This window comes from Chondromyces apiculatus DSM 436, from assembly GCF_000601485.1.
Classification (GTDB): Bacteria; Myxococcota_A; Polyangia; order Polyangiales; family Polyangiaceae; genus Chondromyces; species Chondromyces apiculatus.
Genome location: NZ_ASRX01000047.1, coordinates 1 through 57,671, shown reverse-complemented (window position 1 = coordinate 57,671; position 57,671 = coordinate 1). Strand labels below are relative to the sequence as shown.

Below are 57,671 nucleotides of genomic sequence, written 5' to 3'. Positions count from 1 at the left end.
GGTCACCCCCATCCGCCGCAGCAGGGTCCCCACGAGCATCCCGAGGTCCTCGCGCCGCTCCCGGAGCGGCCACAGCGCGACGCGGTAGCCCGACAGACGCGCATGCAGATCTGCCCTGAAGCGCTGCTCCGCCACCATCTTCTCCAGCGGCCTGTGCGTCGCCGCCACCACCCGCAGGTCCACGGGTACCGGCCGCGTCCCGCCCACCGGCATCACCTCCCGCTCCTGCAGCACCCGGAGCAGCGCCGCCTGGGCCCCGAGCGGCAGGTCCCCGATCTCGTCGAGCAGGAGCGTCCCCCGGTCCGCCGCCCGCACGAGCCCTGGCCGGTCCTCGGTGGCCCCCGAGAACGCCCCCTTCCGGTGGCCGAACAGCTCCCCCTCCACCAGCGTCGCCGGCAGCGCCCCGCAGTTCACCGCCACGAAGGCCCCGCTCCTCCCGGACAGCGCGTGGATCGCCTGGGCCATCACCTCCTTGCCTGCCCCCGTCTCCCCCGAGAGCAGCACCGGCACCCGCGTCCGCGCGATGGCCGTGACCTGCGCGTACTCCCGAGCGAGCGCCGGGATCAGCGTCGCCATCCCCGCTGCCGCGGGCGTGAGCGTGGCCGCGTCACACAGCTCCGGATCCGCCGGCTCCACCGCGAGCCCCTCGCGCAGCACGAAGAACGTCTGCCCGAGCTCGATGACGTCCCCGTCCTCGATCTCCACCCGCCGCACCGGCTGCCCGTTCACCGCGCACCCGTTCTTCGAGCCCGCGTCCTCCAGCACCCACCGCCGCAGCACCCGCGTCAGCCGCGCGTGCGTCGACGACATCCACGCATCGTCGACGCGCACCACCGCGCGCCGCCCTTCCCGCTCGACGCGCCGCTCCGTCCCCCGCCCGAACAGGACCTCGTCCACCGCCGTCAGCGCGAGCCGCATCGGCGCGGCCAGCGGGCGGTGCGCTTCGAGCACCAGGAACAGGTGCGGCCGCCGCGGACGTCCTCCGTCGTCCTCGTCCTCTGCCACCGAGAGGGTGCGCGTCTCGTCGCCGCCCATCCTTTCCGGCGTACCCTGCCGCGCGCTGGAGGGTCAACAGCCCCGCAGGAGGAACGTCCGTCGACAGATTGACGACGCACGGAAGGTATGGTGCGACGTCGTGATGTCCGATCGCCCCGACCAGGAAGAGATCCTCCCGCTTCTCCTGCGGCCCCTGGTGGCAGTCGGGGTGTCCATCCGCATGACGTTCCACGCCCACGGCCTCCTGATGAGCGGCGTGCTCATCTCCGAGGGCGAGTACCTCAAGGTGCTGCTCGAGCAGGTCATCGCCGGTACCCGCGCCGCCGAAGGCGCCCAGAGCAAGGCCGTCGCCGAGGGCCTCGAAGGCCTGCGCGCCCAGGTGATGGCGCTGCCCGAGGAGGTCGACGCCACCGCCTCCTTCCTCCACTTCCGCGACGTGCGTATCCACTACGGCGTCGGCACCGACCGCACCGCCACCCTCTGGCGGGTACGCTCCTCGGCGATCGACGGCATCTCCCTGGAGAGCCTGGAGCACGCCGAGAAGCGCTTCTCGTAGGTACTGCGTACGGCAATTCAGGGACCTACGGTCCCTACGCTCCCGATGGTCGCTACCCCGGTTACGTCGCTCAAACGCCGAGCCGAGGAACACACGTGCACGACGCACCCTTACCTCGCTGGTGCGTCACCAGGGGACAGGGCGTCCTTGCAGTCGCTGTGTAGCGGTGAGGGAGAGAGCAGCTCCCGAGGAGCTGTCGTCCGAAGGAGGGCGGGAGCCCTGCGCGGACGTGTGGATGTGTAGAAAGAGCGGCGAGCGCAGGGCCCGCCGCCACCCTCAGGTCAGACGAGGATCAGTTGCCGCCGCCGCCGCCGCCCACGCCGCCGCCAGCGCCGCCCACGCCGCCACCAGCGCCGCCCACGCCGCCACCAGCGCCACCCTCACCGTTGGTGCTGGTGTTGGTGTTGGTCCCGGTGTTGGTGTTGGTGTTGGTGTTGGTGCTGGTGCTCGTCGTGGTGCCGCCGCCCTCGCCGCCGTCGCCCTCGTCGTCGCCGCAAGCTGCAGCGCCGAGCGCGAGCATCGCCACCACGAGGAGACCCATCTTGTTGAAACGGTAAGCGTTCATCTGTCTGACCTTTCGTGAGCTAACTTTAAGACGCCACGACAGAACGACCGCCGCGCGCCGACTGATGTCAAAGCGGACGCTAATCCCCCATAACGGACAAATCAAGTGTCCGGCACGATACGAACCGGAGACACGCTCGGTGCGGCCCTCTCCATGATCCAGCGCGGCAGCGGCCGTTCGGTGGCGCTGCACTGCGCGTGGCATCGCGCCTGCCTGAAGGCTGTGATCACCTCTGCGCGGCCACGCGACACCGCACTACCATCACCTCATGTCCGCGCCCCTCGCCGAGCACGTCTCTGACCGCGCGCGCCACCGCGTCCTCCGGCGGCTGTCCCCCCTGGGCGCCGTCTTCCTCTGCACCTTCCTGGGCACCTTCATGGCCGGATGCGGTACGGACGAGACACCCCCGCCGAAGGACGTCGAGCCCGAGACCCCGGCCGAGCCGTACACGCTGCAGGTCTTCGAGGGGGTCCGGATCAGCAGCGACTCCAGCGCAGACGACTTCCAGCAGGCCACGGCAGAGGTGGATTTCCAGCATCCTCCCTTCGCCTCGGTCAAGCTCGTCGTCGATCTCGAGAGCACCTGCACTCCCTTCGAGCGCTGGCAGGACAACCCACCGCCCGAGGGCCACAACTGGCCGGCTGACTGCGACGCCTTCGACCGCAACTTCGAGTTCACCCTCGACGACCCCGAGACTGACGGCGGCCCCCCCGGCGTCGAACTCGTCCGCGCCATCACCCCCTTCGGCGGCCCCATGCACCTGGAAGCCGACATCACCGACATCGCCAACGGCATGCCCGGCCTGCACCGGCTGCGTTCCTTCATCGCCACCTGGCCCGACCCCGAAGGCCAGGTGAGCGGCGCAAACGGCGGCTGGAACGTCACCGCCTCCGTGGTCGTCACCCCGGGCCCAGCCCCACGCCCCGTGCTCGCCGTGGTCCCGCTGTTCAACGGCTCCCAGACCGACCCCGCGGCCCAGGCGCCCCTCTCGTTCCAGGTCCCCGAGGGCACGAGAAGCGGCCGCATCGAGTACCGCGCCACCGGTCATGGCGGCGGCTCCCCGACCTTCGGCTGCAGCGGGCCGGCCGAGGAGTTCTGCCGCCGCGGTCACCAGATCACCATCGACGACGCCCCCGTCGCCCTCCTCGACGCCTGGCGCGACGACTGCGAGACCCTCTGCACCCTCGCCCACCACGACACGGCGAGCGGCGGCTTCGACTACTGCCAGGAGAACCCCTGCGGCGCCATCGCGAGCGTGCGCGCCTCCCGCGCCAACTGGTGCCCTGGCAGCGAGACCCCGCCCTTCACCTTCGAAGCCGAGGTCCCCACCACCCCGGGCGCCCACACCTTCGCCTGGAACATCCAGGACCAGACCACCGACGGTGTCTGGCGCCTCTCCGCCCACTACATCGCCTTCGGTCCCTGACAGCCGTCGCGGCGCTCAACCGCCGACGCCGAGATCGGGCAGCGCGATCCCCAGGCGCCCGAGGGGCAGCGCGAGATCCTCCGGGATCTTCGCCACCACGCGCACCGGCTCTCCTGTCCACGGATCCACGAACGACAGCGCGGCTGCATGCAGCGCCAGCCGCGCGAGGCCCACCTCCTCGCGGTAGCGCCGGTTGAGCGCGCCCTTGCCGTAGTTGGCGTCGCCGAGGAGCGGGTGGTTGATGTGCTTCAGGTGCCGCCGGATCTGGTGGAACCGCCCCGTGCGCGGCCGGGCCTCGACCAGCGAGCACCCTTCGGCCGTGGCCAGCCGGCGGAATGCCGTGATCGCAGGGACGCGCGGCCCGCCCTCCGACTTCGGCACCGGATGGTCGATGACCCCCTCCTCGGGCGCAAAGCCGCGCACCAGCGCCAGGTACTGCTTCTCCATCCCTCTGCCAACAACCCGCGCCTCGCTGCCATCACCCTGAGCCTCGCTGCTGAACAGCGCCTGGAGAGGCGCCACGTGCTCCGGCGCGAGCGCGAAGATCAGCGCCCCGCTCGTCCCCCGATCCAGCCGGTGCACCGCGTACACCCAGCGCCCCACCCGGTCCCGCACCACGTCCAGCGCCGTCACCGGATCCCGCGCGTCTCCCCGGTGCACCGAGAGACCCGAGGGCTTGTCCACGACCACGTACCGCTCGTTCCTGAGCAGGATGGTCAGCTCCCCGGCGAGATCCGACATCGGCGCACGCTACCACGCAGCCTCGCGCACCGCGTTCCCCTTCCCCGCCCGCGCCACCTCCGGCACCCTCCGCCCCATGGATCCCTGGATCGCGACCCGCGCCCCGTACCGCATCACCACCGCTCCCGCGCGCATCGATCTCGACGTCGTGCACGGCTTCCTCAGCACCTCCTACTGGTCACCCGGCGTCCCCCGCGAGGTCCTCGCCCGCGCCATCGCGCACTCCATGAGCTTCAGCCTCTTCCACGACGACGCCCAGGTGGGCTTCGCCCGCGTCGTCTCCGATCGCGCCACCTTCGCCTGGATCGCCGACGTCTTCGTCCTCGACCCCCACCGCGGCCAGGGCCTCGCGCGCTGGCTCGTCCAGACCGCGCTCGATCACCCCGAGCTTGCCGGGCTCCGTCGCTGGATGCTCGGCACCCGCGACGCCCACGGCGTCTACGCCCCCCTCGGCTTCCAGCCCGTCACCGAGGGCCGCTTCATGGAGATCCGCCGTCCGAGCCCCTACGGCATCCAGACGGGGTGACCTCCGCGCCACGCCCAGCCCCGCCCCGACGCGCCATGCCTCCCCGCTTGCACCTCTCCCCCGGCCGTCCTACCCCTCGCTGGTGCTCCGCAAGATCCTGGTCGCCAACCGCGGCGAAATCGCCTGCCGCATCCTCCGCACCTGCAAGCGCCTCGGCATCGCCACCGTGGCCATCTACTCCGACGCCGACGCCCAGGCGCCGCACGTCGCCATGGCCGACACCGCGGTCCGTGTCGGCCCGCCGCCCGTCAAGGACAGCTACCTGAACATCGAGGCCATCGTCGACGCCGCCCGCACCACGGGCGCCGACGCTGTCCACCCGGGCTACGGCCTCCTCAGCGAGAAAAAGGCCTTCGCCGACGCCGTCGCCGCTGCCGGCATCACCTACATCGGCCCGCCCCCCGCGGTGCTCGACGCCTTCGGCGACAAGATCACCGCCCGCGCCGTCGCCGCTGCCGCAGGCGTCTCTCCGCCCCCCGGCACCCAGGGTGCCATCGACCCTGCCGAGGTCGACACCATCACCCGCGAGGCCGAGCGCATCGGCTATCCCCTCCTCGTCAAGGCCGCGGGCGGCGGCGGCGGCATCGGCATGCAGATCGTCACCGACCCGCAGAAGCTCGCCCGCGCCGTGCAGGCCTGCTCCGACCGCGGCCGCCAGGCCTTCGCCGACCCCCGCGTCTACCTGGAGCGCTACATCGAGAAGCCCCGCCACATCGAGGTCCAGGTCCTCTGCGATGGCCAGGGTGGCGCCGTCGCCCTCGGCGAGCGCGAGTGCAGCGTCCAGCGCCGTCACCAGAAGATCATCGAGGAGACCCCCTCCCCCGCCGCGTTCTTCCAGGGCGCCGAGGGTGAGGCCCGCCGGGAGAAGCTCCTCGCCGACGCCCTGCGCGTCGTCACCAGCGTCGGCTACGTCGGCGCCGGTACCGTGGAGTTCGTCGCCAGCCAGACCGGGGAACTCTGGTTCCTGGAGGTCAACGCCCGCCTCCAGGTGGAGCACTGCGTCACCGAGATGGTCACCGGCATCGACCTCGTCGAGCAGCAGATCCGCGTCGCCTCCGGCGAGCGCCTCGCCCCCGAGATCCTCGCCCCCACCCGCCGGGGCGCCTCCATCGAGGCGCGCATCTACGCCGAGGATCCTGCCAAGAAGTTCGCCCCTCAGCCGGGCCGCATCACCCGCCTCGCCTGGCCCGCCGCCGGTGACGACCTGCGCATCGAGACCGGCGTCGCCGAGGGCCTCGACGTCACCCCCTTCTACGACCCCATGCTCGCCAAGGTCGTCGCCTGGGGCGAGACCCGCGAGGCCGCCGTGAACCGCCTCGACGCCGCCCTCGCCGCCACCACGCTCGATATCCTCGGGCCCGTTGGCCCCGCGGCCACGAACCGCTCCTTCCTGCGCAAGGTCCTCGCCTCCGATCCCTTCCTCGCTGGCCAGTACGACACCGCCCTCGCCGAGGCCCTCGCCAAGGGATAACGCGCAGACACGCTCGCCAACGCCGACGCGCGCCGTTACAACGGCCCCGTGAGCCACGATCCCACCCTGGAGCCTGCCGAGCGCTGGCTCGCCCACGACCCCGATCCCGCAACCCGCGCCGAGCTGCAGCGCCTCCTCGACGCCGCCCGCGCCGGTGACGCCGAGGCCCGCGCCGATCTTCACGAGCGCTTCTCCGGCCCCCTGGAGTTCGGCACCGCCGGCCTCCGCGGCCTCCTCGGCGCCGGCGAGAGCCGCATGAACCGCGCCGTCGCCCGCCGCACCACCGCCGGCCTCGCCGCCTACCTCCTCGACATCTTCGGCAACGAAGCCCGCACCAGCGGCGTCGCCATCGGCTACGACGCCCGCCGCCTCAGCCGCGAGATGGCCGAGGACACCGCGCGCGTCTTCATCTCCGCCGGCATCCCGGCGTACCTCGCCACCGCCCTGTGTCCCACGCCGATCACCGCCTTCGCCGTGCAGCACCTCGGCACCATCGCCGGGGTCATGGTCACCGCCAGCCACAACCCCCCGGCGTACAACGGCTACAAGGTCTACTGGGGCAACGGCGCCCAGATCATCCCGCCGCACGACACCGGCATCGCGGCTGCCATCCACGCCGCCCCACCCGCGGACGAGATCCCCTGCGCGCCCGTCGACGAAGCCCGCGCCCGCGGCGACCTCCGCGACTTCCCGCCCACCCTCGAACGCGCCTACCTCGACGCCATCCGCGCCCTCTCCCCGCGCAAGGACGGCGACCGCACCCTCCCCATCGTCTACACGCCCCTCCACGGCGTCGGTGATCGCCTCGTCCACCAGGCCCTCGCCGAGGCCGGCTTCACCCGCGTGGTGAGCGTCCCCGAACAGGCAGCCCCCGACGGCGCCTTCGCCACCGTGAGCTTCCCGAACCCCGAGGAGAAGGGCGCCCTCGATCTCGCCCTCGCCCTCGCCCAGCGCGAGGAGGCGCCGCTCCTCCTCGCCAGCGACCCCGACGTCGACCGCCTCGCCGCCGCCGTGCGCCGCGCCGACGGCACCTACCAGCAGCTCACCGGCAACCAGGTCGGCACCCTCCTCGGCCATTACCTGCTCACCGCCCCCTCCACGGCGTCTGGCGAGGATCGCCTCGTCATCGCCACCTGCGTCTCCTCCCCCCAGCTCGGCGCCATCGCCCGTGCCCTCGGCGTCCGCTACGAAGAGACCCTGACCGGCTTCAAGTGGATCGCCAACCGCGCCCTGGATCTCGAGCGCGACACCGGCGCCCGCTTCGTCTTCGGTTACGAGGAGGCCCTCGGCTACTGCGCCGGCACCGTGGTCCGCGACAAGGACGGCATCAGCGCCGCCGTCCTCCTCGCCGAGCTGGCTGCTGTCCTTCGCGCCGAGGGCCTCACCCTCCTCGACGCGCTGGATCGCATCGCCCGCACCTACGGCCTCTTCGTCAGCGCCCAGAGGAACTTCACCTTCCCCGGCACCGAGGGGATGGCCCTCATCGACGCCGCCATGGACCGCCTCCGCCGCAAGCCCCCGCGCGTCATCGCCGACGTGCCCGTCGCCGCCCACGTCGACGTCCTCGAAGGCCTCCGGGTCCGCAGCGACGGCACCCAGGAGTCCCTCACCCTGCCGTCGAGCAACGTCCTGATCTACGAGCTCGAAGGCGGCAGCCGCGTCATCGCCCGTCCGAGCGGCACCGAGCCCAAGATCAAGTTCTACCTCGACGTCCGCGAGCCCGTCGCCGAGGGAGAGCCCCTCGCCGAGGCCGAAGCCCGCGCCCGCGCCCGCATGGAAGCCCTCGGCACCGCCTTCTGCGGCCTCGCCGGCATGGGCTGACGCGCGCAGTCCCGAGCGCTCTCGAACGTCACCTCACCCCCTCGACCGTCATGAACAACAGGACGTCATGAACAACAGGACGTTGATCGGGTGCCTGCAGCGGCTGCAGCGGGGAGAGCTTGCCACGCTCACCTTTCTTTCGCCCATCGTGAGCGCGGGGGTTGTCGGCCTGGTTTCTGAGCGATGACTCGTCCAGGTCACGCCTCACGCTGAGCGGCGACGCGGTCGGTTACGCTGCGGGGCTCGGCTTCGCTGCCATCCTTAACGGTCAAACCCGTCCTGGCCCCGCCGCACGGACTCCGCCCACCATGTCTCCGCTCACCAGCCTCGCCCGTACGGACGAAGTGGAAGGATGCACGAAGCTGGTCACGTCGATCCTGCAGACCACGATGACCCTCGAAGAGCATGCTTCGGCAGAACCTCTCCGCAGGCTGATCGGCGAGCTCCACGACAATGTCGCTGCGCATGCCAGCGGCAGAGGCTACTCCGCGCTCCAGGTTTACGCAGATCGCGCCGAGTTTGCTGTATGTGATTTCGGTTGCGGGTTTCTGCGAAACGTCCGGCGCGTCGCTCCAGACGTCGACAGTCATGAAAAATCGAGCTGGAAGTTCCAAAGCTGAGCACCCCACCCGTACTCGGGGATTTCTCACGAGAAGAGCTGGAGGCGCTGGCCTCGGAGCTGGGACTATGACGACCATTCACCTTGCCCAGGAGCTCGGAACACACCTGTCGAGCCGCACGACAGGGGCCACCCTCCGGCGCCGCATCGAGTCAGCCGTCGCCCTCGGGCAGACGGTCACTGTGGACTGGACCGGCGTGGACACCGTCGCCGATTCGTTCGCAGATGAGGCATTCGCCGTGCTGGTGGAAGCTCACGGCCCCGACTGGTTCAAGCGTGGCGTCCACATGCACGCGCTCGATGGCGTGCTGCGAGACACCGTGCTGGGTACCGTCCTCGAACGACGCCGGCGGCACATGCTTCGCGCCGGCTGACACCCGCGACGACAGCGGGCTCTCCTCGTCGCGGCTCAGCCACCCCGCGTCCTCACCCGCCTTGCTCTCCGGCACCACGGACCTCGTACCGCACGGGCCAGCCTTCCGCGCACGGCGCAGGAACGGCATGGGTCGCGCCGGGCGAACGCCGCTGTAGCGTCCTCCGCGCCAGGGAATCGGCTAGGGTTGCTCGGAGCAAATGCTTACAGCGAAGACCATCGAGACCGTCAAGGCCACCGTCCCCGTGCTCGCCGAGCATGGCGTCGCCATCACCACGCGTTTCTACCAGAACCTCTTTCGCGAGCACCCCGAGCTGCTCAACGTCTTCAACCACGCCCACCAGCGCGAGGGTCGTCAGCAGGCGGCGCTCGCAGGCGCCGTGTACGCCGCGGCGAAGCACATCGACGACCTCGGCGCCGTTCTGCCCGTCGTCAAGCAGATCGCCCACAAGCACCGCAGCCTCGGCATCCTCCCCGAGCACTACCCCGTCGTCGGCAAGAACCTCCTCCGGGCCATCAAGGAGATCCTCGGCGACGCGGCCACCGACGAGATCCTCCAGGCCTGGACCGAGGCCTACGCGGTGATCGCCGACGCGTTCATCGCCGTCGAGCGCGAGATGTACACCCAGGCCGAGACCCAGCCGGGCGGCTGGGCGGGTTTCCGCCCCTTCGTCATCGCGCGCAAGCAGCCCGAGAGCGACACCATCACCTCGTTCTACCTGCGCCCCGCCGACGGCGGCCCCATCGCCACGTTCGAGCCTGGGCAGTACATCACCCTCAAGCTCTCCATCCCTGGCGATCCGTACACGCACCTGCGCCAGTACTCGCTCTCCAGCGCGCCGCACGACCCCATGTACCGGATCAGCGTCAAGCGCGAGGACGCGCGGCCCGATCAGGAGGGGACGATCTCCACGTACCTCCACCGCAAGCTCAAGGAGGGGGATACCGTCCTCGTCAGCGCCCCTGCCGGCGACTTCGTCCTCGACCGCACGAGCGACCGCCCCGTGGTCCTGCTCAGCGCCGGCGTCGGCCTCACCCCGATGGTGAGCATGCTGAACGCGCTGGTGCACGATCACCCCGAGCGCCGCGTCACCTTCATCCACGCCACCACCAGCGGCCAGACCCACGCCATGGCGGAGCACCTCACCGAGGTCGCCAGCGCCCACCCGCAGGTCCGCTCGTTCCTCATCTACTCCCGCCCCACCGATGCCGACCGCACCCGCGGCCACTTCCACAAGGAAGGTCGCATCGATCTCGACTGGCTGACCTCCGTCCTCCCCGAGGAGCACGCCGACGTCTACCTGTGCGGGCCTGCGCCGTTCCTCAAGGACGTGCGCAACGCGCTGCTGGTCCACGGCGTCCCGCCCGGGCACATCCACTACGAGTACTTCGGGCCCGCCGCCGACATCGACGCCGCGCCTGCCTCCTGACCCACCCCTGGCAGACGGCACGGCCCTCCGGTAGGGCAGCTCACTTCCTGACCGAGGCGAACGCTTGCCCTGAGTCTGCAGACGGCTGCCCTGAGTCTGCAGACGGCTGCCCTGAGTCTGCAGACGGCTGCCCTGAGTCTGCAGATGGCTGCCCTGAGTCTGCAGACGGCTGCCCTGAGTCTGCAGACGGCTGCCCTGAGTCTGCAGACGGCTGCCCTGAATACGTGTCCGCGTCTCCGCTCGGCTGGCCGGTTAATCCCCGGCTGCCGCTGCCGCGAACAGCTCGGACAGATGCTTGAGGCCGATCTCCTCGATCTTCGCTTCCCCCACCTCCCCCAGCACCACCGACCGCACCCCGCTTCCGCGTCGCTTCTTGTCGTGCCCGACCAGGCGCAGCGCCGCCCCCACCGGCTCCTCCGAGAGCCGCGTCGGTAGCCCAAGCCGCCCGAGCAGCCGCTCGACGCGCGCCACCACCGCCCTCGGGGTCACCCCTAGCGCCTCGCCCACGCGCAGCTCACCCACCATCCCCAGCGCCACGGCCTCGCCGTGGCGCAGGCGGGTGAACTTCCCCTCCGCCTCCAGCGCGTGGCCGAGGGTGTGGCCGAAGTTGAGGAGCACCCGCTCCCCCGCCTCGTGCTCGTCGCGCGAGACGATGCCCGCCTTCACGGCCACGCTGCGCCGGATCACTTCCCCGATCACCGCCTCGTCGCGGCGCAGGACGGCGTCGGCCTCGCGCTCCAGGAGGGCCACCAGATCCGCGTCGCCCACGCACCCGGCCTTCACCGCCTCGGCGAGGCCGCTCCGGAAGCCGCGCTCCTCTTCCGTCGCGAGCTGCGCCGGGCCGAGAACCACGGCGCTGGGCTGGTGGAAGGCGCCGACGGCGTTCTTGGCCTCGCCGAGATCCACGCCGGTCTTGCCGCCCACGGAGGCGTCCACCATCGCCAGCAGCGTCGTCGGCGCGGCGACCCAGCGCACGCCCCGCAGCAGCGTCGCCGCGGCGAACCCGCCGAGGTCGGTGACGACGCCGCCGCCGTGGGCGACCACCACCGCGTCCCGATCGGCCCCCGCCTCGATCATCGCCGCGAGCGCGCGCTCCACCGAGCCGAGGTGCTTGTGCTCCTCGCCGGGCGGGAGGGTCACGGTGGCGCGCGGGGGGAGGCCCGCCGCGGCGAGGGCCTCGCGGAGCGGCGTGCCCCACAGGCGGTCCACGGTCTCGTCGGTGACCACGAGGACCTGGGAGGGGTGCAGGGCGCGCACGGCGTCGGCCACCGAGGCGAATGCCTCCCGGGCGATCCGCACCCCGTACGTCCGCGACCCGAGCGGCACCAGCAGCGGCGCATCTCGCCAGGCGCGCAGCACGTCCTCCGCCACCTCTTCCGGCGCTCCCTCGCTGCACACCTGGGCGTGCGCCTCGGCGTACACGGGGGCCCGCGCAGCGAGCAAGGCGCGCACCCGGCCTTCGCGATCTGCAGCGCCGTCGAGGAGCGGGCGGGGAGCGCCGCCGCGGGTGCGGGTGTCGAGGGTGCCAGCGCGCGCCGAGAGCGCCACCACGCAGGCCGACGCGAGGGCCTCGGCGCGCAGGGCGGCGTCGAGGAGGGAGCCGCCGCCGAGGGCCACCACCTGCGCGCCGGGCGCCGCGAGCACGCGCCGCAGGGCCTCGCGTTCGCGGGCGCGGAACCCTGCCTCGCCCTCGCTGGCGAAGATGGCGGGGACAGGGGCGCCCGCGTCGCGCGCGATCACCTCGTCGAGATCGAGGAACGGGAGGCCGGCGCGCGCGGCGACGAGGCGGCCGACGGTGGTCTTGCCGGCGCCCATGAAGCCGGTGAGGAGGAGGGGGGCGCGGCGGGAAGGGTCATCCACGGCGGCCGAGCGTTGCAGGCTGCGGGGCGCGCTGCAACGGCGGCCCACGTCGGCCCTCGCCCAGCCGCGAGAGCCCTTCACCCTCGCGGGTCCCTCGCGCGACGTACCCGTGATGCCCTCAGGGCTTCTTGTCGGGCGTGAGCGTCTTCGCCTCTTCGCAGGGCTCCTTGCCGGGCACCCCGAGCGTCGCCGCCAGCGCGCACACCCGGATCGCCCGGGAGATGCGGTCGGCGGTGGGGCGCCGGATCGCGCGCTTGGCCAGCTCGTCGGCGCGGGCGGCGAGGACGATGCGGGCGCGCTCGCTCATGTCGTCCGCGCGGGGGCGGAGGAAGGCCATGGTCTCGTCGCTGGGCTCGATGGCGCCGATCCAGTTCCAGATGGAGGCCACGGCCGCGGCGAGGAAGGCTTCGCGCATCTTCGGCTCGGCGCGGGTGGCGGCGCAGGGCAGCTCGGCGAGCTTCGGGCCGAGGTCCTTGGCGGCGAGCATCTTCATGCGGATGCGGCCGAGGAGCGCCTTGCGCTCGCCGGCGAGGGTGATGTCGTCGGCGGTGCCCTTGCCGGCAGCGGCGCGGGCGGTGAGGGCCTCGCATCTCTGGTCGAGGTCCTCCTGGGCGCGCGCGGTCTCCTTGGCGGTCTCGACGAGCCGCGCCTCCTCCGCGCTCAGGAAGGCCACCCAGGCGCGCTGCGAGGCGCACGAGGCGCGCCGCGCGGCGATCTCGGCGAGCTGCTCGGGCTTGCCGCGCACCCGATCGGCCGGAGCGATGCCCTCCACCTCGCACACGTCCTTGCCGGCGAGCACCGCGTCGATGCGCCTCCGCCCCGCCCAGACGAAGGTCACCTCCGTCGCGACCGCCAGGAGCGCCACCAGGAGCCCCAGCGCGAACAGCGCGTTGCGCGCGACGCGGATCCGGTAGGCCTGCCGCAGATCGGCGCCCGCTTCGAGGGCCTGGTTGCACGCCTCGAGCAGCTCCTCCCAGGCGAGCATGTCGTCGGAGAGCGCCTGCACCGGGCCCGCGAGCGCCTTGTCGCGCCGGACCTTGCGCGCGATCCGCGCGAGCGCGGCGCTCGGCAGGACGGCGCGCCCATCCACGGTCAGGTCCGCGACGCCCTTGAGCATGCCGCCGAGCTGCCCGGCGTGCGCGCGCCACGCGTCGAGCGCCGCCGGGTGGCTGCGCTTCAAGTGCTCCATGCGCTCTGCCAGGGCGTCCATGGGGAGCACCCGCTCCACGTCGGCGGGCTTCACGCCAGCGCGCTGCGCCACCTGCTGGATGCCGAGGCGCAGCGCGCCGCCGAGCGGCCCCGGAGTGATCTCTTCGAGGCCCTGGGGCATCTTGCTCGCCTGCATGCAGGCGGCCGACTGCCGCACAGGCCCCATGGCGTGCACGAGAAACGCGCCCCCGAGCTTCGCGGCCATCGTCGACAGCGTGTACAGCGACCCGAACGGCGCGACCAGCGTCACGGACGTGCAGATCGCGGTTCTCGACACACCCGCCGCATGGAACTTCGCCCCCTCGCTTGTTCGGGTGATTCCGGCGAGATAGCTTTTTTTACGGTCAGGGTGCGTCGATCTCAGCGCTGCCACTGGTCGAGCGAGGAGTCGAGCAGCGATGGATGCGGGAGAGCAGGTCACGCCCACCCTCCGTCTCGTGCGCCCTCTGGGCCGCGGCGCGGGCGGTGAGGTCTGGGTCGCCGAGCACGGCACCCTCGGCAAGCTGGTGGCGCTGAAGATCCTCGCCATGAGCGGAAGCGCCCGCACCACCAGGCTCGGGCGGTTCAAGCGCGAGGCTGCGTCGGCGACGCTCCTCGGGAGCCCCTACGTGGCGACGCTCCTCGACCACGGGGTGACCACCGCGGGCGCGCCCTTCATCGTCAACGAGCTGCTCGAAGGAGAGACGCTCCGCGCCCGCCTGGATCGCGGGGGGCGCCTCCCGCCCGCGGAGGTGGCGCGCCTCGTCGGCCAGGCAGCGCGCGGCCTCGCCCACGCCCACAAGCTCGGCATCGTGCACCGCGACGTGCGCCCGGAGACGCTCTTTCTGGTGGAGAAGAGCGGCGACGCCTCGCTGAAGATCCTCGGCTTCGGCGTCGAAGCCCGCGAGCTCCAGGACGACGCGCCGCGCCCCAGCGCGCGCGGAGAGTCCCCGCGCGCGCCGCTCTACATGAGCCCCGAGTACTTCCTGGGCGCGCGAGACATCGATCTCCGCGCCGATCTCTGGAGCCTCGCCGTGGTGGCCTACGAGGCGCTGACCGGCGAGGTCCCCTTCGACGGGAGCTCGATGGGCGCGCTGGCGCTCGCCCTCCACTGCGGCACCTTCGTCCCTCCCGGCAGGCGCCTCGATACCCTGCCGCCTGCCCTGGACGCCTGGATGGCGCGCGCGCTCTCGCACGACCCGGAGGCCAGGTTCTCGTCGGCGCCCGACATGGCCCTCGCGCTCACCGAGGCGCTCACCATGCAGGCCCCGCCGACGCCGCAGGCGAAGCCCGCCACGATCCCCCCCCGGCCCTCGTACGCCGAGCGGTTCGCGACGCGCACCTGGGCGGTGGCCACCATCGCGACCACGCTCCTCACCGTGGGAAGCTTGACGGTGCTCGCGCTGCACCCCGAGATCGCCCTGGGGTCGCGCGGTGCGCCGCGGATGGTGGCGCAGCCGATCGCGATCATGCTCTCCCCCCAGGAGGAAGACGCGCCGACCTCGCCCTCGTCCGTCACCACGAGCGCGCACACCACGAGCGCGCACACGACGAGCGCGCACGCCGCGGGCGCGTACGCCACAGGCGCAAACACCACGGCCGCGAAGGCGAGCGCCTCGACGAAGAGCCGCAGCCGCAGGGGGCAGGCCGCGCCCACCCCGCTGGCCTCTACAGCGACGCCTGCTGCGGCACCCCAACGTCGAGGCGGGAGCGGAGGTGCGAGACCCACGCCCTCGCCTCGGCCTCGGTGACGACATAAGCCATCGGCGCGGTGATGCTCCTCGGCAGGAGCAGCCGCGCCGCCGTCACCGTCAGCGTCGTGACCAGCCGCTGGTGGAAGCTGCCGCCGAAGATCACGCACCCCCCGAAGCCCGGGATGTTCCCGAGCGAGGCCGACGCCTTCCGCGCGTCCGGGGTGATCACCCCGATCCGCGAGATGTCAGCGGCCCAGAAGAGGCGCCCGTGCATCCTGCACCACACCATCACCTCCTCGATCATCCGCGTCATCTCGGCGGCCGACATGTCCCCCACGGCGCGCGACACGATGAGATCCGGCGCCTCCAGCGTGAGCGAGTGCTCACCGATGTGCACCATCTTTCCCGACTTCGTCGGTGACGTCATTGACCTTCCCCCCAACGCTTGGTTCTAGCACGCGCGTCGAGGAGAGTCCGTCGCGCCGGAGGCGCGCGTGGCGCATGATCGACAAGGTGCGCCTCGACGGGCGCGCCTCAGCGCAGGAGGAGATGTCCGAGTGAATAGGCGCGATCACCGCGCACCGCCCGCAGCCGAAGCTCCTTCACCCGCAGCGCGGGCGGATCGAGCTTCTCGATGTAGCGCGTGAGCCCCGTGCCTTGCCGGCTCGGGCCCACGGTGAGCGTGCGCGATCCGTCTGCGCTCTCCAGGACGATCTCGTAGCGGTCGTTGCTGTCGACGGTCAGGTCGATCTCCTGGACGTCTTTGCCGTACGTCTTGAACTGGAGGATGTGGTTGCCCTCGAAGAGGAGGTTCCCCGCGGCGTCCCAGGGCGTCCCTTCCGTCACGAGCTTGCCCACGTCGGAGAGCTGCACGGGCACGAGGCGCTGGCTCAGGCGCAGGGCGAGCCCCCACTTCGGCGTCCAGTACAGCACCGACAGCGCGAGGAACGCGACGCACAGCGCCTCTCCCACGGGGGCGAGGGCGCGGTCCTGCCGGCGCATGTGCCCCACGGCCGCGGCGTAGAGCACGGCGGCGGGCACCAGCGCCGGGAAGATGTGGCGGAAGTCGGTGTGGTGAGGCGCTGGGAGGAGGATCCGGAAGGCCGCCAGGAACGCGACGAGGAAGACGAGCGCGAGGATGACCGCGACGTAGCGGCGCGCCCCTTCCCGCGAGGCCGACGCCGTCGCGGTGAGGCCGAAGGCGATCATGCCGAGCAGGAGCGCCGCCATCACGGCCGCGACGTCCCGGTTCAGCTCGTAGGCGGTCTCCCGGTCAGGCACCTTGTTGTGGGTCCCGAACATGCTCGACTTGAGGAGGTGGCTCCAGAAGAACTGCCGCCCCGAGTCATCGCGATCGGTGAGGATGAACGGCTGGCGGATGAAGCCGTCCACGTCGAAGTAGAGGTAGTTGTACGGCTTGTTCTCCATCAGCGCGGACGGGTTCACGTCGCACGCCGACCCGAGCACGCGGTGACAGACGGAGTTGCCGCTGCGGCCCGCCTGGCCCTTGCGCAGCGTGTTCAGCCCAAGCGACACCGCGAGCACCACCCCCACCACCGCCGCCCGCCGGAGGAGCGCGATCCGCCCGTCGGGGCGCAGGAGCCGCAGCCCGATGAGCACCACGAGGAGCAAGATGAGCGGGTACGCGCTCGACTTGGTGAGCACGCCGAGCGCGCACATCACCGCCGAGAGGTACAGGTCCCGCGGGCGCTCCTCCTGGTACCAGCACACCGCGTGGTACAGCGCCGCGACGAGGAGCGCGCTCACCAGCGTGTCGTTGTGGACCCGCACGCTGTTGTGGACGCTGTACGGCCAGAGCATGATCACCGCCGTCGCCAGCCACACGAGGCGCGGCGCATCGAGCAGCCGCCGGGCGGTGAGCACGCCGTAGATCGCGAAGCCCATGGTGATGAGCAGCGACAGGATCTGGAGGCCGACCACGGGCGGCGCCACGCGGGTCGCCTTGAAGAACGCATACACCCCGGCGCCGAGCACGTAATAGAGCGGCGGGTGGTGGCAGATCAGGCACTTCGACGCCGGCGGGAGCTGCCGCTGGGTGACGATGTGCTCGATGTACTCGAGCTGAACGCCGCCATCGTAGTTGCGCTCGCCCAGATCGGTGTAGCCGAGGTACAGGCAGTAGAAGCCCATGCCGCCCACGATCAGCACCGTGGTCGGCACGTCGAGGCGCAGCCGCCGGAGGCCCATGACCAGCATCCCGGCGACGAGGAGCCCCGCCACCGTGGAGCGCGCCGCGACGTGGAGCTTGAGCGGCGCCGCGACCAGCGCGAGCAGGAGCAAGAGCGCCATGCCCACGCCGAGGGCGAGCGTGAGCGGCCGGCGGCGCGCCAGGGCGACGACGCGGTCCCAGGGGCGGGTCTTCACGGGCGCGCTCGCGGTGTTCGAGGGCGGCGCCGACGCAGGCTCGGGTGGCGTCGCTGCGTGCTCGGTCTCCTCCGGCGCGTCCCCGGAGGTGGTCTCGGGCTCTTTCTCTTCGCGGCTCATCGCGGCGACGCCTCCCAGGCGAGGGCCTCGCGGCTGCGCGCCGAGCCCACGGTGAACGCGAACTCCAGGAGCACGCGCTTGCACGGCGCGCCTTCGGGCACCGCGCCCTCTCCCACCTCACCCACCGAGCAAGCCTGCACCGTGTACTCCCCCTCGGGCGCCGCGGTGGTGGTCCGCAGGAGCGAGAGCCGCTCCTCGCGGCCCGAGACGGCTTCGGCCGTCGCCACCCTGTGCCCCACCGGATCGTAGACGCACACCCGCACGCCGTGGCGCACCGGAGCGCCGCGCCGGTCGGGGCGGGCCGCGTCGTAGTGGAACTGCTCGAACCAGTGCAACCGCATGTGAACCGGATCTCCCGGAGCGAAGGCGCGCCGCGCGTCGTCGTCGTCGCCCTCCGGGAGCGCGGAGAGGTAGCTCGCCGAGAGCAGGATCGGGAAGGTGCTCGGCTGGTAAGGCTGGAGCGGCGGGTCCCGCCTCGGCCCGAGGGGAGGCCTCACGGCCACGCGCTGGAGGATCTCCCCGCAGCCCGGGAGCGCCTCGATGTCGGCGGTGTACACCACCTGGTTCACGCGCCCCCGGTTCACCAGCGCGAACTCGGCGGAGGGGCGCTGGTAGGCGGGGCCGACCCACCCCCGTGGGTTCGTCTTCTGGTCACCTTGCCAGAGGGTCACCGCGTTGCGCTCGTAGACTGGTCGCTCGTCGATGTGGCTGCGGATGAGGCGGTCGATGGTGATCTCCACCTTCGCCCGCGGCACGATCCCCCCTTCCTCGGCCGACACCACGCAGGTCTCCGCGAGCGCGCTCTTCCGGTGCGCGTGGTCCCAGCACTTGCAGGCGTCCGCGTGCTGCTTGCGGTACTCGGCGTCCACGCAGCCCGGCTCGTCGCCGCGCACCACCTTGTCGTCCACCGCCGCTTTCGCAGCACCCTTCTCGGCCTCCCCGGCAGCCTCGCTCCCGGCAGCCTCGCTCCCCCCCGCGGGCTTGTCGCCCTCGGCCACGTCCGCGGCATCCTGCGCGCCGGCCGCGACCTCGCCCGCGCCGTCCTTCGTGCCCTCGCCCTCTGCGCCTTGCTCCTTCGCACCGGGGGCTGCTTTCGGGGCGACCTTGAGGCGCCGGGCGGCGGCCGGGTTCCTCGGCCTCGCCTGGCCGAACGACACCCAGGCCCCCTTGTCACCGAGGTCCATGCGCTTCGCGAACGTGCCGCAGCGCGCGACGAACGCGGCAGGATCGGAGGCGTACTCGGGCGCCATCGGATCGCAGCTCGACGGGTAGCGGCCGCGCAGGTAGCGCTGGTACCAGGGCGCGTGCATGGTCCCCACGTCGAGCGTCGCGAAGTCGAGGCCCTGGTCCAGCACGTGGTGCTGATACCACATGTTGAAGAGGTAACCGTCGCCCTGGGTCAGGTACACCGCCCCGCGCGGCACGGTGGTCACCACCTCGGCGCCGTAGCTCCCGCCCACCTCCACGCGATCGCCGATGCTCGACGCGCGCGAGAGAGAGACCGGCACGAACGTCGCGGCGAGGCCCGCGAGGAGCACCGCGGGGAGCACTGCCGGGCCGAGCTGCCGCGCCCGCGACGCCTCCCCCGCGCGCGCACGCCACGCCGCGATCGCGCCGAGCGCCGCGCCGACGCCGATGAGCGCGAGCGGCACGCCGACGTAGACGCCCCCCGCGCGGGCGGCGATGGCAGGCACGCGCTTGGTGAGCTGCGCGTACCCGACCACCGCGACGGCGTACCCGAGGGCCATGACTGCGGTCGCGGCGAGCGCCATCCACCGCCGTGATGCGAGCGGCCTGGCCCGCGCGGCGCGCAGGAGCCACCACAGGCCGGCTCCCATGAACATCACGCACGGGAAGAGCGCCGGGATGAAGTAGTTCGCGTAGTCGCCGACCGCGTAATAGATGCCGTGGGCGACGTTGAAGAGGAGCAGCGCCGCGAAGAGCACGCCGATGCGCGCCGCGCGCCGGAAGACGGTGCCGAGGCCCACGAGCAGGAGCAGCGTCCCTGCAGGCAGGAACTGCCGATCGAAGTTCCCGGGGATCCTGCGGATGCGACCGAGGTAGCCCGCGAGCTCTCCGCCGCCGAAGAAGCCGCTGTATTGCTTTCCGCTCACGTGATAGACGAGCCGATCCCAGCCGTTCACGTCGTTCCACGGGACCCCCGTGGTGTGCGCGTTGGCCCAGATCAGGTAGCCGTAGCTGAGCAGCGGCAGCGCGCCGATGACGCACGCCACGGGGAAGACCCAGGCGTCCTTGAGCGGCGACCACGCGGCGATCCCCGGACGCCAGCGCCGCGCGATGCGCGCCACCGGCCACCCGAGCCACCCGAGCCACCCGAGCCACCCGACGAAGAGGCCCGGGAGCCGCAGGAGCAAGTAGATCGCCGCGGCCGGCAGGAAGTACACCATGGTCACGTGGTGCGCGAGGCCGAGGCCCATGGGGACCGCGGCCGCGGCGATGAGCGCGGCGCGACGGGTCACCTCGTAGCGCACCCAGAGGCGCCCGGCCCAGGTGACCAGGAAGAGGTGGAGCGGGTAGACCTCGGGGATGCGGACCTGTTCCCAGACGAGGTGGGCGATGCCGAGCAGGAAGGCGGAGACGAGGCCTGCCACGTCGGCGTCCACCGCGCTCGTGCCCGCGCCGGCGTGCGCGCCGGGGCTGCCCCAGATCTGGAGGAGGAGGGTCAGCTCGCGGACCGCACGCGCCGTGAAGAGGGCGGCTCCGAGGGCACAGAGCACGTTGAACAGCTCGACCTTCACGCACGGCGAGACGGGGATCGGCAGGATGCGCGTGAAGGCGTGCCCGACGAGCGCGAAGAGCGGGTAGCCGGTGGGGTGCGGGACGCCGAGGGTCCAGATGGCGGTGACCAGCTCGGGGCCGTCGGAGAAGGTGGGGCCGCTGGCGAGCGTGGGCAGGTAGAGGGCGAGCAGCGCGAGGACCAGGACGACCTGACCGCGCCTGAAGAGGCGGGAGATCGGGACGAGCGCGGCCTCGCTCGGGGTGGGCATGGCCGCGCCTTGTAAGGCATCTGGGGGCGGCGGGCGAGGCCCTGGCGGGGCTCGTTCCCCGCGGAGGTCGTTCCCCGCGGGGCGAAGGGAGGCGGGCCCCCTCGCAGCGCCGCGTCATCAGAACTGCGCGAGCTGCGCCCTGAAGCCTTCGAGGTTGCGCCTCACCTCGCCCAGGCTGTCGCCGCCGAGCTTTTCGAGGAGCGCGGAGGTCAGGGTGATGGCCACCATGGCCTCCCCGACCACGGAAGCGGCGGGGACGGCGCAGACGTCGCTGCGCTCGAAGGCGGCGTCGAAGACCTCCTTCGAGCGCACGTCGACGGAGGGGAGCGCGCGCTTCAGGGTGGCGATGGGCTTCATCGCGGCGCGGCACACGAGGGGCATGCCGTTCGAGATGCCCCCCTCGGTGCCCCCGGCGCGGTTCGTGGGGCGGGTGAAGGCGCGGGCCTCGGCGTCGTAGCCGATGGCGTCGTGCACCTCGGAGCCCGGGCGCTGCGCGGCCTCGAAGCCGAGCCCGATCTCGACGCCCTTGATGGCCTGGATGCTCATCAGCGCCTGGGCGAGGCGCCCGTCGAGCTTGCGATCCCACTGGGTGTGGCTGCCGAGGCCCGGCGGGACGCCGGTGGCGACGACCTCGAACACCCCGCCGAGCGTGTCGCCCCGGTGGGCGGCGTCGCGGATGGCGCCGCGCATCGCCTCGGCCGCATCGGCGTCCGCGCAGGCGAGGTCCGAGGCGCGGGCGCGGGCGCGCAGGTCCTCCGGGGTGAGGGCCGCAAGGGCGGCAGCGGCGACCGGTCCGATGGCGACCACGTGGGCGAAGACCTCGACGCCGAGCACCCCGAGGAGCTTCTTGCACACGCCTCCCACCGCGACGCGCGCCGCCGTCTCGCGGGCGCTCGCGCGTTCGAGGATGTCACGCAGGTCATGGCGGTCGTGCTTCAACCCCCCCGCGAGATCGGCATGGCCCGGGCGGGGACGGGTGAGCGGCTCGGGGGGAGCGTCGAAGGGAGCGGCGCCCATGCGGCCCGTCCAGCTCGCGTGATCCCGGTTCTCGATCACCAGGGCGATGGGGCTGCCGAGGGTCTCGCCACCGCGCACGCCCGCGGTGAAGCGCACCCGGTCCTGCTCGATCTTCATGCGGGCGCCGCGGCCGTAGCCGCGCTGCCGCCGGCCGAGATCCTCGTCGATGTCGGCGGCGAGGAGCGGGAGTCCGGCGGGGATGCCCTCCAGGATGGCGGTGATCTCGGGGCCGTGAGACTCGCCGGCGGTGACCCAGCGGAGCACTGTCATGCGGCGCATCCTGGCATGAGGCGGGCTCGGGTGCCTCGTTTAGCCCACGTGGCTCAGGCGCGACCGCGGAGCATGAAGTCCCAGTAGAGGCGAGGGAGGCCGTACTTCTTCATCAGCCACATGTCGTGGCGCTCCTTCCGGGTGTCGATGAGGGGGAAGCTCGGGGCGGGCTTGCCGTCGTAATCGAACTCCGCGAGGAGCAGCTTTCCATAGCCGGTGGTGAGCGGGCAGGAGGCGTAGCCGTCGTAGCGGGCCGTGAGCTCTCGCCCCGCCATCGCGGCGAGCAGGTTCTCCACGAGGACTGGCGCCTGCTTGCGGATGGCGGCGCCGGTCCGCGAGGTGGGCAGGTCCGAGGCGTCGCCCAGCGCGAAGACCTCGGCGTGGTCGGGGTGTTGCAGCGTGTACTTGTCGGCCTTCACCCAGCCCTTGCTGGGACCGTCGGCGTGCGCGAGGGGGCTCTGCTTGATAAAATCCGGCGCGCTCTGCGGCGGGGTCACGTGCAGCAGATCGTAGGGCAGGATGACCTCCACCTTGATGTCGCCGTCGCCGGGGACCTGGAAGACGGCCTCGCGCCTGTCGCTGCGCACCTCCACCAGATCGTGCTGGAAGCGGGGGACGATCCCGTGCCGCGCCACCACGCGCTCCAGCACCTCGGCGAAGGGCCTCACGCCGAAGATGGTCTTGCCCGCCGAGCAGAACGCCACGTTCACGCGCTCGCGCACGCCCCGGAGCCGCCAGTGGTCGGCCGCGAGGTACATGATCTTCTGCGGCGCGCCGGCGCATTTCACCGGCGTCGCGGGGTGGGTGAACAGCGCCTCGCCGCCCTCGAACGCGCGGATCATCTCCCAGGTCTTGGGGGCGAGCGTCACGTCGTAGTTGCTGGACACCTGGGGTGTCTGCAGGGCCTCGCGCAGCCCACGCACCCCGTCCCAGTCGAGCTGGATGCCGGGCGCGACGACCAGGAAGTCGTAGCCGACCCGCAGGCCTGACGAGGTGCGCACCTCCCGCGCCACGGGGTCCACCTCCTCGGCCCGCTCCTGGATCCAGCGCACGTCGCGCGGGATGAAGTCCGCCTCGTCGCGCACGGTGTCTTCCACGCGCGCCTCTCCGGCGCCGACCAGCGTCCAGAGAGGCTGGTAGTAGTGCTTCGCGGAAGGTTCGAGGATCGCCATGTCCTTCACCCCCCGGCGGCGCAGCCGGGCAGCGACGGTGATGCCTGCGGTGCCGCCGCCGATGATCACCACGCGGAAGTGCTCACGGGCGGACTTGAGCGCGTGCGGCGCGAGCTGGGCGCTGGGAGTCGAGGTGGTGTTCATGAGCTTCTCCAGGGGGGCAGCGGGTTCGTCAGCGGGCATGAGCAGGGATCGTGCCGACGCCGTCTCCTCGCGATCGGAAGCCGAAAACCGGCGCCGCGGAGGCGGCGCTGCGTCCCTGGAACGGACGTGAAACGTTCATGAAACACCGGTGCACCGCTGCGCTATGCGAGCCCCATGAAGCGAACGGCTGCCGCCACGGAGGTCGATGCGCCGCGCGCGCTGAGCCAGGCGCTGCGGGCGCTGGAGACGCTCCTCGGCCCCACGGTGCTGCTCGACGCGCAGGCGCGGGTGGTCGCGCTCGGCGCGGAGGCCCAGGTCCTCGTCCCGCGGGGAGCCGAGGTGGGCGCGCGGTTCCACGAGGCGCTCACGGGGACGGAGGACGATTGCCAGGCGGCGCTGCGCGCCGCGCGCGAGGGCCTCATCACGCTGAGGGGAGGCGCGGGAGGGGCAGGTCAGCGCCAGCTCCGGGTCCGAGCGGTACGTCTGAGCGAGCGGGGCAAAGATGCGGGGTGGAGCGTCCACCTCGCGCCTTGCGCGGTGGATCCGGACCATCGCGAGGAGCGCTTCCAGGGCATGTGGACCCAGGACTCCCGCATGCGCCGGCTCTTTCGCATCGTGGAGAAGGCCGCGAGGACCGACGTCACCGTGCTCCTCCGCGGCGAGAGCGGCACGGGCAAGGAGAAGGTGGCCTGCGCGCTGCACGCGCTCTCTCCCCGCGCGCACGGGCCGTTCCGCGCCATCAACTGCGCGGCCCTGTCGCCGAGCCTCCTGGAGAGCGAGCTGTTCGGCCACGCGCGGGGTGCGTTCACGGGCGCCGTACGCGACAGCCCTGGCCACTTCCGGCTGGCGCAGGGAGGGACGCTGTTCCTCGACGAGGTCGCGGAGATGCCGCTCGATCTCCAGGCGAAGATGCTGCGGGTGCTGGAGACGCACTCGGTGATCCCGGTGGGGGGCCGCGAGCCCGTCTCGGTGGACGTGCGCATCGTCTCCGCGACCCACCGCGCGCTGCGGCACGAGGTGGAGCAGGGGCGCTTCCGCGCCGATCTCATGTACCGGCTGCGGGTGGTCCCCATCTTCCTGCCGCCCCTGCGCGAGCGCCCCGGCGACATCCTTCCGCTGGCCGAGCAGTTCCTCGCCGAGTTCAACGCGCGCGGCGGCCGTACGGTGCAGCGCATCTGCGCGCGGGCGCGCCGCCAGCTCGAGGAGTACGCCTGGCCGGGCAACGTCCGCGAGCTGCGCAACGCCATGGAGTACGCGCACGTGATGGGCGAGCACGCGACCCTCACCGAGGCCGACCTGCCCCCGGAGTTCAACGAGCAAGCCCGCCCCGTGCGCCTCCCCCTGTCGCCCGCGAGCATCACCTCGCCGCTTCCGCCGTCCTCGCCCTCGCTGCCCTCACCGCCGTCGCTGCCCTCCGCCGGTGCGCGCGACCCGCTCGTCGAGGTGAGCCTCGGCGACATCCGCCGCGCGCTCGCCCGCACGGGCGGGAGGCGGGCCCGTGCCGCCGCATTGCTGGGGATCAGCCGGATCACCCTGTGGCGACGGCTCAAGGAGGCGGAGCGCGACGAGAAGCGCTGAAACGCTCGTGAAACGATGGTGAAACGCCTCGCGCGCGTCCCCCGTGGGGGAGGTACCCAGCGCGATCCGCCGTGATTCCCCGGCAATCCGGCGGTGGCATCCGGCTCGCAGAGAGGCGCCGACGAGGAGGCCCGAACCGTGATCTTCCGTCAGCTCTTCGACCCCGAGTCCTCGACCTATACCTACCTCGTCGGCGACCCCCGGTTGCACGAGGCTGCGCTGATCGATCCCGTCCTCGGCCAGGCCGAACGGGACCTGGCGCTGGTGCGCGACCTCGATCTGCGACTCACCCACACCCTGGAGACGCACGTCCATGCCGACCACGTGACGGCGTCGGGCCTGCTGCGCGAGCGGACCGGCTGCCGGGCCGTCGCCGGCGCGGGAGGGGCGTCGTGCGCGGACGTGCACGGCCACGATGGAGACGTGGTGCGCGTCGGCGCGCTGGAGCTCCGCATCCTGGCCACGCCCGGCCACACCGACGACAGCGTGAGCTACCTGATGGCCGACCGCGTCTTCACGGGGGACGCGCTCTTCGTGCGCGGCACGGGGCGCACCGACTTCCAGAACGGAGACGCGGGGACCCTCTACGACTCCATCACCCGCCAGCTCTTCTCTCTGCCGGACGAGACCCTGGTGTACCCGGGACACGACTACCGGGGCCACACGGTCACCACCATCGGCGAGGAGAAGCGGCTCAACCCGCGCCTCGCCGGCAAGAATCGGGCGGCGTTCATCGCGCTCATGGGCACGCTGCACCTGCCGGCGCCGAAGCAGCTTCACATCGCCGTACCCATGAACCGCGCCTGCGGGCGCGCCGCTGCCATCACCCAGGGATGAACAGGAGCGCGGCCATGATCACGCTCGCGCTCGGCGCCGCGCTGTCCCTCGCGGCGGGTCTCTCGCTCGGGCTCTTCGGGGGCGGCGGCTCGCTCCTGACCGTGCCCATCCTCGTCTACGTGCTGGGCATGGCGCCGCGCGACGCGACGCTCACGTCACTCGTGGTGGTCGGGGCGACGAGCGCTCTGGCCCTCGCCTCGCACGCCAGGGAGGGTCGGGTGGCGTGGGGCATCGGCGTGCTCTTCGGTGCGGCCGGCATGGCAGGCGCCGCGCTCGGCGGGAGCCTCGCGGCGTTCGTGCCGGAAGCCCTGCTGCTCCTGGTGTTCGCGGGCACGGTGCTCGTCGTCGCTGCCGCGATGCTGCGCGAGGCCCCCGCTTCGGCCCCCGCTTCGGCCACCGTTTCGGCCACCGTTTCGGCCACCGTTTCGGCCACCGCTTCGGCCACCGCTTCGGCCGCCGCCCAGGCCCGCCCCGCGCCACGACGGCCCCTCAAGGCGCTCGTCAACGGGTTCGGCGTCGGCATCCTGACGGGCCTCGTGGGCGCTGGGGGCGGGTTCCTCGTGGTCCCCGCGCTGGTCCTCTTCGCCGGCCTCGCCATGCCGCAGGCCGTGGCCACGTCGCTGCTGGTCATCACCTTGAACGCTGGCGCCGGGTTCGCGAGCGCGAGGATGGGCGGCGCGCATGTCGACTGGGCCCTGTCCGGAAGCCTGGCCGCGGCCTCCATCGCTGGCGCGCTCCTCGGCGCGAGGCTCGGGCGCCGCCTGTCTCCAGAGCGCCTGCGCAGGGGGTTCGCGTTCTTCGTCCTGGCCCTCGGGGCGTTCATGCTGGCGCGAGAGATCGGCGGCCTCCTGCGCGTCGCACCAACGCGAGCGACAGCGCTCGCCCTGGGCGCCGCAGCGGCCGCGACTGCGCTGATAGCGTACCTGGTGGCGCGGTGCTGGCCCGCGCGTCGTACCCCGGTCAGGCGCCTCGCCGGGCCTTGCCCCTGGGCGCCTCGACCTTCGGTGCAGCGGCACGTTTCCCTTCGGACCCGGACCCCGAGGAGGGAGGACCAGCCAGGGCCGCCACGTCCAGAAGTGATCGGAAGTGCTGCTCCACCGGGTCGAGATCGATTCCATCCATGAACGAGGTGAACGCGAAGAAGGGGAGCAGGGTGTCCCAGGCGCGCAGCCACTCGGGCAGGTACCGGGGCCTGACCACGGCGCCGGTCGCGCGCAGCGCGGAGAGGGCGGCGATGTCGTCGAGCGCCAGCCTGCCGCAGACGAGCAGCTCCACCTCGTCCCGGAGACCTCCGCGCAGGACGGCGGCGAGGAACGCGTACACTTCGAGCAGACCGCCGAGGTAGCAGGCGTCCTTGGTGAAGGGAGCGCCTCCCTCCACGAGGCCACCGCGGCAGACACGCTGGGCGTCGAAGTAGGCGTCGCGCCGCTCCGAGCCCTGCTCGCGCAGGAAGCGATACAGGTCGAGGAAGCTCGCGCCCTGCTCGGCCATGTCCACGAGGCGCACGCGGGTGGCGAGACGGACGAGGCGGCCGATGGAGAGGGTGCGGTGGTACAGCTCGGCAAAGAGGGCGAGGCCCTCCTGGGTGCGGGTGCTCCGGGGTCCCCCGGAGCGGAGGAAGGTGAGCACCGGCTGCGCCGCGCCGTTGTGCGCGGTGAGGGCGTGGGTCTCCACCTCGTGCACCCAGAGCCCTTCGGCCTCGCGCGGGGTAAAGGTGGCGTCGGGCCGGATGCGCACGCGGGTCATGCCCGCGACGACCTTGGCGGTGATGCGCGGGTCGAGGGTCACCTCGACATCGAGGGCGGGGCGGCGGGCGGCGATGCGGCTGGCGAGGAAATCGCGGAGGGCCGGGGCGTTGAGGGGCTCGTCGTGCGGGTCCGAGGCCTCGTCCCAGCCGTGGATGGTCATGCGCGCCGCGAGGTGCTCGGCGAGGTCGCGGTTCCTGAGCTGGCCGCCGAAGAACGAGGAGCTGGCGCTGCCGTAGAGCGCGCACGAGCGGGTGTGGAAGTCGCGGGTGCCGGCGGCGTTCAGCAGCTCCGCGCCCTCGATCTGGGAGCGGATGCAGTCCCGGAGCCACGCGAGGACGGGATGGTCGCCGTCGACGGAGCGGAGCAGTTCGTCGAGCTCGGCGATGCGCTTGCGGAGCGCCTCCCGATCCGGGGAGTACGTGACCTCCGGCAGGCGGGCCTCGCCCTCCGCGAAGAAGCGCTCCTCCACGTCGCGGGGCCAGGCAATGCCCTCCAGGACCCGGGTCCCCGCGCGCGCGGCGAGCCGCGGGGCGACGCGCGCGATCTGGTCGAGCGTGGCGCGATCGATCTCCATCGCAGGCATATTCGCCCGGATGAACGGGCTTCAAAAGGCCCTCGACGCAGCCGCCACGCCGCGCCCCCCGCGCCCCGCCCTGAGCGCGTGGGCGATTCCATCCTGCAGCGTGCCGAGCGTGGTCAGCCCTGCGAGCGAGGCATCCGTGCGCACCAAGGTCTGGGCGATGGGAGCGCTGATGCCAGCGCCTGCTGCATCTCGTTGCGCTCGGCCTCCGCGCGCTTGCGATCGGTGACGTCCGTCCCGATCCCGCAGAGCCCGAGGGTCACCCCGGCGCTGTCGACCACGGGAAACTTGGTGATGAGCACGTGGCGCTCCCCGCCCGGCATGGCGACGGCGTACTCGAACGCCACCGGCCCCTTCGCCGCGAGCACCGCGCGATCCTGCGCCTTCACCTGCGCGGTGATCTCGGGCGGGAAGAACGCCTCGTCCGTCTTGCCGAGCATCTCCGGGAGGGTCCGCTTCATGGCGCGCAGCGCGCGGGCCTTCACCATCACGTAGCGGCCCTGCACGTCCTTGACGTAGATCAGGCTCGGCGCGTGCTCCACCACCGAGGTGAGGACCGCGCGGCTGTGTGCGAGGGTCTCTTCGAGCCGCACGTCGCCCTCGGGATCGATCTCCCCCACGATCTCCGCCTCCCCCCCCTCCGCGCTGCGAACGATGGTGTAGGTCCACCGGCACAGGAGGCGCTGGCCAGCGCTGGTGAGCGCCGCGGTGCGCGATGACTGAAGGTCCACTCGCAGGATGGAGAGGAGGCCGAAGCGCCTGTGCTCCGCCGGAATCTCGGGGGGAAAGAGCACGTCGAGGAAGGGCTGCCCGAGGATCTCCTCGCTCGTGTAGCCGAGGAGCCGCTCGGCTTCGGAGGTTGGCGGGGATGCGCGGGGTGCGCGGGGTACTTAGGAGATGCGGGCGGCGGCGTCGCTGCTGGCGCCGCGGATGGTGCTGGCTTCGTCAGTACGGGTTCGGCGGACCGCCGCCGGTCCCCGGGTCGGGCACCGGGCAAAGCGAGGCATCGTAGACGTAGCAGGTGCCCGTATCGACGTCGCAGCAGTTGGCCTGCGTGTTCGGCACCGCAGCGCACGTCGTCGCGCAGTCGCTGTCCTGCGTGCACGACGGCGCACACGTATCGACGGGACCCGAGCTGGTGGTGGTCGTGGTCCCCGCCCCGCCCGTTCCGGCAGCGCCGCCCTCACCGCCAGCACCACCCTCTCCTTCTCCGCTCGTGTCGTCGACATCGGAGAAGAGGTCCTCGCTGCCCGAAGCACAGGCGACGAGGAAGGTGGCGGTGACGAGCGCAATCGTGGCGAAAGGACGGGTTAGTTTCACGGTTCGACCTGGCCAGCGTTCTGCAGTTGTGATGAGGATAGGCGAATGTACGCGGTGGGACAACAACCTCCTGCGGCGCCTTTCGGATGACGTCTGCACCTGATCATGCCGCTGTGACGACCACGCCAACGCAGCGCGGCGAGAGCGAGCCATCACGCGCGGGCATGACGGACGCACCCCGCACGCCGCGATCGTGGCTCGTCCCCATGCTCATCCTGGTGGCAGGCTTGATCCTTTTCTTTCCTGCCATCCGGTCCCGCTACCTGCTCGACGATTACCTGCACGCCTCGATCCTGAAGGGGACGTTCCCCGTGTCGAGGAGCCCCTTCGATCTCTACACGTTCGTCGCAGAGCAGGATCGCGCGACGCTGCTCGATCATGGCGTGCTGCCCTGGTGGACGGATCCGCAGATCAAGATCCGCTTCTTCCGTCCGCTCTCCAGCATTCTCATCTGGGCCGATCACCGCCTCCTCGGTGGTGATCCTTTCCCCCTTCACCTGCACTCACTCTGCTGGTGGGCCGCTGCGGTGCTCGCGACGCGCGCGCTCTTCCTGCGCGTGCTCACGGCGCGGGTCGCGACGCTGGCGACGGTGATCTTCGCGCTCGCGCCTTGCCACGCCCTCCCCCTCGCATGGCTCGCCAACCGCGAGGCGTTCATCTCGCTCACCTTCGGGTTGCTCGCGCTGGCGGCGATGCTCCGCTTCCACGAGGCAGGCCGCGCGCGCGAGGTGGCGCTCGCGGCAGGCTTCTCCTCGCTCTCGCTGCTCGGCGGTGAGTACGCCTTCAGCGCCGCAGGGTACATGCTCGCCCTCGCCGTGCTGGCGCGCGAGGTGCCGGTGAAGCGGCGCGCGGTCGGGCTCCTGTCGTTCGGCGTCCCCGCGGCCGTCTACCTCACGCTGCGCGCGCGCCTCGGGTACGGGACGGCGGGATCGGGCTTCTACACGGACCCCTTCGGCGCGCCGCTCGCGTACCTGCGCCACGCACCCCGGCGCGCGGTCACGCTGCTCGCCGAGGGGTGGTTCTCGCTCGACGGCGAGACGCTCGATCAAAAGACCCCGGCGTGGCTGCTCACCTTGTGCTTCATCCCCGCCGCGGCGCTGCTCTTCGTGGGCATGCGGCGAGCGTTCGCGGGGCTCGACGCCGCGCGAAGAGCGAGCGCGTGGTGGCTCCTCGGGGGCTCGCTGCTCGCCCTGGTGCCCGTGCTCGCGGTACAGCCCTCGCCACGCCTGCTCGGGGCCTCCATGGTGGGCACGGCCGCGGCGGTGGCGCTCGTGCTCGATCAGGCCTGGTTCAGGACGGTGGAGCAGCCGCGGCTCGGAGAGCTGGTGGGCTTCGTGGCGCTCGCCCTGGGCTTCTTCCACCTCGTGCACGCGCCGGTGACCTCGTGGCTCGTCGGGCGCTTCTATCAGCGCTCTTCAGCGCGCTTCGAGGCCTCGGCTCAGGCGTTCGCGAAGGGCCTCGACGGCGACCCCGAGGGCGAGACCATGGTGATGCGCACTGCGGGCGGCGCGTTCTTCCTGCCCTTCGCGCTGCCGCCAGAGGTGGTGAGGCCGAAGCGCTGGAACATCCTCGCCCACACGGGCCACGTGCTCTCGCTCCGGCGAGGGCCGCGCACGCTGGAGCTGGTGGTCCCGGAGGACCAGAGCATCTACCCCGCGGGCCCCGGCAACCTCTACCGCACCGAGGACACCGAGGCCGCGCGCGAAGGGACGGTGGCCGTGGCCGGGATGCGGATCACGATCCTGAAGCGAGGCTCCGAGGGACCGCGCGTCGTGCGCGTCGAGGCCGACCGCGATCTGGACGCCTACACGTGGGGCGTGGAGAAGAAGACGCGCTTCGACGAGATCCAGCCCCCCGCCGTGGGGCTCGGGAAGCCGTTCGATCCCTGATACATACGGCCGGGGGCACTGTCCGCTTCCCGAGGCGACGGGCGTCAGGCCCGAAGCGGCAAAGCGCGCTGGAAATTACGGGTGGATCGCGGAGTGGGGGGCCCCGAAGAGCTTTGCTCGGCGGGGGGCGGGGGCGCGAGCCCCTGCCGTGTGAATGAGGCTCAGGCGGCGAGCCGCTGGCGGATCCAGAGCGACGGCTTCTCGATGAGCACGTGCATGACGTAGCCGATCGCGAGCGAGATGAGGATGGTGACCGCGAGGGAGGCCGGCCAGAGGAGCGCCATGGACACGCGCTGTGCCTGGAGAGCCTTGGTGGCAGGCACGACCACGTAATCGATGATGGGGATGTGCACGAGGTACACCCCGTAGCCGAGCGTGGCCACCCTGCGGAACACCGGCCGGGAGAGCGCGCGGTGAATCCAGCCGTCGCCGTGGAGCAGGAGGAGCAGGCCGCAGAAGTACATGACGCTGGTGATCGTGCCCCAGGCGAACATGTGCATGAGCTGGACGTGCTCTGCGCCGAAGAGCTCGGGGCGCAGGAGGAGCCACAGGCACGTGAGCGCAGGCAAGGCGAGCAGGGCGCGGTGCAGCGGGTCCGTGAGCCAGGCGCTGAGGCGGTCGCCGTAGCGGGCGTGCACGAAGGCGAGGAGGACCCCGGCGACGAGGGTGTCGAAGCGGGTGTGGGTGCGGAAGTAGAGCGACTCGTAGAGGTCGAAGTCGTTCCAGGGCCTGTACCGGAAGTAGATGACGAGGCGGACGATGAGGGCGGAGATCCCGAACGCCGAGAGCAGCCCGATGCGGGCGCGGTCGCTCCGGAGCCGGTGGAGCACGAAGAAGAGCACGGGGACGGTGAGGTAGAACTGCTCTTCGAGCGCGAGAGACCAGCCCCAGACCATGACCACGTGCCGGGGATCGAGCTCGAGGAAGTTGGTCCCGTAGATGTACTCGAACGGGAGGTTCTCGCGCTGGGCGGCCGTGAGCGGGAGCGCGAGCGCGAGCGTGGTGAGCACGACGTAGTACGAGGGGAAGGTGCGGAAGACGCGGCGGATGTAGAAGCGGCGGATGTTCTGGGTGCCGCTGTCCTGGAGCGAGCGAAGGAGGATCGACCCGATGAGGAAGCCGCTCAGCAGGAAGAAGAGGTCCATGCCGAAGAAGATGGTGAGGGAGCCGTCGACGAAGCCCCGCGGGAGCTGCAGGTGCTGCTGCGTCGCGAAGATCCAGGTGATGTGGTACTGGACGACGCTGATGATCGCGAGCACGCGCAGGCCGTGCAGCGCGGGGTAGCGGTTGTCGAGCAGATCGAGCGAGAAGAAGCCGCGCGCATTCAAAGGTCGATGACCTCGACGTCCTCGGCTGGCTCGCCCAGGAAGCGGGCCGCCACGTCGGAGAAGCTCCGGGGGCGGTCGGTGACCATGAGATGGAGCTTGCCCCGCTCCGAGCGCGCGGTGGCGAGGCCGCGCTCCACGAGGAAGGCGGCCACCTCGTCGGCCGTGGCCGAGGCGCTGTCGACGATGGTCAGGGGGCGGCCGGCGAGCGCCGTCGCCTCGGCCTCGATGGGCTCGCGGAGCAGGGGGAAGTGGGTGCAGCCGAGCACGATGGTGCGGGCCCCTGCCTGGACCACGGGTTCGAGATACCGGCGCGCCACGAGGCGGGGGACCTCGCCGTCGAGCCAGCCCTCCTCGGCGAGAGAGACGAGGAGCGGGGCCGGCTGGCCGATGATCTCGGTGCGCGTGGAGAGCGCGGCGATGGCGCGGGGATACGCGCCAGAGGAGATGGTGCCCGCAGTCCCCAGCACGCCGACCGGGGCTCCGGAGGAGGCCGCCACGGCGGCGCGGGCGCCCGGCAGGATGACGCCGAGGACAGGGAGGTCGAGCTCGATGCGGAGCATGTCGAGCGCGACCGCGCTGACGGTGTTGCAGGCGACCACGATGGCCTTGACCCCGCGCCGCGTGAGGACGCGGGAGCAGCCGAGCGCGTAGCGGACGATGGTCTCGGGGGAGCGAGGTCCGTAAGGCACCCGGGCGGTGTCGCCGAGGTACACGATGTCCTCGGCGGGGCAGCACGCGCGCAACGCGCGCACCACGGTGAGACCGCCGAGGCCGGAGTCGAAGACGCCGAGGGGAGCGGAGGGAGCGGAGGGAGCGGTCACACGGCCTCGATGCGGAGCAGGCGCGCCGGGCGATCGAGGATCGCGGCGCTGTCGATGGCGGCGAGCGCAGCGCGCACGTTCCCTTCGCGCGCGCGGTGGGTGACCATCACCACGTCGACCGAGGCGCCCCCGGGCTGCGGCTCGCCTTCCTGGACGATGTGCTCGATGCTGACGCCGGCATCGCCCAGGGCCCCCGCGAGGCGCCCCATGACGCCGGGGCGGTCGGCGACGGTGAAGCGCAGGTAGTAGCGGGACTCGACCTCCGCGAGGGGGCGGAGGGGGCGCTCGGCGAGGGCGATGCCGCGGGTCTGCATGCCGGCGACGCCGGAGGCGATGGAGCGCGCGACGTCGACGATGTCGGCGACGACGCTCACCGCGGTGGGGAGGTCGCCGGCGCCGCGGCCGTACACCAGGGAGGGGCCGAGGGCGCGCCCCTCGACGAGGACCGCGTTGAGCACGCCGGAGACGTTGGCGAGCACGCTGCGCCTGGGGATGAGGGTGGGATGAACCCGCAGCTCCACGGTGCCCCCGAGGTCGCGCCCGATGGCGAGGTGCTTGATGGCGTAGCCGAAGCGGTCGGCGTGGCGGTGGTCGGCCTCCTCCAGGGCTCGGATGCCCTCGACCGGGACCTCGCCTTCGGCGACCCGGGCGCCGAAAGCGAGCATGGCGAGGACGACGAGCTTGTGGGCAGCGTCGTGGCCGTCGACGTCGAGGGTGGGGTCGGCCTCGGCGTAGCCGCGCTCCTGCGCCTCCGCGAGCGCCGCCGCGAACGAGGCGCCGCCCTCGCGCATGCGGGTGAGGATGTAGTTGCAGGTGCCATTGAGGATGGCGACGATGCGCTCGACGCGGTCGGAGGCGAAGGACTCGCGGAGGTTGCGGACGATGGGGATGCCGCCCCCCGCCGCGCCCTCGAAGGCGAGGTCGACGCGGCGCTCCACGGCGCGGGCGAGGAGCGCCGGGCCGTGGGCCGCGAGGAGGAGCTTGTTGGCCGTGACCACGCCCTTGCCGCGATCCATGGCCCGGGCGAGCAGCTCGCGCGCCGGCTCCTCGCCACCCATCACCTCGACGATGAGATCGATCTCGGGGTCGGAGACGACGGCGTCAGGATCGGTGGTGAGGAGGGAGGGATCGCACTCGGGGACGCGCTGCTTGTCGAGCTCGCGGACGGCGATGCGCCGGACGACCAGGGGTGCACCGGCGCGGGCGGCGAGGTTCGCGCTCTTGTCCGCGAGGAGGCGGAGCACCCCGCCGCCGACCGTGCCGCACCCGAGGAGGCCGATCTGGATCGGCGCTCCGCCGCGGAGGCGCCGTCGTTCCGGGCCAGGAGGCGCGCTGGGCCGGGTCGTCGCCGAAGCTGCGGGAGGTTCGGCCGCGCCGGGATGCAGGGAGCGCTCCGAGGGATCACCGGGCTGTGTCATTGGCGCGGAGCTTAGCGCTTCTCGGGAGGGCCGTCGGCGCCTATCCTCGCGTGCCATGGCGGGTGAAACCAAGGGCTTCCTCACGGGTCAGATGAAGTTCAACGTCAGTGACGAGGTGGGGAAAGGCACCGAGGCACCGCTGCTTCCTCTGCGGCTGATCGTGGTGGCCGATCTCGTGCCGCGAGATCCGCACAACGCAGGAGCGAGCCCGCCAGGGAGCGCCATCCGGATCGATCCGAGCCGCTTCGACGCGCTCTTCACGACGCTGCGGCCGCGGGTCGCGATCGAGGTCCCCAGCGTGCTCGCTGACGGGCGCAGCGTGCGGGTGGACCTGGCGCCGACGAGCCTGAAGAGCTTCCGGCCGGATGGTCTGTGCGCCGAGGTGCCGCTGCTCCGGGGGCTGCTCGATGGGCGGCTCGCGCTGGACCGTCTGCGCGACGGATCGATCACCGTGGAGCAGGCGCGCGCGGAGCTGCACCGGCTCTGGAGCGGGTCGCCGTTCGCCGAGGAGGTGCTGGGCTTGCTGCCGTCAGGTGCGTCGGCGGCAGGCTCCAGAGCTGCAGGAGGAGCTTCCCCCGCCGCAGCATCCCCTCCCACAGCAGCTCCGGAGGGCGCGGGGCTCGACTCGCTGCTCTCCCTGGTCGATCTGGGCGGCGGGGATACCGGCGGCGGGGATGCGCCGGCCCCCGCGCAGGCTGGCAGCGCTCCGAGGTCGGCGTCGGCATCGCCGGGGAACCGGATCTCGGAGCTGATCCATGCCGTCGTGCAGAGCGCCCGTCCGAAGGCCGGCAAGCCCGTGCAGCCGTCGCAGGCCATCGCGGCGGTGGAGCGGGCGCTGGGTGCTCAGCTCGGCGCCATCCTGCAGCACCCGGAGGTGAAGCGGCTGGAGGCGGCGTGGAGGAGCCTGAGCTTCCTCGTGGAGCGGGCGAAGTCGCACCACGGCACGCGCATCGAGGTGGTGGTGTCGCGGCCAGAGGACGCCGCGAGCGGGTTGAGCCGGCTGCTCAAGGAGACGGCGAGCTCGGAGCCGCCTGCCACGGCGGCAGTGGTGGACATCGAGGTGGATGGCAGCGCGCCGTCCTTCGCGCGGCTGGAAGCGATCGCGGCGCTCGCCGAGGCCTACACGATGCCGACCATCGTCAACGGGACAGCGAAGCTGCTCAGGCTCGACGACCTCGGGGACGTGGAGCGGCGGGACAACAAGGCGTCGGTGTTCCAGGCACCCGAGCAGGCGCCCTGGCGGTCGGCCGCCGCGAAGCACGCGATGCGCTGGGTGACCATCGCGCTGAACCGCGCGCTCGCCAGGGGCCCCTATGACAAGGGCACCTCGCGGGTGCGGGAGGCGGTGATCACGGAGGAGCCGCGGGACGAAGCCGCGTGCGTGTGGCTCTCTCCGGCCTACCTGGTGGCGTCCCTCATCCTGGGGAGCTTCCGGGAGACGGGGTGGCCATGCCGGGTCGTGGGAGCGCGGACCGGGGGCCTCGTGGAGAACTTGCAGGTGCGCGAGGTGAAGGGCGGCTACGAGGGAGACGAAGGGGTGGCGATCCCGACCGAGGTGTTCATCTCCACGGATACGCAGCGCGAGCTGGCCCGCCACGGGGTGCTGATGCTCGCCTCGGCGCCGAACAGCGACGCGGTCTACCTGCTCACGGCGCCCACGGCCTACGTACCGCCGGAGAAGCGGACGTACGACAGCGCGACGACGGAGCCCGAAAACCGGCTGGAGCGGGTCTCGCTCGTGGACCAGCTCTTCGTGGGACGGCTCGTGCAGTTCGTGCGGACGCTGTGCGCGAAGCTGCCTCCCGGGAGCGACCCTGCCGAGGTGCAGCCGGTGCTCGAGGGCGCCCTCTGGGCGCTGTTCGACAATGCGGCGCCCGCAAGCGTCGAGCTGTCGGTGAAGGCCCGCGCCGAGAGCGACGGGACAGTGGTCGACGTCCAGGTGCGGCCGCGGCGCTTCCTCGGCGTGGGCATCGACGAGATCGGCTTCGAGATCCCGCTCGGCTGAGATCCCCGTCGGGGGAGCCGCGGCGGGCGACACAGGCGGGGGGGCCAACCAGCATCGACAAAACGCGAAGCCCCCCTCTCCAGCCGGAGAGGAGGGCTTCGTCACCCGCGCGGGTGAGGGCTACTCCTTGTCGAGCTTGCCCACGAGGCTCAGGGTGAAGAACGAGCCCATGTACTTGAAGTGCGGGCGCACCTGCATGTCGACCTTGTACCAGCCCGCGTTGCCCTCGACCTCGGTGACGATGATCTTGGCCTTGCGGAGCGGGCGGCGGCTGCGGACGACCGGCGACACGACGTCCTGGTCCGCCACGTACTGGCCGATCCAGTCGTTGAGCTCGCGCTCGAGATCGACGCGCTCCTTCCAGCTACCGATCTGCTCGCGCTGCAGCACCTTCAGGTAGTGCGCGAGGCGGCAGATGATGAACATGTACGGGAGCTGCGTGCCGAGGCGGTAGTTGAGCTCCGCCGCGCGACCCTCTTCGCTCTGGCCGAAGTACTTGGGCTTCTGCACCGAGTTGGCCGAGAAGAAGCAGGCGTTGTCCGAGTCCTTGCGGAAGGTCAGCGCGATGAAGCCCTCCTCGGAGAGCTCGAACTCGCGACGATCCGTGATGTAGATCTCGGTCGGGCACTTGGTCTGGATCTCGCCCATCGCCTCGTACTGGTGGAGCGGCAGGTTCTCGACCGCGCCGCCCGACTGGGGGCCGATGACGTTCGGGCACCACCGGAACTTGGCGAAGCTGTCGGCGAGCCGCGTGGCGAACGCGTAGGTCGCGTTGCCCCACAGATACCTGTCGTGGCTGCCGACGACCTCCTCCTCGTAGTTGAAGCCCTTCACCGGGACGGTGTTCACGCCGTAGGGCAGGCGGAGGAGGAACCGCGGCATGAGGAGGCCCACGTAGCGTGAGTCCTCGGTCTCGCGGAACGAGTTGTACTTGGTGTACTGCGGCCCCTCGAAGAGGGCCTTCAGGTCCTTCAGGTTCGGCAGGTTGACGAAGTCCTTGAGGCCGAAGAACTGGGGACCTGCCGCAGCGAGGAAGGGCGCGTGCGCCATGGTGGCCACGGCCGCGCACTTCTGCAGGAGGGCGATGTCCTGAGGACCCGGGCCGAACTCGAAGTTCGACACGATCGCGCCGTACGGCTTTCCACCGAACTGGCCGAACTCCGCCGAGTACACGGTCTTGTACAGACCGCTCTTCACGACCTCGGGGGCGTCCTCGAAGTCGTTGAGGAGGTCTTCCTTCGAGCAGTTGAGAAGCTCGATCTTGACGTTCTCGCGGAAGTCGGTGCGATCGATGAGGAACTTGAGCCCGCGCCAGGCGCTCTCAAGCTTCTGGAAGTGCGGGTTGTGGAGGATCTCGTCGACCTGCCGGGAGAGCTTGGCGTCGATCTCCGAGATCATCGCGTCGACGAGCGCCTTGTCGATCTTCTCGCCCTCACGCTTCGGCGTGACGAGCTCCGCGATGAAGGCCTGAACGCCACGCTTGGCGATCTCGTAGGCCTCGTCACCCGGGGTCATCTTGGTCTCGGCGAGGATCTCTTCGAGCAGCGAGTTCCCTTCGAGGGTCTGGACGCCGCTCGCTCCTTGCGCCTGTGTCTCAGTGGCCATGGATCACTCCTCTCCCTTCTGAAGGCCAAGCTCGGTGACAAGCCGGTTGCGCTGGGCCGGATCGCTCAGAATCTGCTGGATCTTGTTGCGGAAGGCCTTCTCGTTGCCGAGCGGACCCTTGAGCGCGGTGAGCGCCGCGCGCAGGTCGAGGAGCTTCTTGAGCTCCGGGACCTGGTTCGCGATCGCCTCGGGCTCCATGTCGCTGAGGCGGCGGAACTTCAGGTTCACCGTGAGCTCGTCGTCCTCGTTCTCGGAGAGGCGATTCTTCACGTTCGCGGTGAGCGCGAGCTTCTGCTCGCTCATCACCTTCTGGAAGTTGTCCTTGTCGACGTTGATCGGCTTGCGGTCCTCGAGGGGCCGCGGGTCGGGTCGCCCGGTGTAATCACCGAGCATGAGGAGCTTCAGAGGGAGCTCAACGTCTTCTTTCGCGTTCCCGGTAGCCGGCTTGTACGTGATGTTGACGCGCTCTTTGGGCGCTACGGATTGCTCTTTCGACGACATCGCAGAAGGCTCCTTTCCCCTCGTGCTGAGCTGTTCCCGAAGCGGCCTCGCGTCGGCCGTCGGCCATGATCCTCAATCGGGGGCTTGGCCAGGCGATCCGGCTTCACCCCCCCAATCCCGAGAAGGGCGCCCGAGCATATCTCAGAATGCATGCTGCGCGGGAAGATGATCCAAGCGCATTTCAATGCGCTGACGCCTCGCGCCACGCACGAACCAAGACGACCCATGGCCAGTGCGTGCGCAGGACGCGACCTTCCCGGCACCTCACGGGTATGCGGCGGCACGCGACGACATCGCGTCCAGGTTCATGCGGACGCGCGGCGCATGATTTCCGTGCTTGTCAGCTAGTCAGGAGCTTGTAGGCAGCGGCCGCGTCGAGTTGACACAGGCGCTCCAGGACGCGCTGCTCGCGGTCCCGTGCCTCGGGCGTCACCTCGTAGCCCTGGTTGAGCGCGCGGTGCACCGTGTAGAGGCCGGCATAGAGGGTTGCACAAAGCTCGGGTTGCCAGTCCATGAGGTGGTGCTGCTCGACCACCCGCTCCAGCTCCTCGAGCTGCGCGCGCGCGATGAGGTGCTGCTGGACGTCGATGCACATCTCGGCAAGCGCGAGCTTGGTGCGAAACCGATCGAGCGGCGTGGGGGCATTCATCGTCGCCTTCGTCAGCACTGCGAGCGCGTCTGCAGGTTGATCGGCGGCGAGCAGGCCACGCGCTTCCGAGAGCGGCTTGTCGAGGTAGCTCTTCACGCGCGCAGGCCCGCCACCACCACCACCGCCGAGACTCGCGGTGACCTCCGACTGGATCCAGTTCTTCGTCTCCTCGTCGGCGAAGGGGGTCCCGTCGCTGAACGACATGCTCGGCAAGTTCGGCAACCGCTGCAGGAGCAACGCGACCTCCGAGAGCACCGCTTGCTTCGCCAGCGCATAGTCCTCCCCGAGAGCATCGAGCGCCGCTGCCAGGTAGCGGTGGGGATCGAGCCAGAAGGGGTTGTTGATGGCGAGCTCGTCGGCCACCGAGAGCATGTCCTGGAAGCTGCCGGAGGCGAGCATCGAGGGGAGCGCCTGGAGGACGTGCTCGCGCGGCGCCTCCAGCATCGTCCGGCCATCGCCACCAGGGGCGTACGGATCTCCGACCATCTCCATCCACAGCGCGGACCTCATGAGCCGGTAGCCCGTCGGGTCCTTGGGATCCGCCACGCGGAGCGCGTCTCCGGCGCGCTGGAGGATGAGCGCGCACTCCCTCACGGCAGAGTTGGCAGAATCCGCATCGGTGATCGAGGTGGCGCTCAGCCCAGGCGCGGCCGCCGGTGCCGCCGCGACAGGAGCAGGCGCCGCCACGACCTGCACCGGGGCGGCGGGCGCCGGAGCGGGGGCTGCCGCGGCAGGCTGGGGCGCTGCCTGCACAGGAGGCGGCGGCGGCGGAGGAGGTGGTGGTGGCGGCGGCGGCGGCGGTGGCGCTTCCTTGGGGAGGCCCGCGACGAGCCCACGCATGAAGCTGCGCAGGTCGCTCATGCCTCCGTAGGATTCACCGAGCTTGTCGGCCAGGTCGTTGTCCAGTTGCCGGCTCGCCTTCTCGAGCGCGTTGACGACATCCGCGTCCTTGGCCGTGGGCTGGAAACTGCGAATGGACGCCACCGCCTGGGTACCGAACCAGGGGCACAGGTTTCCGCGTGCCTTGGGGCGGCGGAGCGCCGGGTACATGGTTTCCCAGAAGACGTTGCAGAGCTCCTGCACCAGCACCAGACCTTCGAGGAGACCTGCTGGTCCTCCTGTCTGGGCCTTGGCCGTGGCGTAGAAGAGAGCCACCCGGAAGTCCTTCGACTTCTCGGAGAGGAGCTCGCTGGCGCTGTTGATGACCGTTCCCCAGTCGACCTTGCCGCCTGCAAGCGACGAGATCTTGTCGACTTCGTTCTTGAGCGCCTCGAAGACCTCGTCGTACGTGACGTCCACGCCCACGCCCCCGTCGATGGGCTCCAGCATGGATTCGATGTTGGATCGTGCTGCGTTGATCGCGTCGTCCGCCGCCATGGAGACGCGAGCATAGCCGCAGCCTGAAGCGTCGAGGAGGCGTTTTGCGATGGCCTCGTCGCGGCTATCTACTGGCTGGCCAGGGCGTCGAGGAAGCTGGCGAGGGTCAGATCGGTGCGGGCGACCAGGCCGTCGAGTTGAGAACCCAGCGCGCGCCGCGAGGCTGCCTCGTCCAGGGTGGGTGGCCCGCAGAGATCGGCCACGAACTCGGCCTGTCCCGTGGGAGCGATCATCTCCCGGAACGACCCGACGTGCGGTGGGCCGAGGTGGAGGAGCGCGGCTTGCTGGGGCGTCCAGAAGACGTTGGGCAAAGTCCGCGTCCACCGGGAGAGACGGAGGGTCACGTCCATCCACACGGCAGCCGAATAGGCGTTACCTGCGCCGAGCGGCAAGCGGAGGGCGAGACCCGTCTTCGGTAGCTCTTGGCCGCGGAAAGGCACGACGGACTCGAGGATCATCTGCAGGACCCAGAAGCGGCTGGCGTCGGTGCCGAAGCCCGCGTCCCAGAGGGATTTCATGCTCTGCGTGGTGAGCCAGGCGCGGTAGCCGGCGCTGGCGGCGTCCGGATCCTCCAGCGTGGGTAGCGCGATGCGTGACACGCGGTCGAGGAAGGCGTCGACGGGCAGCATGCGGCCCGCGGTGGCCACCTCGTAGGCGGCCGTGAGCAGCGGCCACAAGGCAATGGGCAGCGCTGGCCCCGTGGCGGCGAGCTGGCCGTAGTCATACGAACCGAAGACGACCATGGGGTAGAGCCGACCCGCGTTGTCCCCGCTCGCAGCCCACGCCCCCACGAGAGCCCGCGACGGGGTGTCTTCCCCCTTGGGCTCTCCCCTGAAGATGAACAAGCCGACCGCCGGTTGGTAGGACGCATCGAACTGCGGTCCCATGGATCGGCGGGCGAAATCGATCGCGCCACCCATCCATCGATCGAAGAGCGCGAGTTCCTCGCCGCCCGCATTCAGGCGAATGAAATCACCGGTCGATGGAAGCTTGCCGAAACATCCGATCTGCGGCGGTGCAGCGGGAGCCTTCTTGCGACGCCAGAACATAGGAGGCTCCCTGGTCTGCCTCAGCCCTTGCCGAACCAGTCGCCGATGCTCGGCGGACAGTTGGTCGCCCGGAAGAAGCTCGCCGGGAAGGGGTGATTGCCACGCGTGGGCTTCACTTCCATCGTCACCGACACGGGCGGCGCGGTCATCTGCCAGGTCACGGTGAAGGACTCGTCGCTATCCTTCACGGCCGTGATGGTCCCGGCCTCGAACAACCGGAAGATCCCCCACGGCCCTTCACGGGTGAGCTCCTCGTCCAGACCACCTGCGCCTCGCACCCTGATCTTCGCGCCCGAGGGTTCGGGTCCTGGCCAGGTGAAGGTGTGCCAGAACTCCTTCTCGTTCCGGTACAGCCGCTGCTGCCCGTCGACCTCGAAGACGACCTCGCTGACGATCGGGCTCACCGTCTTCATGTTGATGTAGAAGGTGACCTTGGGCGCCTCGGCACCACCCGGGAAGATCGCGTCCGTGATCTCGTCGGCGCGACGCAGGCAGTTGTACAGGTTGGTGTTGAAGGGCGTGAACGGCTTCGCCGCAGGCGTCCCCCCCTGCATGTACTGCTTCGGGTAGTAGTCGTGCCCGACCTGGTAGTGCATCTCGCGCAGGTACGTGTCGTAGAAGCCCCAGAGGACGCCTTCCTTGGGCTTGAAGAAGGCCACCGTGTCTTCGAACGACGCATCGCGCGACGAGGCCAGATTGAAAGGATAACGGTCCTTCAGCTTGTCGCGGTAGTGCGGCCACACCACGACTTCCCACAGGCCGCTCGCAGCACCGCCTGCGCGCCGGACCATGGCCCGGTACGCCTGACGCAGAGGATTCATGAGGAGCGGCGTCATCAGACGCTGCCCCGTCTCATCCATCGAGAGCAGGAGCCCCTGGGTCTCCTTGACGGCTGCCTGGAAGGCCTCTCGCGCCTTGTTCGTATCCGTGCCAGGCGGGCCTTCCTCGATGCTCCCCATCTCTCCGGCGAGCTGCTCGAGGAGACCGATGTACTTGTTGAGGCCCGGCGCAGGCGGCGGCGGCTTGCCCTCCTCAGGCTGGGCAGGCACGCCGAACTGCACCATCGCCTCGAACTTCTCGGGGATGGGGTTGTACTGGCGCTGCTGCCCGGGCATCAGACCATCCAGGCGCATGCGGGCTCGGCCTTCGATCCGGCGCTGCACGCGGTCCCTGAGCTGGGTGAGGATGCCGCCCTCGGCGAAGAGCGTGTCCTGAGCTGCCGATTGCTCCTGCGGGAACTGCGTCTCGTCCGCGAGGCGCTGCAGCAGGCGGCGGTAGGGCCAGTCCGGCGTGGAGAGGATCTTGAACTCCTCGATCGCATCCTTGTTGGTCGGCGGGATCTCCACCTGGATGTCGCGGAAGAAGCTCTCCCACTGGTTGATGTACTCGTTCTCGTAGTCCTGCCGGACACGGTCGAGCTCTTTCTGGATGCGCTCGCCCTGCTTCGTCTCCTCGACGGTGAGCGGAAGCACCCACAGCTCGCGCTCGAGCTTCTTCCTGCCCTCCTTGAGGGACTCGATCACCTGAACGTAGCCCTTCGCAGTGTACGGACCGGCGATCTCGAACCACTTGCCGGTCCGCTCTCGCTGCGCGCTCCGCACCTTCGTCAGGGCCTCGGGCCGATCGATGAACATGTAGTTCAGCGCGACGGGCGGGTACTTCAGGTTCTCGTACGTGTTCGGGCCAGCCTCGTCGAACTTCTCGTCACGCAGGACGGTGACGAACTGGTCGTAGTAGCGCCTGGTGGGGTCGATCTTCCGCAGCTCGTCACGCGCCTTCTGGACGAGCGCCTCGTTCAGCGGCTCGCTGGGCAGGATGCCCCGCTTCATCAGATCGACGTAGTAGGCCGTGTGCCGGACCAGCTTGGCCTTGAGATCAGCCTCCGACAGGTCCGTCGACGGCTTCAGGATCTCCGACCAGAGCTGAGTCAGACGGCCGGTCTGCCACTTGTCCTCGTCCTGCTCCAGGATGTGGACCTTGTCGTTGAGGAGCAGGTACGTGCGGAGCGCGTTGTAGCCATCCAGGTACTCGCCCTCGCGCACGCGATCGAGCTTCTCTTCGAGGCGCGCCTTGACGGGGCTGACGAAGCCGTCGCGCAGGCTGGCGTTGTACTGGTCCAGGGTCGGCTTGAAGAGATCATCACCCTGGTACATGAACCAGCCGAGGGTGACGGGGGTGTCTTCCGTGTTCTGATCGAGCAGCTCCACGTGCCCGCGGAGCCGATCGAGCCTGTCGATCTTGTCCGCAGCGTTGGTGCCGTCGTTCCAGCTCACCACCGCGACTTCCTCGGAGATGCGGCCAGTCTCCGCGACGAGAGCGCGGTTGTTGAAGAAGGAGATGAACGCAGGGATGAGGAAGAGGATCGCGATGATCGCGGCAGCGGCCAGGACCAGGACCCTCTGCGTCCGGACCCGTGCCAGCTCCTTCTCGCTTCGTGCAGCGAGGGACTGGTCCGGGAAGACGATGTTCATGAAGACGTCACGAAGGAAGAAGCTCTTCGACTCCTTGACGCCCCCCTCCTCCTCTCCACCCGGCCGCAAGCCGAAGGCGCGCGCCATCGAGCCCACGACCCGGTCGAGGGGACGGCCCTCCTGCACACCGCTCGTGAAGTAGAAGCCCCGCAGGATCGGCAGCGGTGACGCTCCCGCGGCAGGTGCGAACGCGCCCTTGAGGAAGTCCGAAAGGTTCCGCTTCACGGCGGCGAACTCGAGGGGGAACTGGTAGACCCGCTCCTTCACCTCGCGGCTCCGCTCGTTCATCATCCGCTTGACGACCCTGTCGTGCAGGCGCTCGACGAGCACGTCGAACTCGCGATCGAAGAGCTTGGCCGGATCGAGCTTGTCCTCGTCGAGGCGGAGGGTCGCGCCCCAGGGCTGCGAGCGCTCACTCTTCTTCAGGTCGCCCATGTACTCGACGAAGCCGGCGATGAGGTCGACCTTGGTGAAGAGGATGTATGCCGGCAGGGTCATGTGCAGCGTCTGCTGCATCTCGTCGATCCGGGCGCGGACCTTCTTGGCGACCTGCTCGATCTGCTCCTCGCTCGCGTCGAGCAGCTCGCTGATGCTGACCGCCACGATCACGCCGTTGATCGGCATGTCCTGCCGGTACTTGAGGAGCATTTCGAGGAAGGCCATCCACTCGTCGTGGTCCTCGCTCTCCGTCGTGTACCGACCCGCGGTGTCGAGCAGAATGGCTTCGTTGGTGAACCACCAGTCGCAGTTGCGGGTTCCGCCGACGCCACGAACGCCGCCGCCTTCGGGATCCAGGTAGGGGAAGACCAGCCCGGAGTGGCGCAGCGCGGTCGTCTTGCCTGCGCCGGGCGGCCCCACCATCACGTACCAGGGCAGCGAGTAGAGCGCGTCGGCGCCGCGTCGACCGGTACCGAGCTTCGACCGCTTCAGCGAATCGATGCCGCTCTGAACCTGCCGGTGCAGCTCCTGAATCTCAGCCCTGCGCTCAGGCTTCGCGTTGAGCGCTTGCTCCTGAGCCTGCTGCGCGATGGCCTTTTCAAGTGCCCGTGCGGCACGCGCCGCCCGCACCCTGCGATAGACGACGAGCCCCACCAGGAGCAGCACCACCACGGCGGTGACGGCAACTGCCATCCAGGTCGGAAAGATCTCGATGGGCGGCCCATCGGACGGCGGACGCAGCACGAACCATGCGGCCCAAACCACCGCCAGGAAGAGCGCGCTCAGGATCCAAACCCACATCGGACGTCTCCTACAGCCTCAGCGCCAGGGCGGATGGCGCCCCTTACTTCCCAGTACCCAGGAGCTTCTCTATGGCTTCGGCGACGCTGCTCGCGTTCGAGCTGACGATGAGCCGGAGCACGATGACGATCAGCACGGCTGCCACCAGCAAGCCGAGCGCCACGGCGAGGAAAGGCAGCTCTCGCCGCACTGCGCCGCCGCCCCCGTCCTTGCGTTCGGCGTTCGGTGCCAGGGCGTCTCCACCCCCCTCGGCGACAGCGACGTAGTTCCCCAGCCCTTCGACGACCGCATTCAAGCCCTCCTGCTGCCGCAGACGATATTTCCCCTGGAAGCCAAGGGCCAAGCAGAGGAAGTAAATTTCCGCGACGTGGGTTCGGCCACGCTGCCCGTGAAGGTTGTCCAGGTTGGTGAAGAAGCCGTCACCAGCCGTGTTGATCTGGAAGAACTGAAACTGGAGCGGGTTCTGGAGCCACTGTGTCTTACCCGGCCAGTTCGAGTGGTAGATGATCTCGTCCGCGAAGGCCGCGAGGGCGAACTTCGCGTCGATCATGTCCTGCTCCGGGATGCGCGCTTCTTTCCCGTTCTGCATCATCGTTTCGAACAGGTTGAGCACGCGGCGCTGCAGGATGTCCGGCGCCGGAAGATCTCGTGAGCTACGGAGCTGCAAGATCAGCGACAGGACGTCGGAGCACACCCAGTACATCGTCTGCGAGAGGCTGCTGCTCATGGAATCAACTCCCCCATGGGGGTCGCGTCGGCGCCGCTTGCGTCATCGGGCGGGAGGAACGGCACCGACCCCCCCGCCGCCGTCACCGACCCTGACCGGCCGGAACGGCAATCAGACGTAGGTCGACCTTCTGTGGATCGATGGGCTGATAGATGGCGATCGTGCCAGAGCCGAGAATGTCGTTCCAGTAATCGCCAGATTGGTCCACGCGGAGATAGACGACGCCAGGCTTCACCGGGATTGCGCCCGGTGGTCGGTACTCGACCGCCACGCGCACGCCGGGCATGGCGGCGTTGAGGATGTACCCGATCTGGGTCCAGGAGCCGACCTTGAGCAGGCGCGGCAGCCGTTCCCGCAAGGTGGCTTCGTCCGCCCCCTTGGCCTCCAGGAACATCTCGCTGCTGCGCGGCAGCTTGGGGTCCTCGAACTTGCCGAGGTACATGCCATCCTCCCGCTTCTCCATGGGGACGATGACGAACTGCTCGGCGAGCACACCGGAGATGAGTGCAAGTGCACGCTCGAACACGGGATCGAAGACGTCTCCCAGCTCCAGATAGTTGAACTTGGTGATGGAGGTGGGGTCGCCGTCCGCAGCGAAGGTGCACAGCTCACCGATCAGCGAACCGAGGACGATGTAGCACTGCTCGGGGTGCGCATCTCCGTGGTCGACCAGATGCGACACGATCGGGATGTACGAGTTCATCGTGTGCAACATCCAGAACTTGGCCGTGTCGGAGAACTGAAAATCAACCGACGCTGCGGTGCGCATGCGGCGCCCCTCTGCCAGCGACTTCTGCTTGCCGACCAGCGCCGACAGCACGCGCCTCATCCCGTTCATGATGTGCTCGGAAGCGCCGATATGAAGGATGGGAGGGATGAAGTTGCGCTTGAGGACGATGGAACCCGTCCGGTCGCGGACGAGCTGGGCGATCCTCACCGTCTGGTAGGCATCGCGCGGCTCGGTCCCGAAGAGGAGCCGCATGTTGCCGCGGGCCCACGCAATCGAGGTGTCGTTGCGCCCGGTGTTCGTGTCAGGAACGGTCGACTGCGAGGCCACGAAGCGATGCGCCGGACCAGCCTTGGCAGGATCGAGGCTGATGTTGGCCGCCGTCTCGCGCGGGTTGGGCATCGCGAGGAAGACGTCCAGGGCCTCCAGGGCTGCAGGAAACACGCCTTCCAGCGGGCGCGCCTCGACCTGGTCCTCGCCGCGATCGCCGACGAAGAATCCGGTCCCGTCCGAGAAGATGCCGTGGCACTTCGTCAGCTTCAGCTGACCAGCCGCGAGGGCACGCTCATCGAACTGGACACCGGTGACGCCCCAGTCGTAGGCAACGATCGCACGCAGACGCGAGTGCAGCAGCGCCTCGTGATACTGGTCCTGCTGCTGCAGGTGTTGAGGGGTCATGAAGAGCCCCTCGGTCCAGACAGGCTTGCGCGGGTGGATCATGTCGCCCCGACAGTCTTATCAGAAGTGCCCCATGGCGCGCCGCGGAAAGGTCGAGGCGGTTACCTGGGTGTGGGGGTGGCAGCCGCCTGTTCGGGGGCAGCGGCCCGTTTGGGCAAGTTCAGCCGCCGAACGGCCGTCGCTTCGGGGAACATCGACTCGTCGAACTGGGCACCATTGTCGATCCGGGTCGACTCGACGAAGAAGGCGACCCGAGGGTCCGCCATCGGGGCGGCAGCGTCATCCCCGCGGCCACCGCACTGGGCCTCCCCCGGGGGCAGGGGGAACTCGTAGAAGGTCTTCCAGCTGTTTCCCTTCGGGCTGTGGAACAGCGCCACGCCCGCAAGGTGGCTCGCTTCCTTGATGCGCTCGAACTTGACCTCGACGAGGTCGTTCGGGAAGACCTCCACCTCGTCCATCTTGGCGATGTCCTCCTGGAGGACGTCTTTGTCCTTCAAGAGGACATCGTCGTACTTCGCGTTCTCAAGACGGACGTCGCTCTTGAGCTGGTAGAGGCGAACCACCACCGGGCGCGGGTTGCCATTCTCGTTCGGGTTGATGTTGTCCGCCGCGTACAGGTTGAGGGTGACCATCTGAACGTCACAGGGCTCTGGCACCTCAGGAGGCGGCGCTGACGCGCACCCCATCGCCCAGATGGCGCTGCCTGCGCCGAGCCCCAGACCCACGGTCACCCCCAGGAGCCTTGCGACCTGCGAACGCCGGCGCCGGCCCGCTTTTTTCTCTTCTACGATCATGGTGCGCGCGACCATCCAGGGCAGTTGTAAGCGGATTCAGACGAAGCACGCAACTTTCCCGGGGGCAGGAGAATACAAACAGCCAGAACCGGAGGCGCCCACCAGGAGAATTCCTCCAGGGCCATGCCATGAGCGGGGCGGGTGGTGGGTGGTGGGAGAGGGCGGGCGAAAGGTGGAGGACGGGGCGGGAGGGCGGTGACCAGGGGTGTCCCACCCTCCCGCCTCATGCGAGGCATCAGTCGGAGAACTGGATGGTGAACTGGCTGGAACTGTCGATGCCAAGCTGCACGCGCTTGGGCAGCGGTCCTTCCGACATCTTCTCCAGGATCGCGACGGACAGCTGGGGGAGCAGCGTCGCGCGCAGGATGTGGTCGATGTTACGGGCGCCCGTGTCCACCTCCGTGCACCTCTTGGCAATGGTCGCCACCATCTCGTCCGTGTAGGTCGCCTCGATCCGCTGGCTCTTCCTGAGTCTGTCGACCAGCCCATCGAGCTTGAGCCTCGTGATCTCACCCATCGCATCTGGAGAGATCGGCAGGTAAGGCACGATCGTCATGCGCGCCAGCAGCGCCGGCTTGAAGTGCGCCGATAGGGCCGGCTTGACCGACTCCACGATCTCCTGGATGAACCCGAGGTCCGCATCGAGCTGTCGCCCGGGGTTGTCTTCGCGTGCCCCGACGGTCAGGTTGGTGATCTTGTCGGTGGCGAGGTTGCTCGTCAGGATGACGACGGTGTTCTTGAAGTCGATGAGCCTCCCCTCGCCGTCGCTGAGCATGCCCTTGTCGAAGACCTGGTAGAACAGGTTCAACACGTCCGGATCGGCCTTCTCCACCTCGTCGAGGAGCACCACGGTGTAGGGCCTCTGCCGCACGGCCTCCGTGAGCATGCCGCCCTCGCCGTAGCCGACGTAGCCCGGTGGTGAGCCGATGAGCCGAGAGACGGTGTGCTTCTCCTGGAACTCGGACATGTTGATCACGGTCATCATCCGCTCGCCGCCGAACATCAGGTCGGCGATGCCGAGCGCAGTCTCCGTCTTGCCGACGCCGCTGGGGCCGACCAGGAGGAACACGCCCTGCGGCGTGTTCAGGGGCTTGAGGCCGGCGCGGGCGGCGCGGAGCTCCTTGGCGATGGTGGTGATCCCGAAGGCTTGACCCTTGATCCGGCGCTGCAGCCGGTCCTCCATTTCGAGCAGGGCCTTCACGTCGTCCTGCACCATCTTGCCGACGGGGATCCCGGTCCAGGCAGAGACGACGGTGGCGACCATGGCCTCGTCGACATCCGGTCGGAGCAGGGGGACCTCTCCCTGCGAGGCCGTGAGCTCATCGAGCGCCTTGACCACCTCGCGACGGGCGGCGTCTCGCTCCTCTTCGCTCTTGGACTCATCCATCTTCTTGCGAGCCTCGACGACGCGCTTGGCGCCCTCCGACTCGCGCGCGTACTCCGCGCGCACCTTCTCCAGGTCGGCGCGTGCTTTCGCGAGCTTCTCCTTGAGCTCACCGACGTGCTCCTGATCCACGTGCGCGCCCTTGTCGTGGTCGCGCTCCAGAGCCTTCAGCTCGGTGTCGAGGTTCTCGATGAGGATCTCGGCATCCTCCACCTGCGCGGGCTTCTGCTGCAGGGCGACCTTCACGCGCGCCGAGCAGGTGTCGAGGAGATCCACGGCCTTGTCGGGTAGCTGGCGACCGCTGATGTAGCGCGCGCTCAGCCGCACGGCCGCAGTCACGGCTTCATCGCGCACGATCACGTTGTGGGCCTGCTCGAACTTGGGGCGAAGGCCGCGCAGCATGGTGGTGGCGACCTGCTCGTTCGGCTCATCCACCTTCACGGGCTGGAAGCGCCTCTCGAGCGCAGCATCCTTCTCGAAGTACTTCTTGTATTCACTCCACGTAGTCGCAGCAATGGTGCGTAGCTCCCCGCGCGCGAGCGCTGGCTTGAGCAGGTTCGCCGCGTCTCCGCCCCCCTGCGAACCGCCGGCACCGATCATGGTGTGGGCTTCATCGATGAAGAGGATGATGGGCTTGGGTGACGACTTCACCTCGTTGATGACCTGCTTCAGCCGGTTCTCGAACTCGCCCTTCACCCCTGCTCCGGCCTGGAGCAAGCCCAGGTCGAGGCCGAAGATGTCCACGCCCTGGAGGAGCGGGGGAACCCTGGGGTTCTCCGCGGTGCTCTCCACGATCATCAGCGCGAGACCCTCGACGAGCGCGGTCTTACCGACGCCGGCGTCACCGACGATGATGGGGTTGTTCTTCCGACGACGGGCGAGAATGTCGATGATCTGGCGGATCTCGCGCTCACGTCCGAAGATCGGGTCGATCTGCCCTGCTCGGGCGCGCCCCGTGTAGTCCACGCAGAACTTGGCCAGCGCCGAATCCGCCGAGGCACTCGCAGTTCCTGCAGGCAGCTTTCCTGCGCCCGGCGCGCCCGCCGTCCCGGCGGCCGCGGTCGCTTCTGCATCTTCCTTGGAACCGGAAACGATCTTCGGGAAGTTCGTCTTCAAGTCCTCCCTGGAGATTCCCTCCAGGTAGGCGCCGATCCCGCTCACCGAATAGCGGGTGGGCTGTTCCACGAGCCGCATGAAGAGCAGACCGCTCCGGAGCCGCTGGTAGCCGTACTCCATCGAGCCGACGACCCAGGCGTCCTGCATCCACTCAAGCATGACCGGCGATAGCGTCGGCCGTCCTGCATTTCCCTTCCGCAGATCTTCCAGGCTGCGCTGCAGCGCGGCGCGGAGGTGCGCCGGATCCAGATCGTAGTGCATGACCAGGAATGCGAGATCCGACCCGGCGTCATCGAGCAACGCGAGCATCAGATGCTCGAGCGTGACCTCGTAGTGACGCGCATTGACGCACTGCCCGATGGCCGTCTCCAGGGCGGTGGTGCAGTTGCGTGTGAGCTGCTTGACGATGGACTTTGTGCCGACGAGCATCATATGCGCGGCATGCTAACCGAGGGGCTGCCCCTCCGTCGACGCCGCCGGCCCACTCCGCAATCGCTCCCCGCCGGGATCCGACGGGCAGCGGTCCTTCTGGCTAGCTGCGGCCTTTCCGGCTCCGGTCCCTCGATTCTTTGCGCACTGCATCCTCCCGTGATTTCGCGGGTGAGGCGGCGCGCCCTTGCGTCGATGGCTGCGTGGGCGTGTCGGCGTGCGTGCCCGCCGTGGATGCGCGCGTCGGCCGCTCGGGGCGTGGCGTGCTGGATTCCTTCGACGGTGTGGCCGACCCCGCCGTGCTGTCCTTCTCCGGCGCAACCGCGTTGCCGAGCTTCTCGATGAGATCCTGCCTCGCTCGCAGCCGGAGCAACGCACCTTCACGCAGGCGCGAATCGGGTTCCATCCCGTTCTCGCGCGCGAGGTCCTCCACATCCACCGCAAATTGACGCGCCACGCCGATGAGGGTGTCCCCTGCTCCCACCTTGTACATCACGAGAGGTCGTTGGTTGCGCGCGTTGCGCCTCGGGACGAGCTCCTGGTCGTCTTCGCCGCGGTCCCCCGTATCCTGGCCCAGCACGTCGAGCGGGTCCCTCAAGGAGCGTCGCTTCGGCTTGGGCAGCAGCGAGAGCAGGCTCTCGTCCTCCTTCGGACGCTGCAGGAACTCGCGGCCTCCCAGCAGGTCGACCGGGTTCAGGACGGACACGTCGTTCGCCACCGGCTCTGTGTCGAGGAGCGCTGGCAACGACGCCTGTGCCCTCGCAAGAGACTCCGCAGGCACCATCACGAGGTAGTCTCCTCGACCTGGTGGTACCCGATCCTGCAAGAGATCCGGGTTCAACGTGCGCAGGGTCGCAGTGGACACCCCTGCGGCTTTCGCAAGCGCGCGAAGCGGAACGCCGGGTGAGACGGCGATCTCCGCTGCATCCACCGGGCGAGTCAGCTTCACTCCATCGAACCCGAACCGCTCCAGGTTGTTGGCCACCAGCGCTGCCGCAGCAATCTTGGGGACGTAGGCGGCCGTCTCCTGAGGGAGCGCGCCCTGACGTGCGAGCTCGTTGAAGTCCGCCGTGCCGTAACGGTCGATCGCCGAAAGCAGCTGCTCGTAGCCCATGTTGTAAGCAGCGAGCGCCAGGTTCCAGTCGCTGAAGCGCTGGAAGAGGTCCCGGAGGTGGTGCGCCGCCGCCTGGGTTGCGAGCTGCGGATTCTTGCGCTGATCCATGAAGCGGTTCTGCTGGAGGCCGTACACTTCACCGGTCGCTGGCATGAACTGCCACAGGCCAACCGCACCCGCCGGAGAGCGCGCTCGCGCATCGAAACCGCTCTCGATCATGGCGAGCCAGATCAGATCCTCGGGCAAGCGCCACTCACGAAGCGTTTGCTGGACCATGTCCTGGAAGCGGCCGCTTCGCTTGAGCCAGGCCTCGAACATGCCGCGCCCCCGTTCGGTGCGCGTGAAGAAGCGCACGTACTTTATCGTGCGGCGCGTCATCGTCACGGGCAGGTCCGGAAGCTGCAGCCGCGACAGCGCTTCGGAACTCGCCGTATCGAGGTCCTCGACGTCATCCACGTTCGCATCGGGAGCGGAGGCGTACCGGGGCGGCTGCGAGAAGGTCGGACGTTCCAGCGAGCACGCAGCTCCTTCTTCTCGGCCACGCGGATCCAGCTCTCGGAGTCTCTCGAGCTGGTTCGATTCCAGACGTGCCGTCACTCCCGGAGCGGGAGCATCGGGAACGCGCCCCTTCGGACCCGCCGTAGCTCCACGAGCTGTGCGGCGCCCCGGAGCCGTCATCCCTACTCCCCCAGCCGTAGCTCCTTGCTCCTGGTACGAGGTCACCGCGGCCCGCACCGGGGTGATCGCCGCGTCAGGCGCCGCCATCCCCACGCCGTAGCCAAAGGCCAGGGCCGAAACCATGGGAGGGATCTTGTGGATGAAGCTCATGGTGTGTCCAAGCGTCGCACCATGTAGGACAAGGGGCCAATAAAGCGGTGGTGGGTCTGCCCCGGTACAGCACGCCATGCCAAGTAACGAAGAGCACCAGAGTCCCTCCCGATGCGCGGGCCCCTCTGATGACGCACTGCAAAGCCCTCGAGGCATCATGGTGGGCATCGCTCTTGCCGGTGCGGACGGAGGCCCCTCCCAGTAAGAGGAGGGTGTCTGCTAGTCTCCACGCCATGCCGGTGGCGCTCATGGCCCGGGTGATCGACACCCAGGCCAACGACAAGCACGACTACACGTTCGAGCGCTTCCCAGTCCGCATCGGCCGCAACCAGCTGAACGATCTCCACATCGATCGGCCCTACGTCTCTCAGTTCCATGCCGCGCTCGACGTCCGGGATCGCCAGATCTTCGTTCGCGATCTCGGCTCGACGAACGGCACCGTGTTCGCGGGGCACCGCATCCATCGCGACACCCCCGTGGATGTCACTCAGACGCCGGAGATCACGATCGGGCCGATCGTGATCCGTCTGAGCACGGTCGACGCTGCGCCGAAGAAGCGAGAGGAGATCAAGGAGGGAACCGTCCTCGACTACAATGTCGAGAGCAGTGGTCTCTCCGCGTTGATGGCCCAGCGCTCCAAGCAGGTCGCTCCGGGTGCCGAAGACGCTTACATCCGACAGCTCGTCCCTTACATCGAGGCTTACCGTGCAGCGTGGGGCGCGGTGTACCGGGTCATCTACGAACATCTGGCGCGTCTCCCGCCAGACGTCCGGCAGAACTACCTTCGCCGGCTGTGCCAGGAACATCAGGCCGTCACCCTCGAAGCCGACTTCCAGAAGATCTCGCAGTACTACGGCGTCGACTCCCATGCGCATGGTGAGCTTCGTCCTGCTGACGCGGCTCTGGTGGCACTCGCGGAGCTGGCCCGCAGTCTGGCTCCTGGGACCAAGGTTCCCGAGGACGTCGCCGGAGTCTTGACCTTCGCGCGACGGCTACGCGACACCATGGAGGTCTTCATGAAATGCTTCGTGAGCCTCCGGGATGGTTATCAGGAGTTCGAAGCAGAGGTGCTCGCCCGGGAGCGAGCATCGCAGGACGATCGCGTGGCCACAGCCAAAGACGCCAAGGAACTCGGTGCGCTCCTGCTGTCGCCGGCGGGAGGCCAGGATGCTGCGCGCCATCTCTACGACATCTTCGTCGACGTCATGAGCCATCAGGTGGCTCTGCTCAACGGTGTCATGGAGGGGGTCAAGTCTCTCCTCGTGAAACTCTCGCCCAAGGCCATCGAGGAGGAGCTCGAAAAGCGGGGCAAGAAGGGTGGCCTGTTCTCCACGCGGTACGAGGAACTCTGGAAGCTCTACGAGATCAGACACGGTGACTACTCCGGGGAAGACAAAGAGACCTTCTTGATAATATTTGGCCCCCAGTTCTCCCGCGCGTACGCTGCCACAGCCGGCGAGGACTATGCGTCGGCCGGCGAGGCGGCTGGCAAGAACAAGAGTCGTTTCTCCATCAACGTGAATCCGGTCAAACGCTAGCGACTCCACAGGATTGCAAGCGTCTGTTGACCCGCTCGCGCCTCCCTCGCCCACTGGGCGGCGCAGCCGAACGCGAGGCTTCTCGAATGCGAATCAGCGCAAAAGTTGTTGCAGCGAGCTGTCTGGCCGTGTCCGCGTGCCTCTTCATTCCGCGTGAAGCGGCCGCGCAGGTACCGTCGGTACAGCGGGATGGGAACTGGGGCACGGTGTCTGACGTGGCCATGATCATCGGCACCTCCTCCGTGTTTCTCATGCCGCGCGTCTATTACAGTGACCCGGAAGCCACGGTCGGCTGGAAGGGGCGCTGGCACGTCTCCATGCTGGCGCCAGCGCTCACGATGGCGATGGCCACGGCGCTGGTCGAAGTCCCCATCAAGAACGCTGCCGAAGGGGTGCGTCCGGGGTGCTCGGTCGACGAGACCATCGCCAGCGTGTCCAACTCTGGCTGCGAAACCTTCGGCGGCCCTTCAACGCACGCTTTCGCGTCCTGGGGTGCCACCGGGACGGGACTCGGCATTTTCTTGATGGATACGTTCCGCTACTCGGGCAGCCGCTTCAACGTCGGTGGATTCATCGGCAACGTCGCCGTGCCTCTGACGGCATCCATATTCACCACGGTGGGTCGCGCCGTGGAGCCCGGCAATTCCCTGGCCTATGAAGATGGGTTGCAAATCACCGCCGGCGCACTCCCTGGCTTCTTCGTGGGCTTGGGCGTCGGACTTGCCTACGCTGCGCTGCAGCGGCCCAATTGCGGCTATGGCAATTCCATCTTCTGCTGGTAGACGCTTGATGCCGTCGGTCTTCGCCGCGCGCTGCGTGCTCAGAGTCGGGGCTGAACGGCCCCTGTGCTCCCGACGGTTCCTCTGAATCCTTTACAGTTACCGCTCACAAGAGGGGGGCCGAGCACCGAGCCCAGGCATGGACGCTCTCCCTCAGAGCAGACACGATGAGTGCGTGTCACGAGAGCACCTGCTCGACGAACGCGCAGCATCGAGCCGCTAAGGCCTGGCGTGCAGCGCTGCACAGATGACGGAGGGCCAGCCTTGGCCGGCCCCCATCGAGCCACGTCCCTCAGTCCTGACCCACGACACGTTCCCACAGAGGATCGTTGGACGAGAACAGCGTGTCACGCTCCACGCGCAGGAATCGCTGGAACTCCACCTTGCGCAGTTCCCGATCGCTGTCTCTGTTCTGTTCTTCGTACTTGATGATGCGCACCTGAATCTGTTCGAGAAGCTGGATGCCGTTCGGTCTGTAGGTCACGTCCGTGCGGAGCGTGTACCTCGCGTAGAGCCCCCGCTCGCTCAGGGAGGGCAGCACGGCAGTCCGCTCGAGATCCACCTGCGCCGACTCGAACAACCGTCCGCGGCGCGCAAGATAGAAGTGCCCTCGCTGCCGGCAGTCATCCGGGTCAGGGCACTGCTTCGCCTCCACCACGACCAGGTTGTCGCTCCCGAGGCGCACCGGGGTGATCCTCGTCCCCTTGGGCGGAGCGCGCAGACTCCCGATCCCGTAGACCTCGGCCCGATCGTCGACGGCACGGACGAGCGCCAGCGGTCCGCCTTCATCGCCGTTCTCGAATTTGAGGGTGCGCAGCCAGATCACCCGCAGCCCATCAGGGCCAGCCGATATCTCAAGCTCCTCCGGGGTCACCCGACGAGGCCACCCTGACGCAGAGATGCCGCCACGCAGCATCTCGTTGGCGAACAGATAGTTCCCGGTGCAGTCCGTATCCGTGGGACCGAGCCCCCGCTCCTCGGAGTACCCGGGGGTGATCACGCCCACCCACTGCTCCGGATCCAGCGTACGGACAATCGAGCGACCGCTCGCGCTTCGCTGGACGGGTTCGAGAGGTGTCGTGCAGACGGGGATCGGGCTCTGCTTCCGGGTTTTCGCCTGGCCTTGTGGCTGGTCAGGGTAGGAGCCACATCCGGCAAGCATGAAGATGAGCACGCAGAGCGGGGAAAACACGCCGAAGCGAGAGGGCCTCACAGCCCCTTCGTATCACGGCCCGGGTGGGAAGGGCGAATTCGTGAAGTTGTTCGCCTCTTGAGGCCAATACGGGAGCCCGCGGGCCACCCAGCCCACCCAGGCCGTTCCTCCCTCACCCGATCGGACGGCACAGGTCGCAGCATGCCTCGGTATTGAATCATTCCAGGCGCCTGCGACCGATGGCCGATTGATGTGATGTATGGGCTGGACGAGCGAGCGAGGAAGGGCTTGACGCCCGCGCGAAAGTGGGAGATGTACGTCATCGCTTTTGGATACGTCCAGAGGCCGGTAGCATCCGTTACCGAATCTCCCCAATCCTGAATCGGCGATTCATCTGCCAGCGCGCAATAGGGCGTAGACTGAGTCCAGGCGAAAGACCGTAGTAAGGAAAAGGCACACTGACATGGCTCTCGCAGCATACCTCCGGTTGAAGGGTCAGACCCAGGGCGACATCAAGGGCTCGGTCATCCAGAAGGGCCGTGAGGACTCGATCATGGTGATCGCGGTCAGCCACGAGATCATCAGCCCCCGCGATGCGGCCAGCGGT

General features: G+C 69.5%; 42 protein-coding genes and 2 pseudogenes (1 of these 44 running past the window's edge). 17 read left to right on the top strand and 27 right to left on the bottom strand.

Going from position 1 to position 57,671, the window contains the following annotated elements; genetic code table 11:
- On the bottom strand, positions 1–1,035 hold the 5' portion of the coding sequence (locus tag CAP_RS26780) for a sigma 54-interacting transcriptional regulator (protein WP_052375994.1). 363 nt of this gene lie to the left of the window's left edge; the window shows 1,035 of its 1,398 coding nt (coding positions 1–1,035); it begins with the start codon at positions 1,033–1,035; its stop codon lies off the left edge, out of view.
- 103 nt (positions 1,036–1,138) lie between these two features.
- On the opposite strand from CAP_RS26780, the gene CAP_RS26775 reads away from it, so the two are divergent.
- Entirely contained in the window at positions 1,139–1,552 is a 414-nt protein-coding gene (locus CAP_RS26775; protein ID WP_044246137.1) for a GvpU-like protein, read from the top strand.
- Positions 1,553–1,844: 292 nt separating this feature from the next.
- Here CAP_RS26775 and CAP_RS52605 read toward each other — a convergent pair whose 3' ends face one another.
- Positions 1,845–2,117, bottom strand: coding sequence for a hypothetical protein (locus CAP_RS52605; RefSeq protein WP_044246135.1), 273 nt, complete (start codon positions 2,115–2,117; stop codon positions 1,845–1,847).
- A gap of 268 nt (positions 2,118–2,385) precedes the next feature.
- Here CAP_RS52605 and CAP_RS26765 point away from each other — a divergent pair, with 268 nt between their 5' ends.
- Positions 2,386–3,543 carry a peptide-N-glycosidase F-related protein gene (locus CAP_RS26765; protein WP_044246134.1) on the top strand — a complete coding sequence of 386 codons (1,158 nt, stop codon included), beginning with the start codon at positions 2,386–2,388 and terminating at the stop codon, positions 3,541–3,543.
- 15 nt (positions 3,544–3,558) lie between these two features.
- On the opposite strand, the gene CAP_RS26760 is transcribed toward CAP_RS26765, so the two are convergent.
- Positions 3,559–4,284, bottom strand: a complete 726-nt coding sequence (locus CAP_RS26760) for a pseudouridine synthase (RefSeq protein ID WP_052375992.1) — start codon at positions 4,282–4,284, stop codon at positions 3,559–3,561.
- A gap of 76 nt (positions 4,285–4,360) precedes the next feature.
- Here CAP_RS26760 and CAP_RS26755 point away from each other — a divergent pair, with 76 nt between their 5' ends.
- The 6 genes from CAP_RS26755 (at position 4,361) to hmpA (ending at position 10,524) form a co-directional block, all read left to right on the top strand.
- On the top strand, positions 4,361–4,810 hold the full coding sequence (locus CAP_RS26755) for a GNAT family N-acetyltransferase (protein WP_044246132.1): 450 nt from the start codon (positions 4,361–4,363) through the stop codon (positions 4,808–4,810).
- An 82-nt stretch (positions 4,811–4,892) separates the two neighbouring features.
- Positions 4,893–6,281, top strand: coding sequence for an acetyl-CoA carboxylase biotin carboxylase subunit (locus CAP_RS26750; RefSeq protein ID WP_044246129.1), 1,389 nt, complete (start codon positions 4,893–4,895; stop codon positions 6,279–6,281).
- Between the two features lie 48 nt (positions 6,282–6,329).
- Positions 6,330–8,102, top strand: a complete 1,773-nt coding sequence (locus CAP_RS26745) for a phospho-sugar mutase (RefSeq protein ID WP_044246126.1) — start codon at positions 6,330–6,332, stop codon at positions 8,100–8,102.
- Positions 8,103–8,410: 308 nt separating this feature from the next.
- A complete protein-coding gene (locus tag CAP_RS52600; protein ID WP_197041365.1) occupies positions 8,411–8,722 on the top strand; it encodes a hypothetical protein in 312 nt (103 codons plus the stop codon).
- A 67-nt stretch (positions 8,723–8,789) separates the two neighbouring features.
- On the top strand, positions 8,790–9,095 hold the full coding sequence (locus tag CAP_RS52595; RefSeq protein WP_044246124.1) for an STAS-like domain-containing protein: 306 nt from the start codon (positions 8,790–8,792) through the stop codon (positions 9,093–9,095).
- A 199-nt stretch (positions 9,096–9,294) separates the two neighbouring features.
- Entirely contained in the window at positions 9,295–10,524 is a 1,230-nt protein-coding gene (gene hmpA / locus CAP_RS26735) for an NO-inducible flavohemoprotein (RefSeq protein WP_044246122.1), read from the top strand.
- A gap of 252 nt (positions 10,525–10,776) precedes the next feature.
- On the opposite strand, the gene aroB is transcribed toward hmpA, so the two are convergent.
- Both aroB and CAP_RS26725 read right to left on the bottom strand, forming a co-directional pair.
- The gene (aroB, locus tag CAP_RS26730; RefSeq protein WP_052375990.1) at positions 10,777–12,384 is read right to left on the bottom strand and encodes a 3-dehydroquinate synthase; all 1,608 of its coding nucleotides are present in this window, start codon (positions 12,382–12,384) and stop codon (positions 10,777–10,779) included.
- A 118-nt stretch (positions 12,385–12,502) separates the two neighbouring features.
- Positions 12,503–13,870 carry a hypothetical protein gene (locus CAP_RS26725; RefSeq protein WP_044246120.1) on the bottom strand — a complete coding sequence of 456 codons (1,368 nt, stop codon included), beginning with the start codon at positions 13,868–13,870 and terminating at the stop codon, positions 12,503–12,505.
- A 121-nt stretch (positions 13,871–13,991) separates the two neighbouring features.
- Between CAP_RS26725 and CAP_RS45595 the strand changes: the two genes are divergently transcribed.
- The gene (locus CAP_RS45595) at positions 13,992–15,323 is read left to right on the top strand and encodes a serine/threonine-protein kinase (RefSeq protein WP_052375988.1); all 1,332 of its coding nucleotides are present in this window, start codon (positions 13,992–13,994) and stop codon (positions 15,321–15,323) included.
- Here the strand turns inward: CAP_RS45595 and CAP_RS26715 are convergent.
- From CAP_RS26715 to CAP_RS26695, 5 genes are all read right to left on the bottom strand, one after another.
- Positions 15,241–15,693 carry a SpoIIAA family protein gene (locus CAP_RS26715; protein WP_197041364.1) on the bottom strand — a complete coding sequence of 151 codons (453 nt, stop codon included), beginning with the start codon at positions 15,691–15,693 and terminating at the stop codon, positions 15,241–15,243. The genes CAP_RS45595 and CAP_RS26715 overlap by 83 nt on opposite strands.
- A gap of 107 nt (positions 15,694–15,800) precedes the next feature.
- Positions 15,801–17,771, bottom strand: coding sequence for an ArnT family glycosyltransferase (locus CAP_RS26710; protein ID WP_044246115.1), 1,971 nt, complete (start codon positions 17,769–17,771; stop codon positions 15,801–15,803).
- Positions 17,768–20,779, bottom strand: coding sequence for a protein O-mannosyl-transferase family (locus CAP_RS26705; protein WP_044246112.1), 3,012 nt, complete (start codon positions 20,777–20,779; stop codon positions 17,768–17,770). The genes CAP_RS26710 and CAP_RS26705 overlap by 4 nt, the downstream gene beginning before the upstream one ends.
- A 117-nt stretch (positions 20,780–20,896) precedes the next feature.
- Complete coding sequence (gene aroC, locus CAP_RS26700; RefSeq protein WP_044246111.1) at positions 20,897–22,066, bottom strand: chorismate synthase; 1,170 nt, start codon at positions 22,064–22,066, stop codon at positions 20,897–20,899.
- A gap of 53 nt (positions 22,067–22,119) precedes the next feature.
- Positions 22,120–23,382, bottom strand: coding sequence for an NAD(P)/FAD-dependent oxidoreductase (locus CAP_RS26695; RefSeq protein WP_081865292.1), 1,263 nt, complete (start codon positions 23,380–23,382; stop codon positions 22,120–22,122).
- A gap of 174 nt (positions 23,383–23,556) precedes the next feature.
- On the opposite strand from CAP_RS26695, the gene CAP_RS26690 reads away from it, so the two are divergent.
- From CAP_RS26690 to CAP_RS54040, 3 genes are all read left to right on the top strand, one after another.
- A complete protein-coding gene (locus CAP_RS26690) occupies positions 23,557–24,960 on the top strand; it encodes a sigma-54 interaction domain-containing protein (protein WP_044246107.1) in 1,404 nt (467 codons plus the stop codon).
- A gap of 138 nt (positions 24,961–25,098) precedes the next feature.
- Positions 25,099–25,797: an MBL fold metallo-hydrolase gene (locus CAP_RS26685; protein WP_044246105.1), complete on the top strand. Its 699-nt coding sequence runs from the start codon at positions 25,099–25,101 to the stop codon at positions 25,795–25,797.
- Between the two features lie 14 nt (positions 25,798–25,811).
- Positions 25,812–26,921, top strand: coding sequence for a sulfite exporter TauE/SafE family protein (locus CAP_RS54040; protein ID WP_370865994.1), 1,110 nt, complete (start codon positions 25,812–25,814; stop codon positions 26,919–26,921).
- Positions 26,922–26,976: 55 nt separating this feature from the next.
- Here the strand turns inward: CAP_RS54040 and CAP_RS26675 are convergent.
- The 3 genes and pseudogenes from CAP_RS26675 to CAP_RS26665 form a co-directional block, all read right to left on the bottom strand.
- Positions 26,977–28,119, bottom strand: a pseudogene (locus CAP_RS26675) (peptidase MATCAP family protein); the annotation flags it as partial.
- Between the two features lie 122 nt (positions 28,120–28,241).
- Positions 28,242–28,967, bottom strand: a pseudogene (locus CAP_RS26670) (PAS domain-containing protein); the annotation flags it as partial.
- A 103-nt stretch (positions 28,968–29,070) separates the two neighbouring features.
- Entirely contained in the window at positions 29,071–29,445 is a 375-nt protein-coding gene (locus tag CAP_RS26665) for a hypothetical protein (protein WP_044246098.1), read from the bottom strand.
- A gap of 164 nt (positions 29,446–29,609) precedes the next feature.
- On the opposite strand from CAP_RS26665, the gene CAP_RS26660 reads away from it, so the two are divergent.
- Positions 29,610–31,334 (top strand): hypothetical protein, encoded by a 1,725-nt coding sequence (locus CAP_RS26660; RefSeq protein ID WP_156041163.1) that lies wholly within the window; start codon positions 29,610–29,612, stop codon positions 31,332–31,334.
- A 161-nt stretch (positions 31,335–31,495) separates the two neighbouring features.
- Here the strand turns inward: CAP_RS26660 and CAP_RS26655 are convergent, their stop codons facing one another.
- Genes CAP_RS26655 through CAP_RS26645 form a run of 3 tightly spaced genes read right to left on the bottom strand, consistent with a single transcriptional unit; the run spans position 31,496 to position 34,901 of the window.
- Positions 31,496–32,662: an acyltransferase family protein gene (locus CAP_RS26655; protein WP_044246093.1), complete on the bottom strand. Its 1,167-nt coding sequence runs from the start codon at positions 32,660–32,662 to the stop codon at positions 31,496–31,498.
- Entirely contained in the window at positions 32,659–33,483 is an 825-nt protein-coding gene (murI, locus tag CAP_RS26650) for a glutamate racemase (RefSeq protein WP_044246090.1), read from the bottom strand. Before murI ends, CAP_RS26655 begins: the two co-directional genes overlap by 4 nt.
- A complete protein-coding gene (locus CAP_RS26645; protein WP_081865285.1) occupies positions 33,480–34,901 on the bottom strand; it encodes a homoserine dehydrogenase in 1,422 nt (473 codons plus the stop codon). Before CAP_RS26645 ends, murI begins: the two co-directional genes overlap by 4 nt.
- A gap of 55 nt (positions 34,902–34,956) precedes the next feature.
- On the opposite strand from CAP_RS26645, the gene CAP_RS26640 reads away from it, so the two are divergent.
- Positions 34,957–36,906 carry a type VI secretion system contractile sheath domain-containing protein gene (locus CAP_RS26640; protein ID WP_044246087.1) on the top strand — a complete coding sequence of 650 codons (1,950 nt, stop codon included), beginning with the start codon at positions 34,957–34,959 and terminating at the stop codon, positions 36,904–36,906.
- A gap of 120 nt (positions 36,907–37,026) precedes the next feature.
- On the opposite strand, the gene tssC is transcribed toward CAP_RS26640, so the two are convergent.
- The 10 genes from tssC to CAP_RS26590 form a co-directional block, all read right to left on the bottom strand.
- Positions 37,027–38,511, bottom strand: coding sequence for a type VI secretion system contractile sheath large subunit (gene tssC / locus CAP_RS26635; protein ID WP_044246084.1), 1,485 nt, complete (start codon positions 38,509–38,511; stop codon positions 37,027–37,029).
- A gap of 3 nt (positions 38,512–38,514) precedes the next feature.
- A complete protein-coding gene (gene tssB / locus CAP_RS26630; RefSeq protein ID WP_044246080.1) occupies positions 38,515–39,012 on the bottom strand; it encodes a type VI secretion system contractile sheath small subunit in 498 nt (165 codons plus the stop codon).
- A 340-nt stretch (positions 39,013–39,352) separates the two neighbouring features.
- Complete coding sequence (tssA, locus tag CAP_RS26625) at positions 39,353–41,038, bottom strand: type VI secretion system protein TssA (RefSeq protein WP_044246078.1); 1,686 nt, start codon at positions 41,036–41,038, stop codon at positions 39,353–39,355.
- A gap of 68 nt (positions 41,039–41,106) precedes the next feature.
- Positions 41,107–42,087, bottom strand: coding sequence for a type VI secretion system-associated protein TagF (gene tagF, locus CAP_RS26620; protein WP_044246075.1), 981 nt, complete (start codon positions 42,085–42,087; stop codon positions 41,107–41,109).
- 20 nt (positions 42,088–42,107) lie between these two features.
- Positions 42,108–45,797: a type VI secretion system membrane subunit TssM gene (gene tssM / locus CAP_RS26615; protein ID WP_044246073.1), complete on the bottom strand. Its 3,690-nt coding sequence runs from the start codon at positions 45,795–45,797 to the stop codon at positions 42,108–42,110.
- Between the two features lie 43 nt (positions 45,798–45,840).
- Positions 45,841–46,524 carry a DotU family type IV/VI secretion system protein gene (locus CAP_RS26610; RefSeq protein ID WP_044246069.1) on the bottom strand — a complete coding sequence of 228 codons (684 nt, stop codon included), beginning with the start codon at positions 46,522–46,524 and terminating at the stop codon, positions 45,841–45,843.
- A gap of 82 nt (positions 46,525–46,606) precedes the next feature.
- Positions 46,607–47,971 (bottom strand): type VI secretion system baseplate subunit TssK, encoded by a 1,365-nt coding sequence (tssK, locus tag CAP_RS26605; RefSeq protein ID WP_044246067.1) that lies wholly within the window; start codon positions 47,969–47,971, stop codon positions 46,607–46,609.
- Between the two features lie 59 nt (positions 47,972–48,030).
- Positions 48,031–48,660, bottom strand: a complete 630-nt coding sequence (tssJ, locus tag CAP_RS26600; protein ID WP_231511720.1) for a type VI secretion system lipoprotein TssJ — start codon at positions 48,658–48,660, stop codon at positions 48,031–48,033.
- Between the two features lie 298 nt (positions 48,661–48,958).
- Complete coding sequence (gene tssH, locus CAP_RS26595) at positions 48,959–51,655, bottom strand: type VI secretion system ATPase TssH (RefSeq protein ID WP_044246064.1); 2,697 nt, start codon at positions 51,653–51,655, stop codon at positions 48,959–48,961.
- 100 nt (positions 51,656–51,755) lie between these two features.
- Entirely contained in the window at positions 51,756–53,222 is a 1,467-nt protein-coding gene (locus tag CAP_RS26590; protein ID WP_231511719.1) for a transglycosylase SLT domain-containing protein, read from the bottom strand.
- 605 nt (positions 53,223–53,827) lie between these two features.
- Between CAP_RS26590 and CAP_RS45590 the strand changes: the two genes are divergently transcribed.
- Together CAP_RS45590 and CAP_RS26580 are read left to right on the top strand one after the other, a co-directional pair.
- Positions 53,828–55,132 carry a type VI secretion system-associated FHA domain protein gene (locus CAP_RS45590; RefSeq protein WP_052375981.1) on the top strand — a complete coding sequence of 435 codons (1,305 nt, stop codon included), beginning with the start codon at positions 53,828–53,830 and terminating at the stop codon, positions 55,130–55,132.
- A gap of 86 nt (positions 55,133–55,218) precedes the next feature.
- A complete protein-coding gene (locus tag CAP_RS26580) occupies positions 55,219–55,914 on the top strand; it encodes a hypothetical protein (protein ID WP_044246061.1) in 696 nt (231 codons plus the stop codon).
- Between the two features lie 289 nt (positions 55,915–56,203).
- Here CAP_RS26580 and CAP_RS26575 read toward each other — a convergent pair whose 3' ends face one another.
- Positions 56,204–56,911, bottom strand: a complete 708-nt coding sequence (locus CAP_RS26575; protein ID WP_231511718.1) for a hypothetical protein — start codon at positions 56,909–56,911, stop codon at positions 56,204–56,206.
- A gap of 616 nt (positions 56,912–57,527) precedes the next feature.
- Here CAP_RS26575 and CAP_RS26570 point away from each other — a divergent pair.
- Positions 57,528–57,671, top strand: a 144-nt coding sequence (locus CAP_RS26570; protein ID WP_044246058.1) for a type VI secretion system tube protein Hcp, incomplete at its 3' end; no start/stop codon positions are given.

Excerpts from the sequence above, each read along its gene's own strand:
- CAP_RS26775 (WP_044246137.1), top strand. The coding sequence starts at position 1,139 with ATGTCCGATCGCCCCGACCAGGAAGAGATCCTCCCGCTTCTCCTGCGG.
- CAP_RS52605 (WP_044246135.1), bottom strand. The coding sequence starts at position 2,117 with ATGAACGCTTACCGTTTCAACAAGATGGGTCTCCTCGTGGTGGCGATG.
- CAP_RS26765 (WP_044246134.1), top strand. The coding sequence starts at position 2,386 with ATGTCCGCGCCCCTCGCCGAGCACGTCTCTGACCGCGCGCGCCACCGC.
- CAP_RS26760 (WP_052375992.1), bottom strand. The coding sequence starts at position 4,284 with ATGTCGGATCTCGCCGGGGAGCTGACCATCCTGCTCAGGAACGAGCGG.
- CAP_RS26755 (WP_044246132.1), top strand. The coding sequence starts at position 4,361 with ATGGATCCCTGGATCGCGACCCGCGCCCCGTACCGCATCACCACCGCT.
- CAP_RS52600 (WP_197041365.1), top strand. The coding sequence starts at position 8,411 with ATGTCTCCGCTCACCAGCCTCGCCCGTACGGACGAAGTGGAAGGATGC.
- CAP_RS52595 (WP_044246124.1), top strand. The coding sequence starts at position 8,790 with ATGACGACCATTCACCTTGCCCAGGAGCTCGGAACACACCTGTCGAGC.
- hmpA (WP_044246122.1), top strand. The coding sequence starts at position 9,295 with ATGCTTACAGCGAAGACCATCGAGACCGTCAAGGCCACCGTCCCCGTG.
- CAP_RS45595 (WP_052375988.1), top strand. The coding sequence starts at position 13,992 with ATGGATGCGGGAGAGCAGGTCACGCCCACCCTCCGTCTCGTGCGCCCT.
- CAP_RS26715 (WP_197041364.1), bottom strand. The coding sequence starts at position 15,693 with ATGACGTCACCGACGAAGTCGGGAAAGATGGTGCACATCGGTGAGCAC.
- CAP_RS26710 (WP_044246115.1), bottom strand. The coding sequence starts at position 17,771 with ATGAGCCGCGAAGAGAAAGAGCCCGAGACCACCTCCGGGGACGCGCCG.
- CAP_RS26705 (WP_044246112.1), bottom strand. The coding sequence starts at position 20,779 with ATGCCCACCCCGAGCGAGGCCGCGCTCGTCCCGATCTCCCGCCTCTTC.
- aroC (WP_044246111.1), bottom strand. The coding sequence starts at position 22,066 with ATGACAGTGCTCCGCTGGGTCACCGCCGGCGAGTCTCACGGCCCCGAG.
- CAP_RS26695 (WP_081865292.1), bottom strand. The coding sequence starts at position 23,382 with ATGAACACCACCTCGACTCCCAGCGCCCAGCTCGCGCCGCACGCGCTC.
- CAP_RS26690 (WP_044246107.1), top strand. The coding sequence starts at position 23,557 with ATGAAGCGAACGGCTGCCGCCACGGAGGTCGATGCGCCGCGCGCGCTG.
- CAP_RS54040 (WP_370865994.1), top strand. The coding sequence starts at position 25,812 with ATGATCACGCTCGCGCTCGGCGCCGCGCTGTCCCTCGCGGCGGGTCTC.
- CAP_RS26660 (WP_156041163.1), top strand. The coding sequence starts at position 29,610 with ATGACGGACGCACCCCGCACGCCGCGATCGTGGCTCGTCCCCATGCTC.
- CAP_RS26645 (WP_081865285.1), bottom strand. The coding sequence starts at position 34,901 with ATGACACAGCCCGGTGATCCCTCGGAGCGCTCCCTGCATCCCGGCGCG.
- CAP_RS26640 (WP_044246087.1), top strand. The coding sequence starts at position 34,957 with ATGGCGGGTGAAACCAAGGGCTTCCTCACGGGTCAGATGAAGTTCAAC.
- tssC (WP_044246084.1), bottom strand. The coding sequence starts at position 38,511 with ATGGCCACTGAGACACAGGCGCAAGGAGCGAGCGGCGTCCAGACCCTC.
- tssB (WP_044246080.1), bottom strand. The coding sequence starts at position 39,012 with ATGTCGTCGAAAGAGCAATCCGTAGCGCCCAAAGAGCGCGTCAACATC.
- tssA (WP_044246078.1), bottom strand. The coding sequence starts at position 41,038 with ATGGCGGCGGACGACGCGATCAACGCAGCACGATCCAACATCGAATCC.
- tagF (WP_044246075.1), bottom strand. The coding sequence starts at position 42,087 with ATGTTCTGGCGTCGCAAGAAGGCTCCCGCTGCACCGCCGCAGATCGGA.
- tssM (WP_044246073.1), bottom strand. The coding sequence starts at position 45,797 with ATGTGGGTTTGGATCCTGAGCGCGCTCTTCCTGGCGGTGGTTTGGGCC.
- CAP_RS26610 (WP_044246069.1), bottom strand. The coding sequence starts at position 46,524 with ATGAGCAGCAGCCTCTCGCAGACGATGTACTGGGTGTGCTCCGACGTC.
- tssK (WP_044246067.1), bottom strand. The coding sequence starts at position 47,971 with ATGATCCACCCGCGCAAGCCTGTCTGGACCGAGGGGCTCTTCATGACC.
- tssH (WP_044246064.1), bottom strand. The coding sequence starts at position 51,655 with ATGATGCTCGTCGGCACAAAGTCCATCGTCAAGCAGCTCACACGCAAC.
- CAP_RS45590 (WP_052375981.1), top strand. The coding sequence starts at position 53,828 with ATGCCGGTGGCGCTCATGGCCCGGGTGATCGACACCCAGGCCAACGAC.
- CAP_RS26580 (WP_044246061.1), top strand. The coding sequence starts at position 55,219 with ATGCGAATCAGCGCAAAAGTTGTTGCAGCGAGCTGTCTGGCCGTGTCC.